General features: G+C 45.3%; 40 protein-coding genes and 1 riboswitch (2 of these 41 running past the window's edge). Of the genes, 24 read left to right on the forward strand and 16 right to left on the reverse strand.

What is annotated here, in order from left to right; all coding sequences use genetic code 11:
• The 3 genes from BT112_RS00775 to BT112_RS00785 form a co-directional block, all read left to right on the forward strand.
• On the forward strand, positions 1-220 hold the final stretch of the coding sequence (locus BT112_RS00775; RefSeq protein ID WP_072315390.1) for a beta-ketoacyl-ACP synthase III. The gene continues 1,652 nt to the left of window position 1, outside the view; 220 of the gene's 1,872 nt are visible here — the last part of the coding sequence; its start codon lies off the left edge, out of view; it ends in the stop codon at positions 218-220.
• Positions 221-507: 287 nt separating this feature from the next.
• Positions 508-1,395: a DUF6999 family protein gene (locus BT112_RS00780; RefSeq protein WP_072315391.1), complete on the forward strand. Its 888-nt coding sequence runs from the start codon at positions 508-510 to the stop codon at positions 1,393-1,395.
• A gap of 15 nt (positions 1,396-1,410) precedes the next feature.
• A complete protein-coding gene (locus BT112_RS00785; protein WP_072315392.1) occupies positions 1,411-2,124 on the forward strand; it encodes a sterol desaturase family protein in 714 nt (237 codons plus the stop codon).
• Positions 2,125-2,136: 12 nt separating this feature from the next.
• Here BT112_RS00785 and BT112_RS00790 read toward each other — a convergent pair whose 3' ends face one another.
• The gene (locus BT112_RS00790; protein WP_175545717.1) at positions 2,137-4,176 is read right to left on the reverse strand and encodes a sensor histidine kinase; all 2,040 of its coding nucleotides are present in this window, start codon (positions 4,174-4,176) and stop codon (positions 2,137-2,139) included.
• A 262-nt stretch (positions 4,177-4,438) separates the two neighbouring features.
• The gene (locus tag BT112_RS00795; protein WP_072315394.1) at positions 4,439-5,140 is read right to left on the reverse strand and encodes a hypothetical protein; all 702 of its coding nucleotides are present in this window, start codon (positions 5,138-5,140) and stop codon (positions 4,439-4,441) included.
• Between the two features lie 430 nt (positions 5,141-5,570).
• On the opposite strand from BT112_RS00795, the gene BT112_RS00800 reads away from it, so the two are divergent.
• The 4 genes from BT112_RS00800 to BT112_RS00815 all read left to right on the forward strand — a co-directional run bounded on the left by BT112_RS00800 (position 5,571) and on the right by BT112_RS00815 (position 8,656).
• Positions 5,571-6,311: a ferritin-like domain-containing protein gene (locus tag BT112_RS00800; protein ID WP_072315395.1), complete on the forward strand. Its 741-nt coding sequence runs from the start codon at positions 5,571-5,573 to the stop codon at positions 6,309-6,311.
• A 32-nt stretch (positions 6,312-6,343) separates the two neighbouring features.
• Positions 6,344-7,186 carry a ferritin-like domain-containing protein gene (locus tag BT112_RS00805; RefSeq protein WP_072315396.1) on the forward strand — a complete coding sequence of 281 codons (843 nt, stop codon included), beginning with the start codon at positions 6,344-6,346 and terminating at the stop codon, positions 7,184-7,186.
• Positions 7,187-7,334: 148 nt separating this feature from the next.
• Positions 7,335-7,868: an RNA polymerase sigma factor gene (locus BT112_RS00810; RefSeq protein WP_072315397.1), complete on the forward strand. Its 534-nt coding sequence runs from the start codon at positions 7,335-7,337 to the stop codon at positions 7,866-7,868.
• Positions 7,865-8,656: an anti-sigma factor gene (locus tag BT112_RS00815; RefSeq protein WP_072315398.1), complete on the forward strand. Its 792-nt coding sequence runs from the start codon at positions 7,865-7,867 to the stop codon at positions 8,654-8,656. Before BT112_RS00810 ends, BT112_RS00815 begins: the two co-directional genes overlap by 4 nt.
• A gap of 197 nt (positions 8,657-8,853) precedes the next feature.
• On the opposite strand, the gene BT112_RS00820 is transcribed toward BT112_RS00815, so the two are convergent.
• The 13 genes from BT112_RS00820 to BT112_RS00880 form a co-directional block, all read right to left on the reverse strand.
• Complete coding sequence (locus BT112_RS00820) at positions 8,854-10,191, reverse strand: DUF5074 domain-containing protein (RefSeq protein ID WP_072315399.1); 1,338 nt, start codon at positions 10,189-10,191, stop codon at positions 8,854-8,856.
• Positions 10,192-10,214: 23 nt separating this feature from the next.
• Complete coding sequence (locus BT112_RS00825) at positions 10,215-11,360, reverse strand: hypothetical protein (protein ID WP_217652311.1); 1,146 nt, start codon at positions 11,358-11,360, stop codon at positions 10,215-10,217.
• A gap of 29 nt (positions 11,361-11,389) precedes the next feature.
• Positions 11,390-12,577, reverse strand: coding sequence for a DUF5074 domain-containing protein (locus tag BT112_RS00830; RefSeq protein ID WP_072315401.1), 1,188 nt, complete (start codon positions 12,575-12,577; stop codon positions 11,390-11,392).
• Complete coding sequence (locus tag BT112_RS00835) at positions 12,574-14,577, reverse strand: TonB-dependent receptor plug domain-containing protein (RefSeq protein WP_072315402.1); 2,004 nt, start codon at positions 14,575-14,577, stop codon at positions 12,574-12,576. The genes BT112_RS00830 and BT112_RS00835 overlap by 4 nt, the downstream gene beginning before the upstream one ends.
• Positions 14,578-14,697: 120 nt before the next feature.
• Positions 14,698-14,888, reverse strand: a riboswitch (cobalamin riboswitch).
• Between the two features lie 168 nt (positions 14,889-15,056).
• A complete protein-coding gene (locus tag BT112_RS00840; protein ID WP_072315403.1) occupies positions 15,057-15,371 on the reverse strand; it encodes a DUF2752 domain-containing protein in 315 nt (104 codons plus the stop codon).
• 79 nt (positions 15,372-15,450) lie between these two features.
• Positions 15,451-15,843, reverse strand: a complete 393-nt coding sequence (locus BT112_RS00845) for a DUF5684 domain-containing protein (RefSeq protein WP_072315404.1) — start codon at positions 15,841-15,843, stop codon at positions 15,451-15,453.
• A 213-nt stretch (positions 15,844-16,056) separates the two neighbouring features.
• A complete protein-coding gene (locus BT112_RS00850) occupies positions 16,057-17,646 on the reverse strand; it encodes an MDR family MFS transporter (protein WP_072315405.1) in 1,590 nt (529 codons plus the stop codon).
• A 3-nt stretch (positions 17,647-17,649) separates the two neighbouring features.
• The gene (locus BT112_RS00855) at positions 17,650-18,732 is read right to left on the reverse strand and encodes an HlyD family secretion protein (protein WP_072315406.1); all 1,083 of its coding nucleotides are present in this window, start codon (positions 18,730-18,732) and stop codon (positions 17,650-17,652) included.
• A 20-nt stretch (positions 18,733-18,752) separates the two neighbouring features.
• Entirely contained in the window at positions 18,753-20,075 is a 1,323-nt protein-coding gene (locus BT112_RS00860) for a TolC family protein (protein ID WP_072315407.1), read from the reverse strand.
• Positions 20,076-20,191: 116 nt separating this feature from the next.
• A complete protein-coding gene (locus tag BT112_RS00865; RefSeq protein WP_072315408.1) occupies positions 20,192-20,827 on the reverse strand; it encodes a TetR family transcriptional regulator in 636 nt (211 codons plus the stop codon).
• Between the two features lie 169 nt (positions 20,828-20,996).
• Complete coding sequence (locus BT112_RS00870; protein ID WP_245776955.1) at positions 20,997-22,319, reverse strand: sensor histidine kinase; 1,323 nt, start codon at positions 22,317-22,319, stop codon at positions 20,997-20,999.
• A 10-nt stretch (positions 22,320-22,329) separates the two neighbouring features.
• On the reverse strand, positions 22,330-23,676 hold the full coding sequence (locus tag BT112_RS00875; protein ID WP_072315410.1) for a sigma-54-dependent transcriptional regulator: 1,347 nt from the start codon (positions 23,674-23,676) through the stop codon (positions 22,330-22,332).
• A gap of 83 nt (positions 23,677-23,759) precedes the next feature.
• Positions 23,760-24,134 (reverse strand): GxxExxY protein, encoded by a 375-nt coding sequence (locus BT112_RS00880; RefSeq protein ID WP_072315411.1) that lies wholly within the window; start codon positions 24,132-24,134, stop codon positions 23,760-23,762.
• Between the two features lie 266 nt (positions 24,135-24,400).
• Here BT112_RS00880 and BT112_RS00885 point away from each other — a divergent pair, with 266 nt between their 5' ends.
• The 12 genes from BT112_RS00885 (at position 24,401) to BT112_RS00940 (ending at position 48,666) form a co-directional block, all read left to right on the forward strand.
• Complete coding sequence (locus tag BT112_RS00885; protein WP_072315543.1) at positions 24,401-25,651, forward strand: efflux RND transporter periplasmic adaptor subunit; 1,251 nt, start codon at positions 24,401-24,403, stop codon at positions 25,649-25,651.
• A gap of 125 nt (positions 25,652-25,776) precedes the next feature.
• Complete coding sequence (locus tag BT112_RS00890) at positions 25,777-26,454, forward strand: ABC transporter ATP-binding protein (protein WP_072315412.1); 678 nt, start codon at positions 25,777-25,779, stop codon at positions 26,452-26,454.
• A gap of 40 nt (positions 26,455-26,494) precedes the next feature.
• On the forward strand, positions 26,495-28,927 hold the full coding sequence (locus tag BT112_RS00895; RefSeq protein WP_072315413.1) for an ABC transporter permease: 2,433 nt from the start codon (positions 26,495-26,497) through the stop codon (positions 28,925-28,927).
• Between the two features lie 11 nt (positions 28,928-28,938).
• Complete coding sequence (locus tag BT112_RS00900) at positions 28,939-31,338, forward strand: ABC transporter permease (RefSeq protein WP_072315414.1); 2,400 nt, start codon at positions 28,939-28,941, stop codon at positions 31,336-31,338.
• Positions 31,339-31,340: 2 nt separating this feature from the next.
• Positions 31,341-33,686, forward strand: a complete 2,346-nt coding sequence (locus tag BT112_RS00905; protein ID WP_072315415.1) for an ABC transporter permease — start codon at positions 31,341-31,343, stop codon at positions 33,684-33,686.
• A 228-nt stretch (positions 33,687-33,914) separates the two neighbouring features.
• Entirely contained in the window at positions 33,915-36,314 is a 2,400-nt protein-coding gene (locus tag BT112_RS00910; protein WP_072315416.1) for an ABC transporter permease, read from the forward strand.
• A 94-nt stretch (positions 36,315-36,408) separates the two neighbouring features.
• Positions 36,409-38,763, forward strand: coding sequence for an ABC transporter permease (locus BT112_RS00915; protein WP_072315417.1), 2,355 nt, complete (start codon positions 36,409-36,411; stop codon positions 38,761-38,763).
• A 67-nt stretch (positions 38,764-38,830) separates the two neighbouring features.
• Positions 38,831-41,245, forward strand: a complete 2,415-nt coding sequence (locus BT112_RS00920; protein WP_072315418.1) for an ABC transporter permease — start codon at positions 38,831-38,833, stop codon at positions 41,243-41,245.
• Positions 41,246-41,353: 108 nt separating this feature from the next.
• The gene (locus tag BT112_RS00925; RefSeq protein ID WP_072315419.1) at positions 41,354-43,753 is read left to right on the forward strand and encodes an ABC transporter permease; all 2,400 of its coding nucleotides are present in this window, start codon (positions 41,354-41,356) and stop codon (positions 43,751-43,753) included.
• A gap of 328 nt (positions 43,754-44,081) precedes the next feature.
• A complete protein-coding gene (locus BT112_RS00930) occupies positions 44,082-46,493 on the forward strand; it encodes an ABC transporter permease (protein WP_072315420.1) in 2,412 nt (803 codons plus the stop codon).
• Between the two features lie 52 nt (positions 46,494-46,545).
• Complete coding sequence (locus BT112_RS00935) at positions 46,546-47,214, forward strand: ABC transporter ATP-binding protein (protein ID WP_072315421.1); 669 nt, start codon at positions 46,546-46,548, stop codon at positions 47,212-47,214.
• 3 nt (positions 47,215-47,217) lie between these two features.
• Positions 47,218-48,666, forward strand: coding sequence for a TolC family protein (locus BT112_RS00940; RefSeq protein WP_245776956.1), 1,449 nt, complete (start codon positions 47,218-47,220; stop codon positions 48,664-48,666).
• A gap of 16 nt (positions 48,667-48,682) precedes the next feature.
• Here BT112_RS00940 and BT112_RS00945 read toward each other — a convergent pair whose 3' ends face one another.
• Positions 48,683-51,256, reverse strand: coding sequence for a zinc-dependent metalloprotease (locus BT112_RS00945; protein ID WP_083564718.1), 2,574 nt, complete (start codon positions 51,254-51,256; stop codon positions 48,683-48,685).
• A gap of 652 nt (positions 51,257-51,908) precedes the next feature.
• Between BT112_RS00945 and BT112_RS00950 the strand changes: the two genes are divergently transcribed.
• The 5 genes from BT112_RS00950 to secA form a co-directional block, all read left to right on the forward strand.
• Entirely contained in the window at positions 51,909-53,183 is a 1,275-nt protein-coding gene (locus tag BT112_RS00950) for a Gfo/Idh/MocA family protein (RefSeq protein WP_083564719.1), read from the forward strand.
• 179 nt (positions 53,184-53,362) lie between these two features.
• Entirely contained in the window at positions 53,363-54,754 is a 1,392-nt protein-coding gene (locus tag BT112_RS00955) for a 3-keto-disaccharide hydrolase (protein WP_072315423.1), read from the forward strand.
• A 155-nt stretch (positions 54,755-54,909) separates the two neighbouring features.
• Positions 54,910-55,488 carry a cob(I)yrinic acid a,c-diamide adenosyltransferase gene (locus BT112_RS00960; protein WP_072315424.1) on the forward strand — a complete coding sequence of 193 codons (579 nt, stop codon included), beginning with the start codon at positions 54,910-54,912 and terminating at the stop codon, positions 55,486-55,488.
• Positions 55,489-55,739: 251 nt separating this feature from the next.
• Positions 55,740-55,961 (forward strand): DUF2795 domain-containing protein, encoded by a 222-nt coding sequence (locus BT112_RS00965; protein WP_072315425.1) that lies wholly within the window; start codon positions 55,740-55,742, stop codon positions 55,959-55,961.
• 265 nt (positions 55,962-56,226) lie between these two features.
• Positions 56,227-57,671: the beginning of a preprotein translocase subunit SecA gene (gene secA / locus BT112_RS00970; protein WP_072315426.1), read on the forward strand. Its footprint extends 1,921 nt past the window's final position; the window shows 1,445 of its 3,366 coding nt (coding positions 1-1,445); the start codon lies at positions 56,227-56,229; the stop codon falls past the right edge of the window.

The raw sequence follows: 57,671 nt of genomic DNA on the forward strand, positions 1-57,671 counted from the left end.
GGGACGGGCCATACAGCAACAACTGCAACTGAACGATGACCAGGTGTCCTTTTTCATCTATCACGAAAGCAGCGACAGTAACGAAAATCATTTCGAACGCTTCGAAAAGGCTATCCAGAGTGATCTGCTCACCAAACAGATCGCAGAAAAAATTGTCAAAACCGCCAAAGTGGTCGCCAGGCTCTATACCATGCAACTCGAAGAGATCGATCATTTTTAGTTGCGGAACCACCGGCCAGTGCTTTCGGAATACTATATTTATCGTATTTTCCGGAAGCAATACCTGCGAAAGATCACGCTTTTGGAAAAATGCATAACCCCTTTCGTATTTTTAATGATTTAAGGTGAATTTATCCACATGAAACCCTCATAGAGGGATTTGATATGGTCAAGGTAAATGCCTCTGCAAAAGGAGATGAATAAAGTAAACGTTTTTTAAGGAATGGTGACTCCTTTTACAATTGCGTAATCACCTAAAATACAGATGTTTAATTTGATTTTATTCGCATGAAAAATTACTCCGAATATTTCGAAACTCTCGAAAACAATCCACGCGACCCCAGTCACTGGCACGCGCTGTACCTCGACCACAGCATCCCGTTCAACCGGGATGCCAAAGCGGCTTTTCTCTACGATGCCAACAGTAAGACCCGGCAGTTCCTCAACCCGGTAGTACGTATTCTTGCCCGGCTGGCCATCCATGTCATGCAGGTGATAAAAATAGTTATCCCCAACCTCATCAATGCCCCCAAAGCATTGCACTGGAGTTTGTATATGGGAATGAAATATTTCATCACGCCACAGGCCAACTTTCTCATCCTTCGTCATTTTTATCTCGGTTCGGAAGTGCTCCGGTTTATCAAAGACAATGTCGAAGGAGCAGAAGACATTCCGATGAACCCGCTAAAACCCGTTTCCGTCCGGGCCGTAAAGGACAATCTTTTCCTGGAACACGACCTCAATCTTTACAATTTTATCATCAATCTCAACAAGGCTCTCGAATCGCGCGGTTTAAAGGTAGAAAAGAAAGACCGGCCGGATTTCAGTGCTATTTCCACCACCCCCATTCCTTTTGAAAATTTCCGTAACGGATGGACCAATTTCCTCGACCTGGGCACGGCTATTGAGATCTTCACCCCCGTCTACCAGTTTTTCCTTACGGATAACGATTTCTGGAGGGCAACGAACTCGTTGCAACTGGACGAAGTTATCGGGCTGTATGCAGCAACTATAATGGATTGCCCGGAAAAACTGGTAGCCTTAAACAACAAACACCCCATGATCCCGCTACCTACGGCCGGAGCAGCTTTCCGCCTGTTGTTACACGGTTTTTCCACCGAAGTACTTCACGCCCTGCTCGTAGAAGCCAAACTGCAACAGGAAACTTCCGTTTAAAATATAGAATACGGCATGCTGTATATTCCCGAACCATTATCCTTACCGGAAGTCTTGTGGTATTCGCTGCTTTTGAATATTGCGATTTACGTACTGACGCTTGCAGCGGGGCGAATGATCCGCTATCTGTATGACAAAAAAATGGTGGTTGTTCCCCGGAAAAAGATGGTGATATCCTGGCTGACCATAATGATTAATACGGGGATTACGGTGATCGGGTATGTGATATGGCAGTGCGGGTGGATACATATTGTCCCGGGAACGTGGCAAAATACCTTTACGGACTTTATAGTGCTCTTTCTGGGTATGGATTTTCTGATGTACGTTTTTCATCTTCTGATCCACCGTACTTTTCTGTACCGCGCCATTCACGGATTGCATCACGAATCCCGGGACCCGGTACCTGTGGATCTCTTTATCCTGCACCCGTTGGAAACCTTTGGATTCGGTTTCCTGTGGATCGCGTTACTCATGCTTTACCCGGCCGGGCTGTACGCTATCATAGCCTATCTTGCGATGAATATTATTTTCGGACTTGCGGGACATCTCGGGCTGGAGCCTCTTTCGGAAAAAGTGCGACAAAACATCCTTTTTCGTTATCTCGGCACTTCATCCTTTCACCATGGCCATCACCTTGACATTCATTGCAATTTCGGGTTTTACACTACGCTATGGGACCGTTTGTTCGGGACCTGGAAAGAGACTAATAATATCACAAATACGGATTAAACCTGCATCCGGTTACTTTTTCTTTTCGGGTTCCGGGTGTACCAGGCACTCTACGGTAATGGTAGTTCCGTTCCCTTTTTCGGTAAGGATGTCCATAGAACCATTTAAAAACTCCACCCGCGCACGAATGTTGGTCCAGCCTGCGCTTTGCCTGCCCGTATCTGCGATCTTTTCCTTGTCAAAACCTACACCGTCATCCTCCACGGTAAGAAATATTTTGTGTTGTACCTGCTGAAGCTGTACGTAGATCATTGAGGCTTCGGCATGCTTCATAGCATTATTTACCAGTTCCTGCATAATACGATACAAGACCATTTGCCGGGGATGATCCATTTCGTTGGTATAGTTGAATACCCTGCATTCGATATGGATCCCGGAGGTACGGAACCGCTGGCAATATTCTTTCAATGCTTCTCCGAGCCCGTAACGGATAAGGATTTCCGGCATCATACTATGCGCTATACGGCGCAGTTCATTGACCGCATCGTCGAGGTGCTCCATGGTCTTGTCCATCAGTTCCTGTCCCCCGGAACTGCTCAGCACAGATTTCACCGCAGACATCTCTATCTTTATTCCGGAGAGCAATCCACCCAGTCCGTCGTGCAGATCCCGCGCAAGGCGACTGCGTTCCTGTTCCTGTCCCTCCAGCATAGCGGAGAGGAGGGCAATGCGGTTTTTCTGCTCGAGCTTATTCACTTCCATGACATGAAGCTGTTTCTGTTGCTTCATAGCCCGGGTTCGTTGCTGATTGGCATAAACCAGGATAATAATGGCTATCAAACCGGTCAGCGCAAGACCTATATACAAACGGTTTAATTTTTTGCCATACATGATCTTTTCCTGTAAAACGGCGAGCTCCCTTTCCTTTTTATTGGTGTCATACTGAGCCTCCAGCTTCTGAGCGAGCGCCATTTTTTCCATATCAAAGCGATTGGTATACTCCCGCACATACTGCTTGTAGTAACGCAGGGCTTCTCCGATATCTCCCTGCTTCTCCCTGATTACGGAAAAATACCAGGATATATCGGGGATAATTCTGTTATCCGTAACCGGCCCCTCATGAGCTGCAACCGCGGCATTTCCGATAAGGAATTCAGCCCTTTTATAGTCTTCGTTCATCACGGCATATTCCGTCAGCATAATATAACTCCTGGCCAGCACGGTATGGACATCGGTTTTCCTGGCCTCTTCCACAGCCATATCAAGGTAATGATAAACTTCCTCTTCGTACGCAGAAGGCATATAGCGTGAATACAGCTCAGCTACATAATAGGCCGCTTCCGGAAGCCGGGTAAGATGTACTACCCGATCTCTGTGTTCCCGAAGAAAAGCTATAGAATTCTTATAGTGATATAATGCCGAATCGCGTAATACCGCCCTGGTCGTATCCTTTTTAAAACGGTCCGCAAAACTGTTTGCCAGAGTCAGCTCCCCGTACACGTGCAGGTCCGGATCTTGTGTTTTCCGGGCTTCCGTGTAACACAAATGCGCATATTTCTGTTGGTTTTGTGTATCGCTCCATTCCCCGTAAGCCTGAGACATTTCTCCGTATATCGCGCTTTTTACGGCATGCGCCTTTTCGCTTTCCAAGGCATGAAGGCCTTTAAGAAATAATGCAATGCCCTCCCGGGGCTTGTTTTGCCGCAAACGAAACCAACCCCGGGTATAGTCGGTAAAGGCAAGAACTTCATTATTCCCCGCCTCATTACTGTAATATACCGCACTATCAATAAGCTGCTGCGCCTGCAGGTACTGGTTGTCTTCCACATACCACCTGGCCAGTATGGCGTATAAACGAGCGCCGTATCTTTTATCTTCCAATTGTTCCGAAAGCTTCAGGGCCTGGTTCAACGTTGCAAACCCTTTATCATGCCCCCTCCTGTAAAACCGTATTTCCGCGAGTTTGGTCAATGCCTCAACGCGCTGCGATATGGAGAGATTCTTTTCCGCGAGAACCAGTTGAAGCGAATCCTCAACGATGTGAGCACGGACCGGTGCTTCGGGAATGAGAAATAAGCCCGTAAAAAACAGGGGGATCAAAAAGGTTTTCACGGATTTACGAAAACAATCGTATAATGAAGTAAAAAACATGCTATATCATCTGTTTATTTTTACGCAGCATATCACATCCCGTATGGGACTACCGTATTGCCGCCTGAAAAATCCCAACGTTTCCCCTATCGGCAAACGATGATACCCCCTCCACTATAAGCATACCTTATTGTACCGGGAATATGTACAAAAGTAGCCATAACCGTACATAGTTCACAATCCCGAAAAACCGGGGTTTTAAGAAAAAGTATACCGGATAAGATCAGGGAAGTTCGGCGGCAGTTTCCGGAATCGCAAAAGTATCAAAATCCACTGGAGCTCCGACCGTAAAGGAATGCGTGGTCATTCTGAGGTGGAAATTTCCCTTTTTCTGTGTTTTCTGCAGCACTAAACTCCCGGGAGCAGCAAACGTATGTTCGGAAGGTCCTATGTGAAAGCCCCAGGGTTGTCCTTCGGCCCAGATGACCGCTGTAGCCCCGTCCGGATATTCCCATTTCACGACCTGTTGCCCCATAAATTCTTCATGAGTACCCTGGACTTCCGGGGGAGCAACTTCCCCAAACTCTTCCGACACCGGTCGGAAAGGTAGCCCGAAAGCTTCAGGAAGTCCTTTTTCTTCCTGCTCAAGAGTGTCTTCTTTCAGGTCATACACCACAACGTGCCCCGGAATTTTCACGGTGAGATCGCCCTGATGCGATAATTCGAAACGGCATTCTCCCGGATTCAATACTTCTCCCGACATCCGGAACCCCCAGGATTCCTGCCTGATGACAATTTTACCGGGAACAATCGCGAGCTGATAGCGTCTGGTCCCCAGTTTACCGAGTTCAACTGCAGAAAGTCCGGAGATCTTTTTCCCCATAGATTCGCACAGGGTTACCGCATCGTTATATTGTTTCTTTATGACGTTATTCCCATCGCCATCCAGCGTTTCCATCACCTGATCTACGTATATCTCCGGCATTTTTTCTTCATCCTGACAGGATGATAAACAACAGGACATAAAACAGTAAACCGATAACAAAAGCAGGAAACGGCAGCTTTTCGCAAAACACATTACGATATGATGATAACTATTGATAAACACGGGTTAAAATTATCTGTTTTCGGGAGAATATACAACTGTTATATGTATTAAGGAAAAAACCAGCTCTGACCTCCTTTTCTCAAGGATTCTATATGTTATGCATTACCACATTATAAAACTTTTGATCAAAAAAGATAGTATCAAAAACGCAAAACACCCTACCAAACCTTTGAACACATGACAATTAACTTCCGTTTTTCCTCCAATATTCTCTATTTTTCCACCATGTTAACAAAATTTTAACATTAAAAATAAAACCACCTTAGGAGAAGCTGCGTAAGTGTCCACGTAACTAAAATACGGAATTATGAAAAAAATACCTGTTAAAGTAAATCTTCAGGAATCCGTGAACGGGAAATCAAATTCCCGCAGACAATTCCTGAAAGTAGGAAGTTTAGCCGTTGTCGGCACCAGTTTGTTACTATCCTGTAACAACGATGACGACAATGGGATGCCTGATCCTGACGGCGTTTTTGATCTCGGTAGCGGAGATCTCGGAATCTTGAATTACGCTTATGCACTGGAACAGCTCGAAGCTGCATTTTACACCAGTGTTCTGGATGGTTCGTACTGGATGAGTGCCAGTGCAGAAGAAAAGCTTATTCTGGAAGACCTTTATAAGCACGAGGTCATTCACCGTGAATTTTTCAAAGCTGCCATCACTGCTGCCGTCAATGGCGATAGTAGTAAAGTATTACCCGAATTGGAATTTGATTTCTCTTCTGTGAATTTTAGTGACCGTGGGTCTGTTCTTGGTACTGCAAAGGTACTCGAAGACACCGGGGTTGCGGCTTACAATGGTGCCGGAACTTATATTACCACACCGGACTACCTGGTTATCGCAGGAAAAATTGTTTCTGTAGAAGCCAGGCATGCTGCTGCCATACGGTCGATTTACATGGACGATCCGAAAGCATTTGCCGGAGACGATGTCGTTGATGCCAATGGTCTTGACCTGGCTAAACCGCCTTCCGAGATTTTAAGTGCAGTGGGCGCAACAGGTTTTATCAAAACCGAATTTACGGCCAATCAATTGCCTGAGGATTAATTCGTCTTATCATTAACTCAAACAGAAAAATTATGGAAATCATAAAATTTTTAGAATCGTTTACTTCCGATAATCTTATGGCGAAGACTTCTTCCCGAAGAGATGTTTTCGGAACTTTCGGCGAGCTTGGTAAAAAAGCAGCTTTGGCTGCCATTCCTTTCGGACTGGCCGTAGCTCCTAAAAAGACTTTTGCTTTTCAGGACCAGAATGCAGCTATAGGTGCCTTACAACTGGCCCTGACCCTGGAATACCTGGAAGCTGAGTTTTACATCAAGGCACTCGAATCGGGGGTACTGCCCGCAGGAAGTGATGCCGAGGCTATATACGAACAGATTTCAAAGCACGAGTCCGCACACGTAAGTTTCCTGATCGACGGATTGGGTGATAATGCGGTGGATTCTCCGACGTTCGACTTTACCGTAGGCGGAACCTTTGACCCTTTCAACGAGAACGGAACCGGGCAGGAAGTGGCTTATGCACAGCTTCTTGCTCTCGCCCAGGCTTTCGAAGATACCGGAGTAAGAGCTTATAAAGGACAGGCCGGTAACCTCATGGGAACTCCTTTCCTGACCCCTGCTCTCCAGATCCATTCCGTGGAAGCACGCCATGCTTCCGAGATCCGCAGATTGAGAGCGCATGTGATGGATATGGACCTCAATCAAAATGCACTCGGCTGGATCACCATGAACAACAGAGGTCCGGGAATGCCCGAGGCCACACAGGCCGTATATGACGGAGAAGAAAATGTAACCCAGGGAGGCGTCAACCTGGTGAACGCAACAGAATTTACCAATGTAGCCGTGTCCCAATCTTACGACGAACCTATGGACGGAGATACAGCAGCGACCATTGCAGGTTTATTCATAGTTTCGTGAAGTTTTCACGATAGTTTCTAAGTTAGTTGTACGCGATTGGAAATAGTCCGGGCGTATGTCCCGGGCTATTTCATTTTTACATTTTTTTTAACATTACTTTTGGCCTTCCGGATTTTTCCTACTACTTTTAATGCATAATGTTCTTTTTATGCAACAAGATCTATTGATTACCCAACTCTGTCAGGGCAACGAAAAAGCCTTTGAGCGCATTTATGAACTATACTCAAGAAGTATCTACGGTATTATTTTCAGTATAATTCGCGATGAGGAAGTTTCTGAAGAAATCCTACAGGATGTCTTTCTTAAAATATGGCATGAAGCTTCGTCATACGATCCGGAAAAAGGACGTTTCTTTACCTGGATACTGAATATCACCCGAAATGCTTCGATAGACAAACTTCGATCCAAAGAATTCAAAAACAGTCAGATGAACGTCAAAGGCGAATACTTTTCGGATATTCTGGAATCCGGAAATGCGGTCACCGGAAAGATCGATGCCATAGGTCTCCAGAAGTATATCGACATCCTCGGACCAATGTGTAAAAAACTGATTGACATGCTGTTTTTCAAAGGGTTTACGCAAAAAGAAAGTGCCAAAGAATTACAGATCCCTCTCGGGACTGTAAAAACAAGGAACAGGATGTGTATTAATAAATTACGCGCTAACGTCATCAATCAATGAATACAGAAGAATACATAGCCTCCGGAATTCTGGAACTCTATGTTTACGGCGCACTTACCGACGCCGAAAACAGGGAGATCACCCGGAACCTCAAACAATATCCGGAAATCCGGACCGAGGTAGAAGAAATAGAAAAGGTGTTGATAGACCTTTCCGGAACGATGGCCCCGGAAGACCTGGAACACTTGTTGCAAGCTATCAAAACCAAACTGGCACGAAGATCTGCGGCAATCCCGGTACATGCCAAACGCAGTCCATGGCTGGCTTACACCGGTTGGGCCGCCAGTGTGGTATTGCTGATCGGTTTATTCCTGCTCTTTAACCAAAACAGTGACCTTAAGAATACACTGAACGACACCAAGAACAAAAACATACAGCTGGAGATCGAAATCGCCGATACGCGAAATGAAGTCGAAAGAACCAAAACCCTTCTTGATGTAATGAGAGATCCTCATATGCTGAAAATACCGCTGGAAGGACAACAGGCCGCTCCGGAAGCGTATGCCGCCATCTACTGGGATAAAGAAAATCATGTTGCTTATGTCGATGCAAAGGGACTCCCCGAACCTCCGGAAGGTATGGTCTACCAGATATGGTCTCTCAAAATGGATCCGCTTACCCCAACCAGTATCGGATTGCTCGACAAGTTTGCCTCTGACGATAACAAAATGTTCGAACTCCGCAATGCCAATGCTTCGGAAGGTTTCGGAATTACACTCGAACCTGAGGGCGGAAGCAAAACACCGACAATGGAAAGACTTTATACACTGGGTGTAGTATCGTCCTAACGGTAATCATAACTAAATTGTAGCGATTTCATTCGAAGGAATATGGGGCATTGAATAGTTGCCCGAAAAACCAGCTTACAGCCCGTCCTTCCATGGAAGCAATAAAAAAAAGCTGCCCGGCCAAACGAAAATTTGTTTGGCCGGGCAGCTTTTTTTCGGAATAAGCCCGAGTATAATCCAGACCGTATTCTTACAGACTATTCGTGAAAAACGGAGACAGACGGGAAATAATATCCCTCATAGGCTTTATTTTCCAGAATATCTCCGTTTTGTCCGTCATATATAAAAAGTACGTTCTTACTAAAATTGTCTCCATAACCTTTATTTACGGTATTCACGACAAGCGTTCCTCGATGCTGGTCGTATGCAATACCGGCACCGTAAGTAACACGTTCTCCCGGTAAGGTAATAAAAGGTAAAGTCAGCGAAGCTTCATTTCCGGTGTAACGATAGATCTCGTTACCCCCGCTGAACATGTTGTTCCTGGTCATATACACCTCCGAATCTCCTGCTGCAATTGACCCCGGGTGCCAGGCTCCCCATGCTCCGTAGACCTCAAAACCGAGGTCCACTTCTTCCGTTTCGAGGGTTTCCGGGTCTATACCAATAAGGCTGGTTCCTCCGGCCATCCACACCTTACCATCTGCAGTACGGGCAAATCCTACCTGTACCCCGGGAACGGTCTTTTCGATTTCCAGGGAAGAAGTATTGAGTATCACGGCCCCTTCACGTTGTGAAAGTACAAAAACACGGCTACCGGCTTTCAGCAGGTCACCTGTTTGTCCGCTGATACCTTCAATCCTGCTTTCCGTTTCCAGTGCATCCAGGTTCAGCCTGTACAATCCGTCTCCGGCACTGAGAAGTCCGGTGCTGCTGTCTATACCTGCCACAGCACGCCAGTCATTACCTCCCTGTGCCGGTATCCTTCCTTTTTCCTTCAGGGAGTAGGCATCTGCCACGACCAGCGGTCCCCCGACCTTGGAAACCAGAAACAGTTTTTCGTCATACACGGTACCGTATTGGAGTGTAGAAGATACGGGAAGCAGGTTTTTATCCGGATTGGTTTTTATAAATATGCTGTCCTCTATGGCCCGGGTATCGTAACGATAGAAATTAACCGTTCCCGTTCCGTGCCCGAACCATCCTTCGTTAATAATAAAGAAGCCGTTCTCAAACCCTCCGAGCGTATGTACGTTATATACGACAGCAGCTTCATCTTCCTCGTTCGTAAGGGTAAACGATATTTCATAATCACCGCGATCGGCAGGCTCAAAAGTAAAAACCGAATCCTTCCCTACTTCCTCCCCGGCAATGGTCCAGCGATAAGAAACAGGACTTACGGACTGCCACTGCGGCTGTAACGTAATAGTCTGTCCCAATGTAAGTGTATCCTGCAGCTTTTGTTCGATGATTACCAGAGATTTTCCCGGAACCCCGGTGGCGTCTTCTATAAGGTTATCATCATCGATACATCCCGTTAGACAGACGAAAACCAACAGATACAAAAAATAAGGTAGATATGTTATCCTTTTCATTGTTGAAATCAGGTATAAAATGATTAGTGTGTAATACTCAGGTCGGCAACTCCGGTAACTTCCGTAGACAATTCGCCCAGCCATCCCATATTGGCCTGTATACCGGTTTGTATTTTCACAAAATCAATCCCTTCCAGAACTACAGCATTCCCGTCTTCATCGATGGCATCGGCAATGTCTATCGTATCTCCACCGGCCGTATTGTCGGCGTACCCGTATGCAAAAGGGGCACTGGTTATATATGAAGGGTTGCTCATATCGATATTCGCGGAAGACAGGAGGGTTCCTTCCAGGGTATAAGAATCTGCCGCTATCCATTGGGGATAATAAGCCTGGGTATGAAAGCTATTGGTAGCTATGACCCCGGTATTACCCTGGTTATCTTCCCAAGGGATATCCGCCGACGGATCTCCGGGACGGTGGTAGGTGACTTCATAATGCTGTATGGTTCCTTCCAGTTCATGGGCACTCCCTTTGACCTGGTACCAGGTGTCGTCCGGCAATCCGTTTCCGTTTTCATCCTGCATCACCCATACTACTCCGGGCTCTGCAAAATTGGGCATGGCATTACCATATATGATAATATCGCCTTCATCCTCCCTGTTAAGTACGGTATGATCGAAACCGAGGACAATACTGCCTCCCCATCCTCCGAGACTTACCAGTCCTTTCTTACCTATGATGCCTTCCGCACTTTCCAGGTTTCCGGGATTTTTATTGATAAACTGTCCCGGGGCAGGCAGGAATTCAAAGAGTTCGGAGACATACGCATTACTGTTTTCCGTGATAGCCCTTAACCGTATCGCGGTACGGATACGGAACTCCTTTTCAAAACTTCCGGCACTGTTAAAGGCTCTGTAAGACAGCGTGTATTCGCCCGTTCTTTCGGGAGTAAATTCTACCTGCCCGGTTTGGGAAAGTACAACGTCATTGAGACTCCACGCTTCCTCGTATTCAAAATCATTGTCATTGCTTGCTGTCAGGGACAGTGTATCCCCCAGGCGAAGGAAAAAATCGGTGTCGTCGGTATCAAAACCTATTTCAGGGGCTTCGATTTCCGGCAATACGGTTCCGTCATCATCCCCGGAACATGATAATAAGAACAGAAGTAATACCGATCCGGTAAAAACAGCCAGGGCATTCCGGTTCATTTTTGTTAAAGTGTACATAGATATTGATTATTTAGTTTAGTTATTTACTATTGATTGGTTTTAAAAGCAAAGTGTGCCGGAATATCCCCTGTTTTCACCGACCATTTCAGCGTGCCATCCGGATAAAAGCAATAGAGGACACCGGGTGTTACGTAATCTCCGGCATCGGTAAGCAGTATCTCCCCGTTATCGGGCCGGATGGCAAGGCCATAAGGTGTTTTGATCTTTTCGACGGTATTATCCGTAATAAATGACCCTTCGAGTATGTTTTTCGTACGGGTATCGATCTTATTATACGATATGGTGTTGGCTCCTGTTACATAACTGAATTCCATACTGTATGTATACGCTATACCTTCGTGTATGGCCAGGTCGCTCACTGCGATGTCCAGGGTGTCTTTTACTTCGTCCTTACCGGTATCTACTACAAATAACCGCGACGGGATATCGTAGTAATCACCCCGGGATGATACGTAGATATCTCCTTCTTCGTCTATTTTAAGGCGGTGGAGATTCTTGGCTACCTCAATACGTTTGGTTTCGGTAAAGGAGGCGATATCGATAACCGATATCGTCGTTTCATAATCGGGCGGGCTGTATCCTCCGGAATTAGCCACATAAATTTTTCCTTCATAGGCTGCCAGTTCTTCCGGTTGTCTTCCTACTTCGACAGTCCTGGTAATGTTGAGGCTGGTGGTATCGATCTCGGCCACAATACCATTGGGGGCATTGGGATCTCCTATGGACCCCAGGTAAGTACTGAGATAGGCCTTTCCTTCGTAGAACGTAATATACCGGCAGTTATCCACATCTATCTGTTTCAGTCTTTTCCCGGTTTCCACATCCAGTACTTCTACTTTATTGGAAGCATTGACTACGACATAAAGCTTGGAACCGTAAATCCCGATATCATTCCCTACATCTCCCAGGCCGCCTACGGCATCGGGATTGGCACGGGAAAATATATTTCGGCTGTAGGTTCCGGTGGCATCATCAAAATAATCGAGTGAGGCTTTATTCTGGAACATATTTCCTTCATTGAGCAGGAAAAAGCCTTCCACTTTCAACTCGGCAACAGGATCTTCGGGATCTTCGGGATCCACAGGAACTTCGGGGACCTCATCATCTTCCGTAAAGTCGGTCATATCATCATTACGGCAGCCTGCCAGGAAGAGCCATCCTGTACCGAACAGGAAGATTACATAAAAACGGAGAAATCTCAGGTATTTTTTCATAAGGTATAATGTAAAGTGATGCGAAAGGAACGTCCCGGCATGGGGAAGTTTTTGATTACATCGTAATATTGATTAAACAGATTGTTAAGTTCGGCTCCGAGTAGCAGTTCATTGCCGGAAAAAGAAAGTTTATATCGCAAAGCAAGGTCATGCGTGTACCATGGCTGCAGGTAATTGGAGGGTATATTGGCCTTCTGGCTATAGCGCTCCCCGGTGTAAATAAAGCTGTAATTGAGTTCGGCCTGCCTGTAATCGAGCGTGAGCCCGGCACTTCCGCTGTGCCTGGAAATGTAAGGGATCTGATCGCCATAGCTCGTTCCGCCGGGTGTGACATCCACGGCCTGCTGCCAGGTGTAGTGAAGCTGACCGGAATATCCGATCCCGAACAGGGTTTTTCCTGAAATCTCCGTATTGATCTCCACCCCCGTCGTCTCTACTTTGCCCAGGTTAAGCATTGTCCACCGAAAGAGATTGGCTCCGGGGACCGCTACGATCTTATCGGTGATCCACACCTTGTAGACATCTGAAGTTAGCCGGAGATCGAAGTTGTCAAAATGATGCTGAAAAGACAATCCTCCGTTGATCTGTTCGGCGTATTCCGGTTTCAGGAACGTATTACCTATAAAGGTATAATAAAGGTCATTGAAAGTAGGCATCCGGAAAATACGTTTGTAAAATGCGCGGATGCGAAAGTCGCCGGTTTCCAGCGGTTGCCAGTTCAACGCTACCGTCGGGGTAAATTCCTGTTTGTCTTCCGCCCCTTCATAATACTTTACCGATTCCCTGATCGTTGTACTCAGTATTCCGGCTTCCAGGCGCAAACACTCCCATTGCCAACGGGTTGTGAACGCCGCAAGAAAGCTATTCCGTTCGGGGTAGGCAAAACGATACAGGTTGGCATCGAGCGTATTATTTTCGTAGTCCGTGGCCAGTGACAAGCTCCACACCTCACTGATCTTTAAATTATGGGCCAGGGAGAAATACAGGGTCTGCTGATCGTAACGATTGTCCAGAAAACCCGAAGTGGTTACGATCTCCGGATCTCGGTAACGGGTATGATCTTTGGCATACTTTCCGCGGAATACCAGCATATAACGATCGCCTACCTGTTGCCGGAACTCTCCCTGCAGAAAGTTATTCCTGTCCCACAACCGCTGTGGCCGACGGAATCTGTTGGCTACAACTGCTCCGGGCAGTCCCCTTTCGGAGTCGTAATGGTAGTATTTCAAATACCATTTCCGCCCGAAATCGGGAGAAGTTCCGTGCAGCGAAGTTTCCAGCCGTAAAGCACGGATATCCGCATTGTGCCTTGTGGCCGTGGTATCGTAACTACCGTTCGTAAACCTGAATTTGTAACGCCCGTGGGCATAGGTGTAACCGGAACTGATCCGGAATGCCAGATGATCGCTCAGTTTATAATCGGCATTCAATACCGGGTTGATCAATCCGAACGACCCTGTTTTAACACCCATGCGTATCCGGGTACGTTGGCCAGGGGCAAATTCGGGTGATTTGGTTTGCAAATATATGGTACTTGCCGAAGCATAGGCCTTGGCCGATTGCCCTGCATCGGATCGCTGGGCATTGTACAGGGCTACCTCTTCCATATTATCCAGGGAAAACCTCCCGAGATCGACCTGGCCGTTCTGCGCGTTGCCCAGCCTGATCCCGTCATAGAAAACCCCGGTATGTTCCGTACCCATACTGCGTACGTTAATAGTTTTGAGTCCGCCTACCCCACCGTAATCCTTGAGTTGTACCCCACTGAAATACCGGATGGCATCGGCTACGGAAAGACTGTTGAGACGCTGTAAAGCTTCTCCGGAACTTATCTGAACGGGAACGGTTGCCGAGTGCTCCCGTTTTACGGCATCTTTCACAAGGACTACCTCCTCCAGATGACGGTAACGAATACTATCCTGCCCCTGTGCAAACGCAAAGCATACTGCCCAGAACAGCATGAAAACAACCGGTAAAACCTGCTTTTTGTGTGTCGACATCTCCCGTATCTTTTATCCGGACATGGCATAGGGAGAAGTTTTGCATCGTACATGCAAAAACGCAGAAGTAAAGAATACGATATACCCTTTATTCCGGCTTCAATCCCCGAAAGCCATGAATACATAAATCCATCGGCAGGTATTCTGACTTGCTCCCTTCACCCGGCCTTCCCATTCCCTGAGGAACAGTGACCTTAAAAAACGGGCTTCGGTTGATGAGCTTACAGCTGCGGGACAGTTCCGGATTTTCACCGGATTCCCTTTTAATATCAGCACACAGAGCGCTGATAACCGATTTCGGACAAAGATAGCCTTATTTACACAATAAAAAAGAAGAATTACCTGCCTAATCCCGAGGAGGTGGAAACTGCTTACCGGTTTGTAGAAATTTTCGAAAAACAGGATGCCCTTAAAGTCCGGAAACTTCAATATATACTGGCGGGAAGATGTTGTACAAAGGGAATTACCATACGACAGGGCTAAACCATGACATACAGACGATACATTTTGACGGCATAGGAAACCATCATAATACCACCGGTTAAAAAGAATGTTGTTCTGAGTACTACACTTTTTTTACCGGGAGTCGATACGACATACCGGAGCGCTATGACACAAAGAAGTAAAAAGGGAATAGTCGCAGGGTACAACTCCAGACTTCTTACCAGATCTCCCTGCAGGAGTGCCAGAAATGATCGTTGAAACCCGCAACCCGGACAATCTATCCCGGTGAACCATTTAAACGGACAGGGAAGAAGATGATCCTGTAGCCAATGCCAGAAACCGCCATGCATATCCAATGTAATTAAAAATAAACCCGGAGCTTCTCAAAGAAGCATCCGGGCTACAATATATTATTTTTTTAGAGTATCACTACACTACGGTCGTTTTCGCTTCCGCTGCCGAAGGTCCCTGATAGGTGGCATCTCCGAAACCGAGCATAGGATAGAAAACAAAAGGCAAGAGGACAAGTCCTACGGTAAAACCTTCGCTTTTTCCGAAACTTTTACTCAGTAAATTGCTCAGCCATACGAGAGCGACATAGTTTACACAGGGAACAATCAACAAAACTACCCACCAGGTAGGCTTTCCGACGATCTCTACAAGTACCACCAGGTTATAGATGGGTATAATAGCAGCCCATCCCGGCTTGCCGGCTTTTTCGAAAGTTTTCCACATCCCGGCAATCATAGCCACGATGAGCAAAAGATACAGTAATGTACCGATAATACCTATTCCTGCTCCGATCTGTTCGTTTGTGTCCATTGAAATTTTAGTTTAATGTTTGTTACGGGTTATTATTAATGAATTACATTGTTGTAATCTCCGGTACAAATGTATGGCAAATTGCAGGCTCAAAGATATCCCCGAAAACCGGGATTTTCCAGGAAAACCTGATTTTTTCTCTACTTCGTGGTGTAAAATAAAAACCCCGGTTTGCTAACTTCCGGGGTTTCAATTTCATATTTCAAAAAAAGATCAATGCACTGATGAAGCATCTATCTTACCGGACCCTTTTTTAATAAATAATACAAAAGGAACACAGATCAGGAAGAGAATTCCGAGATAGATAAAAATATCCATATAGGCCAGTACCGTACTCTGTCTGGTCACGGCACCTTCCAGGAGCTGATATGCCTTATCCAGTGATTCGTTGATACTGAACCCTTTATTGATAAACATCTGCTGATACGCTTGGAGACGTTCCTGTACCTGAAAGTCGGTAGCGTCCAGGTTGGGAATAAGATTTACGCGGTGTTGCTGGCCCAGCCGGGCTACAAAAGTAGTGATAATGGCTATCCCGAAAGACCCTCCGAGTTGTCGCATCATTCCGGTAAAGGCCGCTCCTTCCCCGATATCCTTACCCTGCAATGTAGACAGGGACAGTGTCGTAATCGGCACAAAGAGCAATCCGAGACCTATACCCCGGGTAACCAGTGGCCAGAAAAAATGTTCCGAACCGGTATCGGGAGTCATCACGGCATACATCCAGTAGCTGTAGATAAAGAAGATCGCAAACCCTCCGGCTGCAAGGTACTTTTGCGATACTCCCCGTTCGAGCAACTTACCGATAACAGGCATCATCAATCCGGTGGTAATGGAACTCGGAATCAGTAGTAATCCCGCATCGGTCGCTGTCCATCCGAGAATGGATTGTGTGTATATGGGGATAACAAATGTAGACCCGTAAAGTCCGAAACCGAGAATAAAAGTAAGGATGGTACCGATCCGGAGGTTGTAATTTCGCAATACTCTCAGGTTGACTATAGGATGTTCATAGACCAGTTCGCGCCATATAAAGAGTACGAGACCAAAGACCGACACTATACTGAGGATTACAATCGTTATATCCGAAAACCAGTCGTCCTGCTGGCCGTGTTCCAGTACAAACTGCAACGAGCCTATAAAAGAAGCCAGGAATACGATACCCCACCAGTCGACCTGGCTGGCTTTGAGCTTTTCTCCGTACTTCGGACTCCTCACATACAACAAGGTAAGGAAGGTCGCTATAATCCCGATAGGTATATTGATATAGAAGATATAGGGCCAGGAAAAATTATCGACCAGGTATCCTCCGAGCGGAGGCCCCAGCGTAGGTCCTACAATAACTCCCATACCGTAGATAGCCTGGGCCATCCCCCGTTTTTCCTGCGGGTAACTTTCGGTAATGATCGTCTGGGCCGTTACCAGTAAGGCACCCCCGCCCATTCCCTGAATAAAACGGAAAGCCACCAGCTCCCAGATATTGGAAGCATTCCCGCAAAGGAAGGAGGTTACGGTAAAAATGATGATGGAAGCGGCAAAATAATTACGCCTTCCAAACTGTTTGGACAGCCAGCTCGTCATCGGGATAATGATGACGTTGGCAATGGCATAGGCCGTAATAACCCATGCTATATCGTTTAGGGAAGCTCCGAGGCTTCCCCTCATATCGTTGAGTGCGACGTTGACAATCGTGGTGTCAATGATTTCCAGAAGGGCACACAAGATGGCGGTAATCGTGATGATCACCCTCCGGAAACCATATTCGACCAGGCTGTTTTCGTCCTGAACCTGTACTTCAGCCATAACTTATTTTAAATGTACATCGACAAGTACGTTCATTCCGGAACGCAACCTGTCCAGTTTTTCCGCGTCGTTGTTCCCTGTAAAATCTATTTTTACGGGCAAGCGTTGTACGGTCTTCACAAAGTTTCCTGTGGCGTTGTCCGGGGGCAATAATGAAAACCTCGCTCCGGTAGCCGGGGAAAAGGCTGTTACCTCTCCTTCAAATTCTTCTCCGGGATAGGCATCTACCTCGATAATTACTTTTTGCCCGACGCGCATTTTGTCAAGCTGGGTTTCCTTGAAATTGGCCACAACCCATTTGTCACGGGTATTGACCAGGTAAAAAAGTGATTGACCGGGACGCACATACTGCCCGACCTGGATATCCACTGCCGAGAGCTGTCCGTCTATAGGCGCTGTTACGACGGTATAGCCTACATTGAGCAGGGCTGCATCGAGATTGGCCTGGGCACTTTTCACATTGGCACTGGCCACGGTTACCTGCTTCTCGGAGATCTCTGTCTGCGATACAGCGGCATTGTGCTGGCTGTTACTTGCTTTCTGCTGGTTTTGTATAATTTTCAGTTGCTGCTCCGCCTCTTCTTTTGCCGCCAGTGCCTGTTCGTACTGCTGGGCAGTTATGGAATGGTTCTCATACAGGTTTTTGTAACGCTCAAAATCATTGGAGGCTCTCCACAACCTGGTTTTTGCGGTTTCTATATTTTCACGGGCCGACCGGGCCTGTGATCCGGAGGCGGCGGCATTGGCTTTATACGAACCTATACTTGCCTGCGCCACGACAAGCTGACTCTCGGCAGCAGCAAGACCGGCACGGGCCTGCTCCAGCTTTACCTGATAGTCCTGGTCGTCTATGACAAAAAGGGTATCACCCTGCTTTACCATATCATTATCGCTTACATAAACCTTTTTGATATACCCTTCCACACGAGGGATTACAGGGTTCATATTGGCTTCTACCTGCGCATCATCCGTGGTTTCATGCGAGAAGGAATGTATAATCTTATATCCTCCGTATAGTACACCTATCCCTACCAGGACAGCAATGATGATGATAAATTTTTTGTTGGTCTTTTTCTTTTGTTCCATTTTTTGTAAAAAATGATTAATTACTTAGTGATGTAGTTTGTGAGCGTTCCCTGTGCAGTAAGGAACTCATAATATTTCTGTGTAATGTCTGCCCGGGAATACGCCAGGTTTATTCTGGCCTGCAATTGTTCCACATCGGCTTCGAGAAGATCATTCGTATCGACCAGTCCGTTGTCGTATTTATCCTTGACGATACGATAATTTTCTATGGCCTGCTCCCGGGATTCGGTGTATACATCATATTTCTTCAACGCCAGACGATAATCTTCCAGGGCATTTCTCACCTGAATATTCACCTGGTCCGTGTACTTATCGAGTGTATACTGCAGCTCGGTAGCCTTACTCCGGGCGAGTTTGACATCGCTTTTGGATTTAAAGATATCGGACAGGTTATACGAAAGTCCTACCCCGAAGTTCATAGCATTGGTTACCGTAATAGCTTTGGGAACATCCAGAGCAACATATCCTCCGATTAAATTAACAGAAGGAAAAAATTTGCTCTGTGCCACTTTTATCTCATCTTCCGCAGCTTTTTCCTGATAGCGAAGGGCCTCCAGGTCGCTTCTCGACACCGCAACCCCATCCGCGTCTCCTACCGGAACGATATCCAGCTCCTCAGCTGTTGTTTCTATGGCTGTTCCCTCCGGCAGCTTGAGCAGCGTCGCCAGCCGGTAGTTGAGTATCCGCTCATTCTTAATGGATTCCTCGAGAGTAACCCTTACGTTAGATTCCTGCAGTTTGGCCTTTAAGAGGTCATTCCGGGCCAGCAGACCGTTTTCTTCCATCGCCGAGAAATCCTTGACCCGCTGTTGTGCGCTCTTCAGGTTTTCCTTAACGAGCGATACGGTTTGCCTGGCTTTATAGAGATTGATATAATCCATCACGGTCTGCAGCGCCAGCTGCTCTTTATCGCTTACGGCATTCAACCGTGCTGCTTCCAGACGGTTTTCCCCGGCATTGACAAGGTTTCTGAGCCGGAATCCCGAGAACACGGGAACAGAAGCGTTGACCTGCCCCAAAAGAAGCTGGTGAATATCGGGGAAACCGCTTCCGCCTTCTTCTCCGTTATCCGACCCTCCGCCCAAAAGGGCGGACTGTACATTGGGTTTGGTAAGGTACTGGTATTGTCCCGAAAGTCCGAGTTCCGGGTACTGTTCGTTTTTGGTAACCTGCAACTGGCTCTCCGCGGTGTTGACCTTTTCTTCGGCTATTTTAGCATCATCGCCATGGGTCAGCGCCAGCCGGATAGCCTCCCTGAGTCCGAGAGGTGTCTTTTCCTGTGCCTTCAGATGACCCGACAGGGCCAAAGACAACATAAAAAGTAATAAAGTTCTGATCTTCATCTGATTTTCTTTACTTGTTTTTAACGGGAATGATCGTTATGGATAAGTTTCCGTAACGACCAGGTGATTTATGTATAGTGATTAAAAGTTATACTTCGTGAATGATCGGGGCGTATTCAGGTTTTTCCCGGGGGTATGGTATTGGTTAGCAATGCTTTTACCGTTTGCTGAATATGAGTGGTCAGAACGGTATATACATAGTCGTCCGTAGTGATAGTTTCGTCAAAACCGTGTAGTGCCCGGAAAAATCTTTCGTTATTTATAAAATGAAAATACGTTCCGAGAATCGTCGGAACGATAAGCGTGATATTCACATTATCCGAAAATACTCCTTCCCGCTGTCCGCTGCGAATGAGCTTCTCGATCATGTTGTAATTTTCCCTTTTCTGCTTTACGTAATTTTCGAAACTCACCTGGCGCAAGGCATTGGAAAACTCGAAATTCACCACCCTATACGCATGCCGGTTGGTATGAACACGCCGTATCAACAGCGCCACAATAGCCTCTATCTTGGTCGGAAAATCATCGCTGGCAGCTATCACCTTCTCCATTTCTTTTCGAAAACCCGAAAACCTGTTAAACAAAAGTGCTTCGAGTAATTTCTCCTTAGAGCCGAAGTAATAGGATATCATAGCCACATTGACCCCTGCCTCTCGTGCTATATGACGAACGGAAGTGCCATCATAACCGTTTTCGGCAAACAGCTTTTCCGCTACTTTGAGAATCCCTATCTGTTTTTCATTGAGTTCCATCTGCTCTTATTCGTTTCAGGGAGCAAAATTAAACAAACGTTTAATTTAAACAATTGTTTAATTCTGTTTTTTGCATTTTTTAACACTTCAACGTTATCGTTTTAACGGGATAGCGGAGTGCTATAAGTGCACAGCGGAAGAAGTTATTACAACGAGTGGTACATTATATTCAGAAAATAAGACTCATTACCGTACCTTCACCGGGATGGCTCCGCACCTGTATTTTGCCTTTATGAAGTAGCATGATCTGTTTGCAAAGGCTGAGCCCTACCCCGCTCCCCTTCTTTTTGGTGCTGAAAAACGGAACAAATATATGATCGAGGACTTCTTCGGGTATTCCCCTGCCATTATCCGATACCAGGATCAGGGTATTCCCGTCGAGATCGCGATCGGCACTAACGGTAATTCTCGCCTCCATTCTACCTTCGCATGCATCCATAGCGTTGATGATAAGGTTGATCAATACCTGTTCGATCAGGTGCGCATCCATATCTGCTTCGATATCCTGAGGTTCTGTCTTATAATCCACAGCGATATTGCGGGCCAGAAGGGAGGGGTACATCAGTTTATCGATGTTTCGGAACAGCCCGGCTATGCCTACCCGGCTCGTGTTCAGGCTGGTTACTTTGTTGAGACTGCGGTAGGTTTTTGCAAACTTCATCAGCCCTTCACTTCGTTTCTTGATACTCTCTATCCCCATATACAGATCTTCCATCTCCAGCGGGTGGGACTCCGGCAACTCTATAGCCATTTGTACATTGGACTTCAGTGTTTCGGCCAGTGATGATATAGGCGCTATGGAATTCATGATCTCGTGGGTCATGACACTGAGCAGTTTTTTCCAGGCATCGGACTCGTTACGGTTGAGGGTGTCTTCTATATTCTGTAAGACAACCAGCTTAAAGGTATCTTCTCCGACCTGAAATACGGCATTGGAAACCAGCATTTTGTTCTTCTGGCTTCCGGCATCTACGGTCACGGAGCTTTCTCTGGGATGGTCGGTTTCGAAAATACCCTGGTAAAGTTGCGGTTTCCTCGTAGCTATAAAACTTATATTTTTAATCGTCGGAATATCGAGATGTTTCCGGATCGATTCATTATCCCATAATATATTTCCGGTGTTCCGGTTATAGGCCATTATCCCTACATCGACCATTTCCAGTATTTTGTGCAGATAGAGGTATTGACGTTCCTTATCGCTGTTCATCTCTTTTATCGTGCGGTTTACTTCATTAAATCCGCGGTGAAGCTGGTCGAGGTCTCCCGCCCCTCCTTTTTCGGGATACCACCGGGAAAAATCGCGGTATTTAACGGCCTCGAAAAAATCGTTGATGGCATTAAACCGCTTTACACAAAATGTGTAGAGAAGATAGACGCTGTATATACTGATGGCACCGAGTGGAATACTGTAATAGACGGATACTCTTTCTATCGCGAAAGCAAGTGCTACCCATGATGCTATGAGCATGCTTATTCGCAGTAAGAGGGACATTTTGTAAGGTCTAAAGGTCATATTTATGAAGTCTTCGGTAAAGAGCTGCCCGGGTTATTCCGAGTTCTTTGGCAGACCTGGAAATATTGCCGTTATTTTTTTCGACCACCTTGAGAATGGTATTTCTCTCGATGTTTTCCAGGTTCAGGTCCCGTGGTGCTTCGGGTTGCCGGTGCTTCTCTATGGGCGAAAAAACCAGGTCGGCTGCATAGAGTACATCGCTTTCGGCCATAATCACTGCCCGTTCCAGGGCATATTGCAATTCCCGTACGTTACCCGGAAAGGGATAATCCTGCAATTTTTCCGTAAATGTCTTATCCAGTGTAAAGGGTTCCTTCATATATTTCTCGGCATAACGCCTTACAAAATGGGATGCGAGCAACCGGATATCTTTCCCTCGCTCCCGAAGTGGCGGCACGGTAATCTCTACGGTATTGATACGGTAGATAAGATCCTTACGAAACCTGCTCTCATCGGCCAGTTCGGAAATTTCGGTATTCGTGGCACAGATCAGGCGTATGTCTACCGGAACAGTTTCGTTAGATCCCAAAGGGGTGATATACCTGTTCTGCAATACGGTGAGCAGCCTTGCCTGTTGCTGCAGGCTGATATTACCAATCTCATCGAGAAATAGCGTACCCCCGGATGCGGCTTCAAACCTGCCTTTACGATCTTCCCGCGCATCGGTAAATGCTCCTTTTTTGTACCCGAACAACTCACTTTCGAAAAGAGAAGGTGTCAGTGCGCCGAGGTCTACTTTGACAAACGGTCCGTTTTTACGCAGGGAGTTTTCGTGCAGTGCCCTCGCGATCAGATCTTTTCCAGTTCCGTTTTCCCCGAGGATCAGCACGTTGGCATCGGTGGGAGCTACTTTTTGCAGTTTCAGAAAGACATCACGTATCACATCACTTTCCCCCAGCATTTTATCGCCCTGCAACTGCAATGGCTTTACTGCCGGTTTCCGCACCTTTTTCCTGTCGAGCAGGTCCTGTACCGATTGCAGTATTTTTTCGTTCTTCCAGGGTTTCACCAGGAAATCGGAAGCTCCTTCTTTGAGCGACCTGATGGCCAGGTCTATATCCCCGTACGCGGTAATGAGAATCACATCGGTTTTATCATCCGCCTCCCTGATCTTGCGCAACCAGAACAAGCCTTCGTTCCCGGTATTCACCAGGCCGTTAAAATTCATATCAAGAATAATGACATCAAACTTCGATGTACCCAGGATCGACAGAATATGGTCGGGTTTCTTTTCGGTCACGACCTCTTTTACTTTCGATTTGAACAACAACCGCATGGCTGTCAGCACATCGGTATCATCGTCAATGACTAATATACGGGCGTCTTTTAGCTGCATCCTTATATCATTTAAACTCTTTCTTCTTTAGTTGTTGCACAAAGAAACACAGAGCAAACACAGAGATTCACAAAACATGTTCTTTATGTATTTATAAGCCTTTTTATATTATTCTTTAATATCTTACTATGAAAATTCATTAACAAGCCTAAAGGATAATTCCCCAATCTCAGATAAGTCAGGACCTGAGCAATATGGACATCCGTAAAACACTCCACTGTTTTTAATTCTATCACCAGCTTATTTTCTATTAAAAGATCTATTCGGTAACCATGGTCCAGCTTAATATCCTTATAAACTATGGGCAATATTTTTTCTCTTTCTACAAAAAATCCTCCTTTTTTTATCTCGTAGAATAAACATTCCTGATAAGCAGATTCCAGAAGTCCCGGTCCTAATTGACGATGTACTTCCATGGCGAGACCTATCACTTTATAAGAAAGGTTATTTATATCCATAAGACTATCAGCAAAATCCGTGTATCTCTGTGTCTACTTTGTGAAACTCTGTGTTATAGCTCATCTCTACAATATTACAATATAATCCCCTTTAATGAAAAAAGTACCATCCCTAATTTCCCGGAGCACAAAAGTGTATTGCCAGCGAACATAAAGTGTATCGAAACCGAACACCTTTTCTATTTAAAAAAGAATCAACAAACTATAAAACAGCATTTTATGTTTTTGGCACGATAATGATGGATGGATATACCAAATTGCACTTTATGGATATTCCGATTACAAAGAAACGCTTTACGACTTCCCGTATCCTGATGCTCGGGGGAGGTGTGCTGCTTCTCACCCTTATTATATTTATAATCATTTCCTCTTCCGGAGGGTCCAAACTCAATGTGGAAACGGAGCGCATCACGATAAGTGATGTCAAGCAAGGCGTTTTTCAGGAGAACATTCCGGTAAACGGTATCGTCCTCCCTATTACGACTATCTATCTCGATGCTGTGGAGGGCGGACGTGTAGAAGAAAAATTCGTTGAGGATGGTGCTGTCATGAAGGCCGGAGATCCTATACTCCGTCTCTCGAATACCGACCTGGAACTCAGCCTGGTCAACCAGGAAACGGCCGTTTACAACCTGCTCACCCAAATGCAGATACAGCAGAATGCTGCCAGGCAAAATACCATAAACCGTCTCAACCAGCTTACGGATGTGGATAACAGCCTGGTGGAAGCCAAAAGGGTTTACGAACTAAACAACAGGCTTTACGAGGAAAAAGCGGTCGGAAAACAGGAACTACTGGAATCGGAGAACAACTATAAGTATCAGAAAGAACGGATGAAACTGGCCCGGGAAGTCGTAAAACAGGATTCCATGGCATCCCGGCAGGAGTTGAACCAGGCGGAAAGTTCGTATAACCGTACCCGTAATGCCCTTGATCTGATGCGTAAAAAAGTAGGCGACCTTGTGGTACGTGCCCCGGTAGACGGACAACTGACCTCTCTGGATGCCGAAATCGGGCAATCCAAAACCAAGGGAGAACGACTCGGACAGATCGATGTACTCAGCGGATACAAAGTACGGGCCGATATTGATGAGCATTATATTTCGAGAATTTACACCGGGCAATTCGGTTCTTTTAACTTCCGGAATACCGCTTATACGTTATCTATTAAAAAAGTATATACCCAGGTGACCAACGGGCGGTTCCAGGTAGATATGCATTTCGAAGGGGAAGTCCCCGAAGGTATCCGAAGGGGGCAGACCCTGCAGATCCGGCTGGCTTTGAGCCAGGAGAAAGAGGCTCTGCTCCTTGCCAAAGGCGGTTTTTTCCAGAAAACAGGTGGAAACTGGGTATTTAAAGTCAGCGAAGATGGCAAGACCGCTTACCGGCAACCTATACGACTGGGAAGCCAGAATACGGAATATTACGAAGTCCTGGAAGGATTACAGCCGGGAGACCGGGTAATCACTTCCGGATATGATAACTTTGGGGATATACAGGAACTGGTTTTGAATTAGGCCCCCCTGCCCCCCTCAAGGGGGAAAAAAGTTCCTCTAAAAGAGAGATAGATATCCCCCCTTGAGGGGGCAGGGGGTGTCTCAGTAGTAAAACACAATCTTAAAAAAGACAAAAACAAACATCCATGATAAAAATAACCGACTTAGAAAAATATTACCGTACGGAAGAAGTACAGACTGTAGCACTAAACAAGCTTTCGTTTGACGTTCGGGAAGGAGAATTTGTAGCTATTATGGGGCCGTCGGGATGTGGGAAATCTACACTGCTGAATATCCTGGGCCTGCTGGATGATCCGGACGGAGGAAGCTTTATTTTTAACGGTATCGAAGTTTCCGGTTTTAACGAACGAAAACGGGCCAATCTGCGCAAGCACAATATCGGTTTTGTTTTTCAGAGCTTTAACCTCATCGACGAACTCACCGTTTATGAGAATGTCGAACTGCCGCTTATCTATACCGGGGTTAAAGCGACAGACCGGAAAAACAGGGTGCATGAAGTTCTGGAGAAAATGCAGATCATGCACCGCAGAAACCATTTTCCTCAACAACTCTCCGGGGGGCAGCAGCAACGGGTAGCCGTAGCACGTGCCGTGGTAAACAACCCGAAACTAATCCTGGCGGATGAGCCTACCGGAAACCTGGACAGCAGTAACGGTAATGAGGTCATGGACCTCCTTACGGAACTCAACCAGCAGGGAACTACCATTATTATGGTAACGCACAGCGAACACGATGCCAAATTCAGTCATCGCATCATAAGAATGCTGGACGGGCAGAAAGTAACCGAAAATGTATTAGTCTGAACATTGATCACCTCCATCATCCACCAAAAAACAACAGTTTATGCTTCGGAATTACTTTAAGATAGCCTGGCGGAATCTTTGGAAAAAAAAGATATATACCTCAATTAATATCCTGGGATTGGGCATAGGGATGGCGTGTTGCTTATTAATAGCCATCTATGTTCAGGATGAGTTGTCTTATGATAAATATCACACCAATACAAACCGGATATACCGGGTTGTCCATGCCGAAACCTATGGTGAAGACCTCAAAAATACAGCACCTCCTGCTCCGGGTGAATTTGCTGTCTGGGGTAATGCACCTGTGGGACCGGCTTTGAGAGCTGATTTTCCCGAAGTAGAAGAAGTCGTCCAGTTTTCGGGCAGAGCCGATATTTTATTAAGGTATGGAGATAAGAACTTTCAGGAAGAGGGTATATTCTTTGCCGATGCCGCTGTCTTTGATCTTTTTAGCTGGAAATTCATTGCCGGCAACCCAAAAACCGCACTTGAAGATCCGTATAGTATAGTATTGCCGGAAAGTACGGCAAAAAAGTATTTTGGAGAAGAAAATCCCATTGGAAAAACGCTCGAAGGCTCGTCTGCCCCGGGCAGGGCCAATGCCGGAAATTATAGAGTAACCGGTGTTATAGAAGATATACCGGAAAATTCGCATTTTAATTTTCCCGCACTTTTATCCATGAATACCTTCCGGAAATCCAGGGAAGATATATTTGACATGTGGGGATATGTAGATTTTTATACCTATCTACTGGTTTCCGAAAATTTTAGCATCGAAGCGTTTGAAAAAAAGATCCCGGATTTTATAACACGCAGACGTGGTATTTCCCCCGATTCCAAATACACTATTGCATTAGAACCCTTGTCTGACGTATACCTTAAATCTGAAGCGGGAAGACAACCCGGCGATACGGGAAGCCTGCCCAATATTTATATTTTCTCCTTAATCGGATTATTTATACTGGCCATTGCCTGTATCAATTTTATGAACCTTTCGACGGCACGGTCCCTGGAAAGGGCCAGGGAGGTAGGCATTCGGAAAACTGTTGGCGCTGCCCGAAAAAACCTGATCTTTCAATTTTTGAGTGAATCTGTCTTGATTGTGACTTTTGCCGCTTTTTTAGCCTTGTTTTTTGTCTTTATAGCATTGCCTTTTGTTGCCGACCTGACCGAAAAGAATTTCAGAAGTGTCGATCTGTTCAACTGGCAATCGGCCCTCGTTTACCTTTGTATCATATTCGGACTGGGTCTCCTCTCCGGAATTTATCCTGCTATGGTCCTTTCCGGTTTTAAACCCGCCCTGATCCTTAAAGGGATATCCAACACCCACACCAAAGGAGCAGCATTGAGAAAAGGCCTGGTCATTTTTCAGTTTAGTCTTTCCATAATCCTTATTATCGGTACCTGTATTGTTTTTACACAAATGGGGTATTTATTAGATAAAGACCTCGGTTTTGACCGGGAACAAATGCTTGTTATAGATTATAATTACGATGGCAGGGTTAATAATAAAATCGAAACATTAAAAAATACATTTAATCATTTGCCGGAAATATCCTCGGTGGCAGCAGCGAGAACTGTGCCCGGGAGTTATTTCCCGAATGCCGGGACCACTATCGAATCACAAGAAGGAACTATGGCTCTTAATGTACCCGCAATTTATGAAGTAGATGTGGACTTTATTCATCATTTTGACCTGGAACTGGCTGCCGGACGGGCTTATTCCCGCGATTTTCCCGTAGATACCATACAATCCCTGGTAATTAATGAGGCGACTGCAAGACTTTACGGGTATAGTAATCCTGGTGATATTATAGGCAAGAGATTTCAACAATGGGGAAGAGAGGGAAAAGTTATAGGCGTAGTAAAGGATTTTAATTACCTTTCCTTACACCAAAACATAGAACCCCTGACGCTCAGGCTTGCGCCATCGGAATGCCGTTATCTGACCCTGAAGGTTACCACAAGCGATCTGCCTGCTGCGATAGCCAGGATAAAAGATGTATGGACCCATGCCGTACCACATCGCCCGTTCTTGTACAAATTCCTCGATGAAGATTTTAACAGACAATACCAGGCAGACTTCAGGTTCAGAAAGCTGTTTACTATTTTTTCATGTCTGGCTATATTCATAGCATGTCTCGGACTTTTCGGACTGGCCAGCTATACTGCAGAACAGCGCACTAAGGAAATAGGTATCCGTAAGGTGCTGGGAGCATCTGTGACTAATGTAGTAATGCTCCTTTCCAAAGACTTTATAAAACTGGTAGTTATCGCCATTGTCATAGCATCTCCTCTCGCCTGGTATGCCATGACACGCTGGCTGGAAGATTTTGCCTACCGTATAGAACTGCAATGGTGGATGTTTACCCTGGCGGGTATAGCTGCAATAACCATCGCTTTGCTTACGGTAAGCGGCCAATCCATAAAAGCCGCAACTACAAACCCCGTAAAAAGCCTGCGAACCGAATAAATCGACCTGTTATGATAAGGAACTACTTTAAAATAGCTTGGCGAAATATTAAGGCCAATAGGGTGTACTCGATAATTAATATCGTAGGCTTAACCATAGGGTTGGCTTCCTGCCTGTTGGTTTCGGCTGTTATACTTAATGATCTGAGCTATGACAGGCAATGGTCTAAAACAAATGATATTTACCGGATCATTTCCAAAACCGAATCGACCGGGGAACAGATGGCAACCTCCCCTAGTCTCTTGGGACCCCAGTTAATATTGAACTTTCCCGAAGTAAAATCCTTTTGCCCCATAGATGTAGAGCAATTCAATTTTACTTTTACTAATACGGAAAGTGACATTGGCATAAAGTGCCTGGATACCGAAGAGACAATCTGGGATATTCTGGACTTTAAGGTCATAAAGGGTTCGCCTCAAAAAATTGTTAAAGGTTATCCCAATCTGGTCATTTCACAAAAAATCAAGGAACTATACTTTCCGGACACGAACCCGGTAGGAAAAGTTGTTAAGCAGGTTTCAAGTTATGGCGAACCCGAAAACTGTATCATTACCGGGGTTATAGAAAACCTGCCTCCCAACACCCATTTATATGCAGATGCATTGTTTATTAAAAAACATAAATTAAACACAGATGGCTTTCGCAGACATGGCAAACAATACCTTTTATTAAAGTCCGGAGGAGCAACCGGATTATTGACAGATAAGATAAATACATGGTATAAAGAGAATGCGGACGATGCCAATATGACCTTTTCACTACAACCTATTAAGGATGTCTACCTAAAATCCGGGGATATAAATTATCAAAAAGTTAAAGGAAATATTGTCAATGTACGGATACTTACGGGAGTAGCTATTTTACTTTTACTCATTGCCTGTATAAACTTTATCAACATGAGTACCGCAAGGATCTCAAAACGGACGAGGGAAACAGGGATTCAAAAGGTTCTGGGCGCCGGAAGGAAAACCTTAATCCTGCACTACCTCATCGAATCGGTATTGTTCTTTGCCATTAGCTTTGTATTGAGCCTTTTGCTCTATATGACAGCGCTTCCGAGTATAGAAAGCTTTCTAGGGCATCCATTAGGCCTGAATATTACAGACAGTGCCACTTTCTTATTCGTCATACTTGTAGTGGTTACGACGGTCAGTATACTGACTGGGTTATATCCGGCCTGGTTACTTTCAAAACCAAAACCATCCGCCGTGCTGACCAACAGGTTTGATATGACCAGGAGAACAGGTATTTTTAGAAAAGGCCTGGTAGTCCTTCAATTTGCAATTACCATAGTGGTCATTGTCTCCACCCTGACGATGCACAGGCAAATCGATTATTTGGGCAGGAAAGACCTCGGTTTTAACAAGGAAAACCTATTGAGCCTGGATTATACTTCCTGGGGTGATAAAGGCCCGGCCTTTAAAGAAGCTGTCAAAAACATTCCGGGAGTGGAATCGGTAAGTATTTCGTCGTGGACACCATCCTATTATGGCGGATCATTTTCATTTGAAATAGAAAATCCGAAATCTCATCACAACACCGTAAAGGTATGGTATATTCTAGGTGATGCAGACCTTCCCAATACTTTAAAATTAAAATTGAAAAGTGGTGAATCCTTTGACAGGTTTTCATTAAAAGATTATTCTGATTTTTTAGGAATGGATGAAAAGCCTGATAAAGATAAAGAAAACTCAGGAATCTATAAACCTATTTTACTTACCAACTATACCGCAGAGCTATTAGGAATAACAGCATTGTACGAGCCCCATAATGACCTTAAAGGAGTCCCTGTCGGTATTGTAGAGAACTTCCACAATGAATCCCTCAGAAATCCTTTGGCACCCACTTTTGTTGCGGCAACGAAAAATATTCGGCACGGAGTATTGTTAGTTCGTTTAATACCGGGAGCTCCAAATGATATACTGCGTGCCATTCATACAAAATACAAAGAATTCTATCCCAATTACACCTTCGGGTTTTCCTGGATAGCCGATGAACTGGCAAAAGAATTCCTAGCAGAAAAAAAGTTACAGGATATCTTAAAACTATTCAGCTTTCTCATCATATTCCTGTCCTGCATGGGATTGTTCGGGCTTATCACTTTTATGGTTCAGAGCCGGGTCAAGGAGATCAGTATTCGCAAAATATTAGGAGCTTCAGTAACGCAGATTACCGTAATGCTTTCCAAAGGTTCATTCGGACTTGTATTACTGGCTGTACTTATTGCTGTTCCCATAGCCTGGTATGGTTTACAGCAATGGCTAATGGAATTTCCATATCGTATACAATTAAATTGGCTGGTCTTTGCCCAGGGGGGCTTAATAGCACTTGTTATTGCACTATGTACCCTTGGAGTAAGAACATTAAGGGCTTCCATACAGAATCCTGCTGATAATCTTAGAAATGACTGATCATGATAAGGAACTACTTTAAAATAGCGTGGAGGAATCTTAAAAAGAATAAGTTCTATTCTATAATTAATATATCGGGGCTTGCCCTGGGGATGTTTTGTAGCTTTCTGATATGGTTTTGGGTAAAGGATGAGATGAGCTATGACCGTTTTTATCCAGGTTATGAAGATATTTATTTTGTCAGATGTAATTCTGACTTTAACGGAAAGGTTGTGACCAGTGGCCTTACCCCTTCTCCTCTTGCAGAAGCATTGAAAAAAGATGTTCCGGAAGTCGCTTTTGTCACCAAACTTGCGTATAACAGGAATCTCCTGATTAATTTCGGGGAAAAGGCCGGCAAGGAAAACGGACTTTATGCTTCAGATGACTTCTTTGACGTATTCCGGCTTCCGGCAATAGCGGGTAACCCGAAAGATGCCCTCGTCTCTCCGGACCACATTGTAATAACCCGTAATGTGGCTGAAAAATATTTCCGGGACATTTCCCCCCTGGGAAAAACAATACGACTCAACAATGACAAGGACTATACCGTGGGGGCGGTTATCGAAAATATTCCCTCCAACTCTACGGTACAACTGGACTGGGTTGTAAACTTTAAGGAAACGGAACAGGAATGGATGCAACTATGGGGGAATACGATGCTTCGCACCTATGTACGCCTGCATCCGGAAGCGGCCCCGGAGAACGCCGAAATCAATATGAAAGGGATCTATCCGAAATATGCCGATATGGATGTTATCCCGATCCTGCAACCGCTTAAAGACGTGCGATTGTATTCCGATTACAAAAACGGGAAACCCAGTGGCGGAGGGATCGAATACATACATATATTTATGATCGTAGCCCTCTTTATCCTGGCCATTGCATGCATCAATTTTATGAATATGGCCACCGCCCGTTCTTCCCTGCGGGCCAAAGAGGTGGGAATACGAAAGGTCGTCGGCGCGGGCAGAAACTCCCTCTTCAAACAATTCATAAGCGAATCGATATTGACCAGTCTGCTGGGGTTGCTCTTAGCCCTTGGTCTTGTAAAGCTTATGCTTCCAGCATTTAGCAGATTCCTACGCAGGCCGATAGAAATGGACATTACCGACCCGACCACTCTGATAAGTATTATTGTATTATTACTCATTACAGGATTCCTCTCCGGTAGTTATCCGGCCCTGTACCTCTCCGCCATATCCCCCATTCACAATTTAAAGAACAAACTGAAACCCGGATTTCTCAATGCTGCTTTTCTCAGAAAGTCATTGGTGGTGTTCCAGTTTACCCTGTCGATTTTCCTGATCATCAGCATGATCGTCATTAACGGACAAATGCAATACATGCGTTCTGAGAACCTCGGGCTCGACAGGGAACGGGTCCTTTCCATACCACTGGAAGGAGAATTATACAACAAGATGGAACCCTTTAAACAGGAAGTATTACGATCTGCGGCAATAGAAAACGCTACGACCTCGGCTATGCTTCCCATTGATATCGGGTCCTCTTCCGGTGATCTTTCCTGGCCCGAAAAGGATCCGGATCTGCAAACCAATGTATCGGTGATGCATGTGGGATATGATTTCATACAAACCATGAATATAGAACTCGCTTCGGGAAGAGACTTCTCCAAAGATTTCCGGACCGATAGCCTGGCCTACCTCATCAATGAATCAACGGCAGAATTGATGGGAATGGAAGACCCGGTAGGCAAACAGATTAGTTTCTGGAACGGAGAAGCTCCGGTGATAGGTATGATGAAAGATTTTCACATACAGTCGTTACATATGCCCATAACTCCCCTGGTCCTTTGTCTGGATCCTCTAAACTCTTCCCAAATGCTGGTAAAGACCCGTGCCGGAAAAACTGCAGAGGCCATACAGGACCTTGAGAAACTGACCCGAAAATTCAATCCCAATTACCCTTTTGAATATCACTTTTTGGATACAGAATACGAAAAACTATACAGAACAGACACCATGATCAGTACATTAATCAGGTATTTCGGTATCCTGGCCATGGTGATCTCCGTTATGGGACTATTGGCCCTCGCGGCCTTTACTGCCGAACAGCGCACCAAAGAGATCGGTATCCGGAAAGTTCTCGGTGCTTCCGTAACCAATATCGTCACCTTATTGTCCGGAAATTTTACCAGGCTGGTACTTATTTCTATTGTAATCGCCTCACCGATTGCCTGGTATACCATGCATCTATGGCTGAACAGCTTTGCCTATAGTATTGAATTGCAATGGTGGATGTTTATCCTGGCCGGATCTGTCGTAATACTCATAGCATGGATAACGGTGAGCGGACAGTCCATAAAAGCTGCAACCGCCAACCCGGTAAAAGGTTTACGGAGCGAATGAAAGATTTAGTTTAGTTAATTAGGTTTAAAAACCTGTCGGGTTATCCGGTTGCTCAGCACAACAACCGGTTAGCCTGACAACTAAGAAGAAATAAGTTTTGGATTTGAGGAGTTATTGAAAGAAGATATTAAACCACTTATATAGTGTAACCAATAGATTGTCAAGTTGGGAAATCCTGGGAGAACAAACTCCACAACTCCCAAACTAAAAAACTAAGAACTGAAAAAAATGATCAAAAACTATTTTAAAATAGCGTGGAGGAACATCCGGAAAAGGAAAAGCGTAGCCCTGATCAATATTCTGGGACTGGCCCTGGGTTTTAGTTGTGCCATTCTTATCTTTTTGTTTATCCAGTTTCACCTTACGTTTGATAATTTCCATAAGGATTCGGACAGGATATACAGGTTTGTGAGTGAAGTACACAGAGATCATATTGCATATAAATCTACTGTCCCTCCTGCACTCCCCAATGTTTTTAAGAATGACTACAATTATGCAGAAAAAGTTGCCAAAATAATAGATCGGGGTGAACAATTAATCACTGTAAATTCAGGAGCAACCCCACAGCGATATAAACCGAGAACTGCTTTTGTAGAACCGGATTTCTTCCGGATATTCAACTTTCCCCTTATTGATAAGGACTTTTCAGATGAATTGACAGCTCCAAATACAGCTATTATCACCCGGGAAATGGCAAAAAAGCTGTTTGGCGACACTAGTCCTATCAATCAAACCTTTATATGGGATAATAAGGATACAATCCGGGTTACAGGAGTATTAAAAGACCTCCCAAAAAACACCTTGATCAATTCCCGGGTTTTTATTTCTTTCAAAACTCTTCAAACCTCTGATCGAACCTCCTGGATTGCAACTGAAAGTTGGACCGGAACTGCTACCAGTTTACAATGTTTTACCCTGTTAAGGCTTAACCAGGACCCATTAAAGATAGAACAGGAAATGAAGAAATGGCCCGCCAAGTATCATCCTGAGCCCGTAAGTACAGAGGACCATTATAAACTACAGCCGTTCCCGGACATTCATTTCGATTCACGCTATAGCAATAGTATCAATATAAAACTGCTATGGATCTTAGGGGCTATCGGCTTTTTTCTGATCCTTATCGCCTGTATCAATTTTATCAACATCTCTGCGGCTCAATCTGTTTATCGTTCTAAGGAAGTTGGTGTAAGAAAGGTTTTGGGTAGTTTTAAAGATCAGCTTTTCCGGCAGTTCCTGACCGAGACATTTCTCATTACTCTTATTGCCTTGATTATCGGTTTCGGGTTAAGTGTTCTTTTCCTCCCATTCTTTAATAATACCTTTAACCTTTCTCTTTCTAAAAATGGGTTAATAAATTTCCGGTTTGCCGGTTTTATTGCCATACTCCTTATAGGTGTTGCCATTCTGGCCGGAAGCTATCCCGGGATTATCCTGGCCAGGATTGCCCCTGTACTCGCCCTGAAAAGAAAGCTGACCCAAAGTGACACCGGAAGCTCGCTGACCCGAAAAATTCTGGTCACCAGCCAGTTTGTGATCTCCATAGTTTTGATCATTGCCGTGTTGGTCATCGGGAAACAAATTAAATACGCTACAAGTTCGGATTTAGGTTATGATACTTCTACTATAGTAATGGTAGGACTTCCGGAAACATTGGAGCAGGCACAACTAAATACCCTGAAAAACAAGATTGTCCAATCCTCGAATATCAAACGGGTTTCTATTTGCTTTACCAGTCCTGGAGCACAGACTGACGGCTGGGGAACGGATGTAAATTTTAACGGCAATCCTAAATATGAAAAATTTCTGATCCAGTCAAAAATGGGAGATGAAGATTACATAGAAACTTTTGGCATCCAACTCGTTGCCGGAAGAAATTTTATTAAAAAAGATTCTGTAGACGAAGTATTGGTCAATGAAACCTTTGGCACAAAAATAGGAATAAATTCCCCAGAAGAGTTGCTGGGCAAACCCATAAAGATCAGTGACGATTATATACAGGGGCGCATTGTTGGCGTTGTTAAGGATTTCTACAACCAGGACTTCCATGGAACAATAAGCCCCGTATTCATTGCTCCTGCTCCGGATCTATGGTACAATGAAATAGGTGTTAAAATCAACCGGAAAAATACCAAGGAAGCTCTTCAGCATATCGAACAGCAATGGACATCCTATTTCCCGAATTTTATCTTCGAATACGCCTTCCTCAACGACCGCGTTACCGAAATGTACAAGTCCGAACAACAATTCCTCTCGCTGACCAGGCTGTTCTCCTTCCTGGCCATATTTATCGATGGTTTAGGTATTTACGGACTCGTTTCCTTCTTTGTCGCCCAAAAAACCAAAGAAGTAGGCATCCGGAAGGTGTTGGGTGGGCGCGTTATCGATATTCTCGGACTGTTCTTCAAAGACTTCTTTACACTGATAGGCATAGCAGGTCTTATCGCTTCCCCTATCGCCTGGTATTTTATGAACGACTGGTTACAGCATTATGCCTACAGAACACAGATCAACTGGTGGGTCTTTGCCCTCCCTATAGGCTGTGTTCTGGTCCTAACGCTGCTTATTGCGAGTTATAAGGGGTATAGGGCCGCAACCGCAAACCCTGTAAAAAGTTTGCGCAGCGAATAATAATTTAAGTTGATAAGTTAATGGGTTGCTGAGTTATTAGGTTAGCAGATATCACCTCAATAATGCAATAACCAAACAACCAAATAATCAAAAAATGATCAGAAACTATATAAAAATAGCCTGGCGGAACATTGTTAAAAACAAGGGGTTCAGCCTGATGAACATCTTTGGCCTGGCCGTAGGGATTACCTGTGCCAGCCTCATTTTTCTTTGGGTGGAAGACGAACTTGACTATGACAGTTATTTCGATAACCGGGATAATATCTATCTTGTTCTTACCAACCAGTCGTATGAAGGGAAATGGCGTACATTTGGTTCTACCCCTGGCCCTATGGGACCTGCTATGAAACAGGAGATCCCCGGCATAGATCATATTAGCCGTACCCGCGATGCCGATCTGGTCTTCAGTATAGGAGACAAAGCCATAACACAAAACGGCCTGTATGCGGATGCTTCTTTTTTCGATATTTTCCGCACGGAGATGATCGCCGGTGATAAGAAGAATATCTTCGATGCCCCCAATACAGTAATAATATCCGATAAAACAGCCAGACAGTTTTTCGGGAGTGCAGAAAACAGCCTGTACAAAAATATTCTACTCGATCACAAAGAAGAGTATACCATAACCGGGGTATATCCCGACCTGCCCGACAATGTTTCCCTAAAATACGACTTCGTTATTTCCTACCCCGAAATGGCAAAAGATAAAGACTATCTCCACTCCTGGGGCAATAACAGCGTATCGACCTATGTCTCGCTATCATCCACAGCAGACAGACATAAAATAGATGCCACACTCCGGAAAATGATCGAAGCAAAGACCGGAGATCACGGTACGGAAGCCTTTCTTTTCGCTATGACGGACTGGCGCCTGAGAAGCAACTTTGAAGATGGTGTACAAACCGGAGGCAATATTACCTATGTAAGGCTTTTTTCCATCATTGCATGGATGATCCTGATTATAGCCTGTATCAATTTTATGAATCTGGCTACAGCCAAAAGTGAAAAACGCGCCAATGAGGTAGGCGTTCGAAAAGTCATGGGGGCGGCCCGCCGAAGCCTTTTTATACAGTTCCTTACGGAAGCCATGGGAATTACGGCCATAGCCCTGCTTCTGAGCCTGGCCTGTATGGCACTGCTATTACCGCAGTTCAATCTCCTGGTACAAAAGAATATGGAACTCGGACTTTCCGATCCGCTACACCTCACCTACCTGTTGACCATTTTGGTCTTCTGCGGATTCCTTTCCGGAAGTTATCCGTCTGTACATCTGGCCCTTTTGCGTCCTATCGAAACCCTAAAAGGAAAAAAAACAAGCAGGAAACGAAGTGATATCATACGAAAAGCACTGGTGATCACACAGTTTTCTGTTTCTGTAATTCTTATTATCGGAACGATAACCGTATATCAGCAGATTAAACATGTGCAGAGTCGGCCTATGGGATACGACACCAAAAATCTTGTAAAAATGCGGGTCCAGGGAAATATGGTTCAAAACTTCCGGTCTATCAGAAACGAGCTGATCAAAACGGGAACGGTACAGCACGCAGGGCTTAACAGTTACAATACATTAAGTATCGGCAATAATACCTCATCTGTAAACTGGAAAGGTAAAGATCCTTCTTCCGAAATTTTGTTTTCTGTACGACTGATAAGTCCAGAGTTTTTGAAAACGATGGGAATGGAGATCATGGACGGAAGCGATTTCAAACCCGGGGCGGCACCCGACACTACGCGGGTAATTATCACCGAATCTCTTGCCAAAATGATGGGCCCGGGACCTGCTACCGGGAAAACCCTGGAAGTGTATGGAGATCCGGTAGAAGTCATCGGAACTGTCAAGGACTACCTCTATGGCAATATGTACGGTAAAAGTGATCCGGTTATATTTATGAACTATCCCGACGAGGCAAAATATATGTATATACGTACCTCACCGACAGTTTCTGCAACCCTGGCGTTAGAAAAAATACAACAGGTTATGGAGAAAAACAACCCCGGATATCCTTTCGAGTACGAATTTGTAGACGACAACTACCAGGCCATGTTCCGCAATGAAAAACTGGTGGGCAGGCTGTCCCGGATATTTTCGGCACTGGCCATCGGTATTTCGTGTATCGGCCTGTTCGGACTTGCTGCCTACATGGCTGAACAACGAAAAAAAGAAATAAGCATTCGTAAAATACTGGGTGCAAGTATACGAGAACTGACAGTTATGCTCTCAGGAAGTTTTATAAAACTGGTTGCTCTGTCTTGCATTATCGCTTTTCCGGTAGCATGGTATATTTTACGGCAATGGTTACAACGATACAGTTACCGTATCGATATACCCTGGTGGCCCTTTGTGGTCGCCGGTGCCGGTGCCATAAGTATTGCCCTGATCACCGTAAGTTTCCAGGCCATAAAAGCGGCACTGACCAATCCGGTTAAAAACATACAGAACGAATGATACCGCTTTACACATAACACAACAACCGGACACAACGCCGAAAAAGAAAACCAACTATTAAGAAATCATGATCAGGAACTATATCAAAATTGCATTCAGAAATCTTTGGAAAAACCGTATTTTTTCCGGACTTAACAGCATTGGGTTGACGATAGCTTTTACTATTGCCCTGCTTTTGTGTATGACTGCGGTTTACAACCTTTCCTTCGACCGCTTTCACCAGAATGCAGATCATACGTATTTGATCTATTATCGCAAGCAGGTACCTAAAGGTGCTAAAGATCTGGTCACCCTTCCTTCGCCTTTCAGCCAGACACTAAAAGACGAAGTACCCGGGGTCGATCGCATCGCCCGCTATACCGAAAACAGCCTGGTAGCCGTTCATAAAGACAAAGAGATTTATGTGGATATTGCCTATTCCGATCCCGATTTCTTTTCCATATTTACCTTTCCGGAACTGGAAGGAAATGCAACCCGTACGTTACAGGATAAATCAGGTATCGTCATTACACAAAAAACAGCAAAGAAGCTTTTCGGCACAGATCAGGTTTTGGGACAAACGCTTTCGGTCATTGTAAACGGACAGGAAGAACCGTATACTATAGGGGCTGTCCTCAGCGATATCCCGAAACAGAGCAGCATGGATTTCGATCTTGTATTGAATTATACCAACATTTCCGGTTATGATAATCGGAAGGATAGTTGGGACAGTAAAAATCATCAGGAATATCTCACGCTCGAAAAAGGAGTATCGGTTAAGGATTTTGAAAAAAATACCCGGGCTTTTACAGCATTACATTTCGAACAGGAGATTAAAGTAAGTAAGCGGGACGGGGCACAACCCGATGAAAACGGAGAATACATGCAAATGCGCCTTTTGCCTTTCCGGGATCATCACTTTATCCGGTATTCCAACCAGATACTGTCGGTAAGCAGGACATTTCCTTACATGATCCTGGGGATTGCCGGACTGATTGTCTTTATTGCCTGCGTGAATTTTATAAACATGAATATCGGCACTAATCTGAAGAGACTAAGAGAGATCGGAGTACGAAAAACACTCGGTGCGGAAAAAAAGCAATTGTTTTTTCAGTTCTGGATGGAAAGTGTGCTCATTTTTGCTTTTGCGCTTACGCTCGGCATTTTTATGAGTTGGCTATTGCTGCCGGAATACAAAAACCTTTTCCGTACAGGGGCCGATTTTTCGTCGATATTATCACCTGCGTCAATTCTTATTTCTTTTTGGGTATTCGCTGCCATCACATGTATCGCCGGGGGATATCCTGCCTATGTTCTCAGCAAACTCGGAACAGTTCAGACGCTGAAAGGTAAAGTGGAAACCGGGGGAAAACACCGGTTAAGGAGCGCATTGATCGTGGTACAGTTTTGTATAGCCATTCTTCTTATCAGCTGTACCCTTGTCATTTCCGACCAGATACGTTACCTTACCGGTAAGGACCTCGGATTCGATAAAGAACAGGTCATTTCTTTTCCGCTTAACGGTAAAAACAGGTCGCGTCTTGACGTAGACCTTCTTCGTAACGAATTATCCGGTAAACCGGGCATACTCAGCATGACCGCCTCGGATAATAATCTGGGACTGGGAAGAGACGGAAGCCGTATGACAAGCAGGCTGGGTTTTGAATATCACGGCAGGGAAATAACGACAGATATGCTCATTGTCGATTATGATTACCCGGAAACATTAGGTATTCCACTGGCTTCCGGAAGATCCTTCAGCAGGGATTTCGCAACCGACAGCCTGTCTATTCTTATCAACGAATCCATGGCTACGGAAATAGGTGAAAAAGATGCGTTGCATACTACCATGAACCTGGATAATAAACAATATACGGTAATAGGGATCGTCAAAAATTATCACTTCGAAGATATGCATAAAACCATAACTCCTATTACTTTTTTCCTCCGCCCTACCGATAATCCGGCTTATGCTTACGTCAAAGTAGGTCCCGGTAATCTATCCGCATCTCTGGCCATCGTAGAAAAGGCCTGGAAAAAGATAGAACCCAATGCAGAGTTCCTGGGCTCTTACCTGGATGAAAACATAGACCGGACCCTCCGGGATGAAAAAAACATGGCCTCATTGGTAACCAGCGGAGCCGTTATAGCCATAATACTGAGCTGTATCGGTATTTTTGCCATTTCCCTGCTCACTATAGCGCAGCGTACCAAAGAAATAGGAATACGGAAGGTGGTCGGTGCAAGTACGACAACTATTACCGTATTACTCAGTAAAGATTTTCTGAAACTCGTACTTATAGCCTTCATCATTGTTACTCCTGTCTCCTGGTGGTTCTTGCAACAATGGCTGCAAAGCTATGCCTACCGTATTGACCTCAGCATCTGGCTATTTCTGATTGCGGGCAGCCTCACCATGGTTATTGCTTTTGCAACCCTGAGCATCCGTACGATAAAAGCCGCCATGGCCAACCCCGTAAAAAGTCTAAAAACAGATGGATAGAAAAGTACGAAGCACAGAGCCGAGCGTTAAAAAAAGATTCAGTGTACACCTCTTTAGCAAAGGAAGCAGCCGGTTCGTAAACAAGGAACAAGTAAACCAGAAACCACTATGATAAGGAACTACTTTAAAATAGCACTTCGAAGTCTTTGGAAAAACAAAGGAATTTCTACCATACATATTATCGGGCTTATAACCGGAATCAGTTGTTGTTTACTGATGATCGTGTACATTCAGCACGAACTCAGTTATGATACCTTTCAGGAGAAAGGCGATCGTATTGTGCGTACTATTATGGAATACGGTGATACGAAAGACAATGTCGTTAAGGGAAACTTTACCGGGACTAAAGTCCTTCCTGCCTTTCGCGCCAATTTCCCGGAAGTAGAAGACGGTGTACGTATGTATAAAGAACCTACTGTAGTACGTTTAGATACCGATGTGTATAATGAAAAACGTTTTCTCTATGCCGACTCCTCCTTTTTCCGAATGTTTTCCTTTCCCTTACTAAAAGGAAATCCTGCCAATGTACTTAATGCCCCTTACAAAGTAGTACTATCTGCTTCCGCATCCCAAAAGTATTTTGGCAACCTCAACCCGGTGGGTCAAACCATCCGTGTAGGTCCCAATGAAAAAGAATACCTGATCACTGGTGTAGCCGCCGACTGCCCGGATAACTCCCAGATACGGTTTGACTTTATGGCATCTTTCACCAGCCTTAAAAATGCCCGGACAGAACCCATATACTGGAGTGCCAACTACACCACCTACCTTTTGCTAAACGCTCCCGATGCCATAAACAGCCTGCGACCCAAAATAATCCCCTTTATGAAACGGGAAATGGCAGCGGAAGACGATGATAATTTTTACCTCAACTACGACTTGGAGCCCTTTAACCAAATACACCTTCACTCTCCTTACGACAGTTTTGAACCCAACACCAATATAAAATACCTGTATATATCGGGGAGTGTTGCCCTGCTTATCCTAATCATTGCCTGCTTTACCTATATCAATATCAGCACAGCACGTTCTCTGGAAAGAGCCCGTGAGGTAGGAATTCGAAAAGTTACCGGAGCGTATAGGCACCAAATATTCTGGCAATTCATAGGAGAATCGGCAATCATCACTGCTCTTGCTATAGTATGCAGTATAGGTATGTGCCTGTTATTGCTGCCTGCTTTCGGAAATCTCATAGGACAAAATCTCGCTGCATCCGAGCTTTGGCATCCTAAAATCTGCTTGGCTATAATTGGTATTCAAATAGGTATTTCTCTGCTTGCCGGTAGCTATCCCGCTTTGGTACTTTCGCGTTTTTCCTCAATTAAAGTCCTCAAAGGTTCTTTCCACCGCTCAAATTCCGGTAGATGGCTCAAAGGTTCCCTTATCGTATTTCAGTTTGTCATCTCCGGTTTTCTCGTTATTGCCACCCTGATCATACAAAACCAGTTACACTACATCCGCAATAAAGACATGGGATATAATAGAGAACATGTACTGGTTCTTCCCATGGACAATAAAATTAAAAACAAACTCGATATCCTAAAAAAAGAGTGGAAACAACACCCGGATATCGTGGCCGTTTCTATGGCAGCCTCTCTACCGACAAATATCCTCGGCGGATATTCTGCCTGGGGAAATACTATTGCGGAGAAACAATCCATAATGGTTAGGGGGAATGTTATTGATGAAGAATACATACCGGCTACAGGACTGCATCTCCTGGCCGGAAAAAACCTAACCGAACAAGATGTTAAAGACGCCTCTTATAACGACGAGGACAAAGACTATTTTCATTTTATACTGAACGAAACGGCTACCGCAGCATTTGGCTGGACGCCGGAGGAAGCCGTAGGAAAAAGAATCGTTATTAGTGGCAGGCCCGGTGAAATACGTGGCGTAGTACGCGATTTCAACTACACCTCCTTGCACACGGCCATACAACCTTTGGTTCTCTTCCCTGAAAACTGGGGAGAAAACCTCCTTGTAAAAACTTCCGGTACTAACCTGCCCGCTACTTTAAATTTCATCCATAAACAATGGCAGCGCAGCGTTACACACCGGCCATTCGAATACCGCTTTATGAATGAAGATTTTGATTCTCTCTATAAAAGTGAAACGAGAATTGGAAAAATCCTCAGCCTGTTTACAGGCATCACTATTGTACTTGCCTGTCTGGGACTTTTCGGGTTATCTGCTTATACCATACGACAACGCACCAGAGAAATAGGCATCCGAAAAGTACTCGGAGCCCCTATTACGGGAATTGTAGGATTGCTTTCCTCCTACTTTTTAAAACTCGTTTTGTTAGCCTTTATCATCGCTTCGCCACTGGCCTGGTTTACTATGAACTCGTGGCTGCAAGATTTTGTATATCGCACCGAAATACATTGGTGGATATTTGCAATAACCGCAGGATTGGCAGTGGCCATTACACTGGTTACCGTTAGCTTTCAATCGGTAAAAGCCGCACTGTCCAACCCGGTAAAAGCAATAAAAACAGAGGGATAGAAAAGTATAGGACTCGAAGCTCTGGGCCAAGTATTAAAAAAAGGTCTGGTAGATGTTTTCGCGTAGCAAAAAGAAATGAACCGTTTGTAAAATTAGTGGCTTAACAGCTTGGTTTTATCTTAGAATGCTCAGCATGCCATACCGAAATGAACCGACAAGTGAAGGGGAACCGGCATCCCAGCTGCACATATCTGAACACTTTATGTTCAATATCGAACACCTGTCCCTTCCCTTAAAAGATAAAAACAACTAAAAACCAACACCTTATGCTTTTGGCCCGATTACTGTTTCTCCATTAAAGCAAAATAAAGTTTTCAATTCACCGAAAATGATAACAAACAATTTCAAGATCGCATGGCGGAATATTCTCAAAAACCGGGGAATGTTCCTATTGAATATTCTCGGGCTGGCCATCGGGATTACTTCCTGCCTGCTTATCGTACTCTTTATCTCGGATGAACTGCATTACGACAGGTATAACAAAAAGGCAGACCGTATAGCCAGGGTAGTTTTTCGGGGGAAAGTTGGCGGAGAAATTATGAAGGAAGCCGTAGTCATGGCCCCTGTAGCCCAAACCCTTAAAGACGAAATTCCCGAAGTTGCAGATGCTACCCGGATACGCCGTGCAGGAACTCCAAAGATCCGTTTTGAAAACACCGTTTACCGCAACAGTCGCTTTGCGTATGTAGATCCGAATTTCTTCACAATATTTACACTTCCTGTTATTCACGGAAACAACGTCGACCCCCTTGGAAAACCCAATACCGCTGTTCTTACCGAAAGCGAAGTAAAAAAGTATTTCGGGAATACGGACCCCATAGGAAAGGAACTGTTCGTGGACGACCACCCGACCCCTTTGGAGATTACGGCAGTGATTGGTGACGTTCCGGAAAATTCACATTTCCATTTCGATATATTTGCTTCCATGCTGAGTTATGCCCCGGCCCGGAGCACATCATGGACAAAATCGAACTTCTTCACCTACCTCCTGCTTCGGGAAGATGTACAATATCAACAGGTGGAAGATAAATTACCACTTGTGGTTGAAGAGCATATGGGCCCTCAGCTCAAAGCGGAAATAGGGATGTCATTTGCCGACTTTACCAAAGACAACCAGATTGGACTGTTTCTGCAACCTCTCACGGATATCCATCTTTACTCTGACTTTGCAGGGGCCAGCGAACTGGAGCAGGGAGGAGACATCCGCTATATCTACATTTTTGTTGCAGTCGGAGTATTCATGCTTTGTATAGCCTGTATCAACTTTATGAATCTCTCTACAGCTACCGCTGCCAAAAGATCCAAAGAAGTCGGAATACGTAAGGTATTGGGATCGGAAAAAAGACAATTGATTTTCCAGTTCCTGACAGAAACCTTTATAGCTACGTGTATCGCTGCCCTGGCAGGTATTCTTATTACAGTCGCAGTCCTGCCCCTGTTTAATGAACTTTCAGGAAAAACCATAAGCCTTTCTTTTATTTTCGGGTATGAAACAGTTATTTTACTACTACTGCTGATCATAGTCATCAGCCTTGCCGCAGGCGCCTACCCTGCTTTCGTGCTTTCTTCATTCGCCCCGGTCAATGCCCTCAAAACCAGATTCTTTACAGGCAGGGATACCCGGGGACTGCGGAACGGGCTGGTCATCTTTCAGTTTATCATTTCTGCCGGACTCATCTTTTCTACGATCATTGTCAGTAAACAGATGTCCTATATCCAGAACAAAAACATAGGATATGACCGGGACCAGATCCTCGTTATCAATGAGGCTACGTTGCTGGGAAATAACGAGAAGGCTTTCCGAAATGAGATCCGGAAAAACCCCCTGGTACAGCATATATCCGTTTCTTCATACCTGCCCGCAGGCCCCTCTTATAACAGCATGGCCGGTATATTTATGAACGGGCAATATCAAAGACGTATGTTCTTTTATGACGTGGATAAAAACTACCTTCAGGTCATGGGTATGCAGCTTGCCCTCGGAAGGAATTTTTCCGATGATTCCGGGAGCGATTCACTAAACGCCATTATCAATGAAACCGCCATGAATATACTGGGGTTGCAAAAAGACCCCATCGGCAGAACTTTTGTCAGAGATACGGATCAGGGCGGGCAGGAACTCACGGTGATCGGGGTGGTGAAAGATTTTCACTTCAAATCCCTTCACCGGCAAATCGATCCGCTGATCATGAGGAACAGGCCTTACGGAGGACTCATTATCCGTACTAAAACAGGAAACATGTCCGGATTAATCGAAAATATCCGGCAAACCTGGAATCGTTTCGGTACAGGCGAACCATTCTCCTATACCCTGTTGGACGATTCCTTCAGACAAACCTATCGCGCAGAGCGGAATATGGGCCATATCCTTCGCATATTTGCCATGCTGACTATCTTTATTGCCTGTCTGGGATTGTTCGGACTGGTGACCTATAATACCGAACAGCGTCTGAAAGAAATAGGAATTCGCAAAGTACTGGGATCGGGCGTACCCCGTATTGTGGCCTTACTTTCAAAAGACTTTTTAAAACTCATCGTATTTTCATTTCTCATTGCTTTTCCCCTCGGTTATTACCTTATGAACCGTTGGCTTCAGGATTTTGCTTACCGTACCGGTATTTCCTGGTGGACTTTTGTGCTTACTGCATTAATTACCGTCAGTATCGCCATGCTCACCATAGGCCTGAAGAGTTTAAGGGCTGCGATGCAAAACCCGGTCAAGGCACTGAAAGCAGAGTAATGACCACATATCAGGATCACAGAATTACAAATCGTATAAAAACAGATTTCCAATGCTGCTACAACTAAGCAATATTTTCAAATGGGTACAAACCGGAGGACAACGTACATTTTTATTGAAAGACATCAATCTCACCGTCGAGGAAGGAGAATTTATCTCTATCATGGGTCCATCGGGATCGGGTAAGACCACCCTGCTCAATGTTATCGGAATGCTGGACGGGTTCAATGAAGGCACATACAACTTTATGGATCAATCCGTACATCAGCTCAAAGAAAAACATCGTTCGGCACTTTATAAAGAATACATCGGCTTTGTGTTTCAGGCGTACCATCTTATTGATGAGCTCACGGTATATGAGAATATAGAGACCCCGCTATTGTATAAGAAATTCAAACCGGCAGAACGTAAGGCTTTGGTAGCCGATATGCTCGACCGGTTTAATATCGTAGGGAAAAAAGATCTTTTCCCCGAACAACTGAGCGGCGGCCAGCAACAACTCGTAGGTATAGCGAGAGCCCTGATTTCCAAGCCAAAACTTATCCTGGCCGACGAACCCACAGGGAATCTCAATTCCCGCCAGGGAGAAGAGATCATGGAACGCTTTAAAAAACTCAATGAAGAAGGAGTAACGATCATACAGGTGACTCATTCCGAAAAAAATGCCGCTTATGGTTCCAGGATTATCGAATTGCTCGATGGCAGAAAAGTAAGTTCCTGAACCATGAAAGATTTCCGTATAAGAAAACAACCTATGAGGGCAGCCAGCTATATCATGATATGCAGCCTTATGTTCTGCCTGTCCGTTACCGGGCAGGAGAACAAGGCGCCGATAACCCTGGAATACTGTATTGAAACAGCACTACAGAAGAATCTCGATCTGAAAAGTGCCCACCTCAAGACCAGCACCTCCAGGGTCAATTACCGCCAATCGAGACTGAACCTGCTGCCCGGTGCCAACGCAAATTACAATCTCGGGGTCACCAACGGACGAAGCATAGACCCGTACACTAACAGTTACCTGGACCAACGACTTACCTTTTCCAATGCCGGCCTGCAGATAAACGCCGTCGTATTTAACGGGTTCCGTTTGCTCAATACCATCAGGCAAAACCGTTACCAGCTTAAAGCCTCGGAAATGGAAGTGCGTGAAGCACAGCAAAACCTCGTTCTCGATGTCACGCTGGGGTATCTCCAGATCCTCAACAACCGGGAACTCCTCAAACAGGCCCGGACACGTATGCAAACCACACGAAAGCAACTCGACAGGCTGGGATCGCTCTACAGGGAAGGTTCCGGGAACCCGGCCGATTATACCGATATGCAGGGGCAACTTGCCCTGGACCAGGCTACGGCTATTCAGGCCGATAACGCCTATAAGGGTGCAGTACTGAACCTTTACCAGCTTATGAATACGGAACACATCCCGCATACCGATTTTGCCGGGGTTGAACCCGCAGATACCATGAGCCGGTACACATTATCCGCAGATGACGTACTGGCCGATGCCCTTGCAAACCTGGCTGCTTTTAAAGCCAAAGAGCTTCGCCTGGATGCAGCCAGAAACGGAGTTAAAGTAGCCCGGGCTGACTATATTCCGCAGATTTCGGTTTTCGGAGAACTGAATACCAATTATTCGAGTGCCGCCCGGTTTTTTAACGAAACCGGAACTGCAATCGAAGAAACAGGCGATTTCGTTACTGTCGACGGACAGCATTATCCCGTTCTCCGGGAAGAAACCCTGCGAGCCGAAGAAGCTATCCGCTACGAAGACCAGTTTAATAACAACCTGAGCTCGGCTATAGGTATATCAGTTTCCGTACCGGTTTTCAACGGGTTCAGAGCCAGAAACAATGTCGCCCTCGAAAAAATAAAAGCGGAAGAATCCAGGGTAGACCTGGAAAACACCAGGCTTCAGCTTACCCGTTCCATAGAACAAGCCTATATCGATATGCAATCGGCTTTCGACCGGTATCACATTCTCACGGCACAGGTCACCGCTTACGAAGAGTCCTTCCGGGTCAATGAGGTCCGGTTCACCAACGGCGTATCGAATATCGTCGAATACATCACCAGTAAAAACAACATGGACAACGCCAGAATAGCACAAGCCAATGCCAAATATGAATATTTACTCAGAGTTCGTGTACTGGAATACTACCGGGGCCTGTAACCCCGGTAGTTTTTCTCTAAAAGTTGCCCTTTCCTCCTTGCTGAATAGACATTTTGTTGTCTAAAGGAGCATAGATCCGCGTAGGGAATTTGTCCTCCCCGATGGCCTCTTCTATCTGCTTGTAGAGAAACTGTAAGTGCATCCTGGTCATGGGGTCTCTCGTAAAGGGTATGGTCGTGCGGAGTTTTCCTTCGAGAGTGATCAGGTTATCCAGGGCAATGGCCCTGACATCGGTATGTAATGTTCTTCCTTCCGAAAGTTTGGCCAGCAACGCATCGATAAAACCTCCTTTAGGCTCTTTCGGGTTATACAGCGTGAGCATATTGGCAACATAGGCTTTCTGTAGACTTCGGCGGTAGGCATTTACAGGTTCGTTAAAATCCAGTTCTTTCCAAACCAGTTTACTCACTTCCTGTACAAACTCTTCCGGGCGGTACGGGTCTTCGTATTTATAGCGATCAGCTATAAACTCCATTCGGCTCAGGCGGCTCCCGCCAAGCAATGTGGTCATCACCCCTTCCATAGTTCCCGAAAGGTCTTTTTTGGCCAGCGGGGCTTCGATCTTGTTCAGGATATCACTGTACAACAACCACGAAGGCTCGTGAAAGACATAAGTATCCACAAAAGCAAGCGCTTCTTTCTGCATTTCTTTAGAAACGGGCTGGTACACATCTCCCCCTTCTCCTACTGTTTTCGGGGTAATATACAATCCGCCGATATCCATCAGGACGTGAGAGATATACTTATTGTATTGCCGTAGCACCGCATCATACACCTCCTCCAGGTTATCGTAATTATCACTTTCCTTTTCACCCGTCCACCGTACCAACTGAGGAACGATACGTTGCAGATTTTTTATCCCGTAAAAACCGGCGATGACGGCATTGTTCCCCAGGTCTTCCGACTGTGACCGCGGGTCGAAATCACGTCCTTCCCCACCAAACCACAATCTCGGGTTAGCCGCAATACTGTCCGTCGCCCATTTGCTGAGGATCTCTTTTTCCTCCTTTTCACTTTGCTGTCCGGAAAAAAGGGAATATCCCCATTGTATGGCCCATTTGTCATAGTCTCCTATTCTCGGCATAATGCCCCTTACAGAGATACTGTCCTCGAGCTGGGCTACGTAATTAAACCGGGCATAATCCATGATAGAACTGGTATGTCCGTGTTTTTCCAGCCATAAGCTGTCCCTCAGTTTTTCTACCGGTGTCGCAAAACTCGCTCCCATGTTATGACGCAGTCCCAGGGTATGCCCCACTTCATGCGATGCTACAAACCGGATAAGTTGCCCCATCAACTCATCATCAAATTCCATCTTTCGTGCACGGGGATCAATAGCCCCGGCCTGAACCATATACCAGTTGTGCAACAGGTTCATCACATTGTGATACCAGCCGATATGACTCTCTATGATCTCGCCACTTCTGGGATCGACAATATTAGGTCCGTAAGCATTCCGTGAAGGAGAGGCAAAATACCGCAGTACGGAAAACCGCGCATCTTCCAGGCTCATACTATCATTGGCAACGGGCCATTCCTTACCCACGATCGCATTCTTGAACCCTGCCTGTTCAAAAGCTTTTTGCCAGTCGTTGATCCCCCGGATAAGATAAGGGCGCCACTTGGCAGGGGTTGCGGGATCGATATAAAAAACGATAGGCTTTTCCGGTTCTACCAACTCACCACGCTCCCACTTATCCATGTCCTCCCTACGGGGTTCTAACCGCCAGCGATGAATATAGATATTCCGGTCGGCCCGCTGCTGATCGTCTCCGTATTCCCAATACGAACTGGCAAAATACCCGACCCGGGGATCATAATACCTTTTCTTCATCGGAACTTTAGGGAGCAGGATCATCGAATTATTGATCTCTACCGTAACCACTCCCGATAAGATCGCTGCCGGAAGATTCTTGCTCTTATCCTCGGATATCTTAGCCTTGTAGGTCTTTACCGTTTTGATCTCGGTATTGATCGGGTATGTGTCTATAGCACGAATGTACGACTTGTCTTTTTCCAGAGAGGTAAGGTTAAATTCTTTCTTCTGCTTCTCCGTAAGGCTCAGTAAGGGATTTTCACTGTTGATAAAATCGGTGACATCGATGACATAAGCATTCTGTTTTTCATTGACCGCCTTGATATCGAAGGCTTCGAGTATGGGAGTGGCATTGGAACTCATTACTGCTTTGGAGATGGCATCCTCTTCATTGGCTTCACTGACCAGGGTTTGAATGCGCAGAAATATCTTGTTTGAAGGTCCTTTTTCAAACCAGATGGTTTTTTCTCCGATCTCTTCCCCTCCGTAGCTAGAAGCACCGGCAGGGGTTTTGATAAAGCGGGTAACCACCAGCAATTCGCGCTGCAAAAGACTATCGGGAATTTCAAAGTAATACCTGTCCTCCACCTCATGAACATTGAACAACCCCCTATGGCTTACCGCATCTTTTGAAATAATTTTATCGTAAGGTTTGGTCTCTGCATGTATATAGGCATTGCTTCCCGCAGCCGATATTCTTCCTTTTTTACCAAACACGCCACAGGAACCGGTAAGACATAACAATCCCAAAAATCCGATCAAATGCTTTTTCATAGTCTTAATTTTAGTTTTGATTAGGATAAATACTCCGGATAATATCTTCAACCAGGACAGGTAGACACCATATTTCCCCGGATTGTTCGATACTTCCCGGTAATTCCCGGTACACTTTCCTGTTTACGGTTGTAGAAACCATTATGGACACAGCTGAAAAAATACGGAGATCGGTTGGGCCTTAACCGGAAAATAACACAAATCAATGTATAGCCATAGCATACAAGACAAAAGCTATTATTTCCGGAGAAAGACAATACTCCCTAAATTACAGGAAAAAACCGGTTAACATTCCCTAAAATATATACACAGAAAGAGCTGTTTGGCAACTACTCTTCAATAAAGCTAAGAAAAAAATGGTTTTCAACCAACAGTATGTTGCGGGTTAATACAGTGTTTACAATAAAATTAACGCTTTTTAAACCACTTTTAAGAACCCCGGCTACAGGCCTGCCGAAAACAACCTTTCTATCGGTAAGTCTCGAGGAATTTCATCTTAATTACAGCAGATTTTAAACAGTATTTTTGGACATTTAACAATAAAGACGGCATACTTTTGGTCACTTTCTGAAAAAATATTTACTTTTAGGGGAATTTTGAAAAATCAAACCCCTTACTAAACGCAACCGATTCCGTTAAATTTTTAAAAGTTTTGGACAGAAGAGATTTTATTAAAAACAGTAGTTTGGGCACAGGAGCCCTTTTATTCACAGGAGCTGCACTCTCCGGATTCGCCCATACCGTTAACGACAAGGTTTACCGTGTCGGCGTTATAGGCTTCGGAGACCGTGGTAGTGGCCTGTACAGTTTACTATCGCGTGAATTCAAAGATAAATTCGAAGTGGTTGCCGTGTGTGACCCGCTGGACATGCGCATAGACCGTGCCCGTAAAATGACCGACACGCATAAAGTAAAGATATACAGAGACCATCGTGAGCTTCTCGATAATAAAAAAATTGATGTGGTGATCATTGCTACACCGCTCAACACGCATTACGAAATAGCCAGGCATGCCCTGGAAGCCGGGAAACATGTTATGCTGGAAAAAGCTATGGCTTTTACACCCGATCAGGCACTGAGCCTGGCCGGAATAGCTGCAAATCATCCCAGACAAACCCTTCAGATCGGGCATCAGTACCGGTACTCCCCTTTATATTACAAGGTAAAGAACATGATACAGCAGGGCTATCTCGGTAAAGTAACCCAGATCGATGCCCGGTGGGACCGTAATTCCAACTGGAGACGTCCCGTGCCCGATCCTAAACTGGAGCGAAAGATCAACTGGAGAATGTACCGGGAATATTCCGGCGGATTACCGGCCGAACTGCTTTCTCACCAGATCGATTTCGTAAACTGGGCTTTTGGTTCTCTCCCTTCTACCATTTATGGTACGGGAGGAATAGACCGTTTTAAGGACGGGCGGGAAACTTTTGATAATGTACAGGTAAACTTCCGTTATGACGATCCGGGAATGATCGGCAATTTCGGGGCCACCTGTTCCAATCAGCACGATGGTTATTCCTTCCGCATTAAAGGATCCAAAGGAATGGTGTCGCTGCTGGTACACGACGGGATTTTCTTCCCGGAACCGGAGACCAGGAAAGAACTGGAAGAAGTAGACGGTGTCAGCGGTGCTACCAAACTTACCTGGAACCATGATAAAAAAGGAATAAAGCTCGTAGATTCCAAACTCAAAGACGGGAGTTTCTACGCTTTCCAGGATTTCTACAAAGCGATCTCCGAAAACGTGCTCCCCGATTCCAATGCCTTTACAGGTGGTACCACTGCAATATGTGTGGCACTGGCCAACGATTCTCTTTATAACGGTGGTATAAAACCGTGGAAACCGGAATACAACCTTATCCCCGGTGATCATGTGGGAAAAACCGCAGGGCATCATCAAGGCAAAACATCAAAAGAAGGATAAAACCATTATACCCATTGTGTATTATCGTTTAAAAGACGTCATTCTGAGCCCTGTCGAAGGATCTTTACCGAAAGAAAAAGATGTTTCGACGACGCTCAACATGACGTAAACAACGATCTTTATTCGTCATGCACAACGGATTATTACAGATATCACTAACCTATCAACTTTATCAAAAAATGCGAAAACTCAGTATCCTGATCCTGGCGGTGGCCACCACATCGTGTTTTACAGGGTGTGCTCCCGAAAAAAAGAAAAAGAAAGTCGACGACGGATGGACATACCTCTTTGACGGAAAAACCCTGAACGGATGGAAGCAGGTTGCCGGACAAGCCGAGTACCAGGTAACAGACAGCGCCATAATAGGCATAGCCAAAGCCGGAAGCCCGAATACCTTTCTGATCAGCGACAAAGAATACGGCGACTTTATTCTGGAAGCGGATATTAAAGTCGAAAATAAATCCAGTAACTCCGGAATACAGTTTCGAAGTAACTACGATCCGGCCGGCAAAGACGGCAAAGGCCTGGTCTACGGATACCAGGCCGAGCTCGATCCTTCGGACAGGGCCTGGTCCGGCGGAATCTACGACGAGGCCAGGCGAGGATGGCTCTATCCGCTGTCGCTAAACCCGGAAGCTCAAAAAGCCTTCCGCTTCGGCGAATACAACACCTACCGTATCGAAGCAATAGGCAATGAAATAAAAACGTGGATAAACGGCGAAGAAGTCGCATATCTTATCGACAGTACCGATACCAGTGGAATGATCGGATTGCAGGTACACAGTATCAACAATCCCGAAGATGCCGGAAACAAAACATATTTCAAAAATATACGGATACAGACCGAAAACCTGAAACCGACTCCCTTTAAAAAAGACATCTATGTCGTCAACGATCTCAAAAACCACCTTTCCGATTACGAAAAAGAACATGGCTGGCAACTGTTGTTCAACGGGAAAGACAGCAGCGGATGGATCGGGGCCTACAAAGACAGTTTTCCCGATTTCGGATGGACGATACACGACGGTATCCTGACCATACAGGCTGCGGACGGAGGGGAATCGACCAATGCGGGAGATATCGTCACCAAAAAAGAATACAGTGCTTTCGACCTTTCTTTCGATTTTAAACTCACGGAAGGAGCAAACAGCGGAGTCAAATACTTTGTAACCCTTTCCGAGGGCAACAAGGGCTCTGCCATAGGCCTGGAATACCAGATCCTGGACGATGAAAAACATCCCGATGCCAAGAAAGGGAGAGACGGAAACCGTACGCTTGCTTCGCTCTACGACCTTATCAAAGCCGATAAACAACCTCGTTTTGTAAAACCTGTAGGAACATGGAACAAAGGCCGGGTGGTCGTATATCCGGACAATAAGGTGGAGCACTACCTCAACGGCGTTAAAGTACTGGAATACCAGCGGGGCTCCGAAGCATTCCGCGAACTGGTGGCCCAAAGCAAATACAAAGGATGGAAAGATTTTGGTGAAGCCGAAAAAGGCCACATTCTTTTGCAGGATCACGGCAATAAGGTAAGCTTTAAAAACATCCGCCTCAAAGAACTGAAGTAACTCACTGAAAACAAATCGTATAACAACATCTAACGGTGCCGTACATTATGGTTTTGAAACCATTTGTACGGCACCACTTATGTAAGGGTTTTCCGCCTGCTTCAATAATTTTAATTCTCTGTGTATCTTTGTTACATCACAAAGAAAAGCTATACATGAAGATCTATACCAAAACCGGTGATCGAGGCACTACAGCTCTCTTCGGAGGCACCAGGGTGCCGAAACACCATATCCGCATAGAAACTTACGGCACCGTAGACGAACTCAATTCATGGATCGGGCTGCTTCGCGACCAGGAAACCGGCAACCAGCGGGAGACCCTGCTTTACATACAGGACAGGCTCTTTACACTCGGTGCCGTGCTCGCTACCGATCCGGAAAAAGCCGTATTGAAAAACGGAAAACAACGCCTCGACATCCCCCGGATTTCCGAAAAAGACTGCACAGCTCTCGAAGAAGAAATAGACCGGATGAACGAAGATCTCCCACCAATGACACACTTTGTCCTGCCCGGCGGACACACCACGGTGTCATATTGTCATATCGCCCGTTGCGTATGCCGCAGGGCAGAACGACTGGCCACCCATTTGCATGACATGGAACCGTTTGACAACGTCATACTCTCTTATCTGAACCGCCTTTCTGATTATCTCTTTGTGTTGGCACGAAAGTTGTCCCACAGCCTGAAAGCCGATGAAATAAAGTGGGTCCCAGCCAGAGGAGATCAACACTAAAAGTATCCGGCACAAATTTGTAAAAAGCAGGAAAACGAAGTATTTCGCACATCCCTGTAATGCGAACCGTAAAACAGCGGGAGGATATAGAAACATATCAATCCCTAAACAGAAACTGTGTTTTACTGACGAATACACAACAAAATACACGTTTCATTACGTTCTTAAAATTAATGTGTAAATAAAATAGTTTTAACTTGACTTTTTAGTTTAAAAATTTATTTTTGCAAAAAATAAAAACCGAATAGCTCATGTATTGGACATTAGAACTTGCATCCTATCTGAGTGATGCACCTTGGCCGGCTACAAAAGACGAATTGATCGACTATGCTATCAGGACCGGAGCTCCGCTGGAGGTTGTAGAGAACCTGCAGTCTATGGAGGACGAGGGTGAGATCTATGAGTCTATTGAAGAAATATGGCCGGACTATCCTACAGAGGAAGATTACCTCTGGAACGAAGATGAATATTAATACGACAACAACAAACTAAAAGTCTCTCCCGAGGCTTTTTTTTTGCTCTTTATTATAACCAGACAACAACAGGTAGTGCGGGACAAGATAAATCAGTAATGGTCTGTACTCCCGAATCCCTGTCAATCAATTGACCGGTGCACTGTTTTTTTTCATTAGCTTTGTACATGGTTTCCCCGGAAACCCGTACAAGTGATGATGACATGCACCTCAACGGGAGGAATATACAGCAACTCCCTGTTATCAAATTAAAAACAAAACCATTATGAGTTTACTGAATTCTGTTCTCAAAGTTTTTGTAGGAGATAAAGCGAAGAAGGATATCAAAGAGATACAGCCCCTGGTGGATAAGATCAAATCCCTCGAAAAACAACTCTCTTCTCTATCTCACGATGAACTGCGGAACAAGACCGCCGAATTTAAAGCCGGTATCCTCGAAGCGCGGGCTTCTTTCGATCAGAAAATAGCCGAATTACAGGCCGAAGCCGATGCGTCCGATGATATAGACCGTAAAGAAGACATTTACGCTGAGATCGACAAGCTGAACGATGATGCCTACCAGGCCTCCGAAGCCCATCTCAACGAAATACTCCCCGAAGCCTTTGCAGTAGTTAAGGAAACAGCCAAACGATTTGCCGCAAACCCGACCCTGAAAGTAACCGCCAGTCCTTTTGACAGGGAGTTATCAGGCAGTAAGGATTATGTGACTATCGAAGGTGATCACGCCATCTGGAAAAACTCCTGGGATGCTGCCGGAAAAGAAGTGACCTGGGACATGGTTCATTACGATGTGCAGCTCATCGGGGGGATAGCCCTGCACCAGGGAAAAATTGCAGAAATGCAGACCGGGGAAGGAAAAACTCTCGTGGCAACCCTGCCTGTGTACCTCAATGCACTCACCGGGAACGGGGTGCACCTGGTTACCGTAAACGACTACCTCGCCAAGCGGGATAGCGCCTGGATGGGACCGCTGTTCGAATTCCACGGGCTTTCCATAGCCTGTATAGACAATCATCAACCCAACTCGGAAGGACGGAGAAAAGCCTATAACTCCGATATTACGTACGGAACCAACAACGAATTCGGTTTCGATTACCTGCGGGACAATATGGCCCATACGCCAAACGATCTCGTACAACGTCCGCACAACTTTGCCATTGTCGATGAGGTCGATTCCGTACTTGTCGATGACGCCCGGACGCCACTTATCATTTCCGGTCCCGTACCCCAGGGAGACCGTCACGAATTTAACGAACTTAAACCTGTCGTTTCCGACCTCGTACAACGCCAGAGACATTACCTGACCGGCGTATTGGCCGAGGCCAAAAAACTTATCGCGGAAGGCAACACCAAAGAAGGAGGGTTCCTCCTGCTCCGTGTGCACCGCGGACTTCCCAAAAACAAAGCCCTCATCAAATTCCTCAGTGAAGAAGGTGTAAAACAGCTCCTTCAGAAAACCGAGAATTTCTACATGCAGGACAACAACAGGGAAATGCACAAAATCGATGAAGAACTCCTGTTCGTTATCGACGAGAAAAACAACCAGATAGAACTTACCGACAAAGGTGTCGAATACCTCTCGGGAGATACCGACCCGGATTTCTTCGTCATGCCCGACATCGGTACGGAAATTGCCCGTATCGAAAACCAGAACCTTCCTGTGGAGGAAGAGGCCGAACAGAAAGAAAAACTCTTCCGGGAATTCGGTGT

This window comes from Sinomicrobium oceani (assembly GCF_900119185.1).
GTDB classification, from domain to species: domain Bacteria; phylum Bacteroidota; class Bacteroidia; order Flavobacteriales; family Flavobacteriaceae; genus Sinomicrobium; species Sinomicrobium oceani.

Excerpts from the sequence above, each read along its gene's own strand:
- BT112_RS00780 (WP_072315391.1), top strand. The coding sequence starts at position 508 with ATGAAAAATTACTCCGAATATTTCGAAACTCTCGAAAACAATCCACGC.
- BT112_RS00785 (WP_072315392.1), top strand. The coding sequence starts at position 1,411 with ATGCTGTATATTCCCGAACCATTATCCTTACCGGAAGTCTTGTGGTAT.
- BT112_RS00795 (WP_072315394.1), bottom strand. The coding sequence starts at position 5,140 with ATGCCGGAGATATACGTAGATCAGGTGATGGAAACGCTGGATGGCGAT.
- BT112_RS00800 (WP_072315395.1), top strand. The coding sequence starts at position 5,571 with ATGAAAAAAATACCTGTTAAAGTAAATCTTCAGGAATCCGTGAACGGG.
- BT112_RS00805 (WP_072315396.1), top strand. The coding sequence starts at position 6,344 with ATGGAAATCATAAAATTTTTAGAATCGTTTACTTCCGATAATCTTATG.
- BT112_RS00810 (WP_072315397.1), top strand. The coding sequence starts at position 7,335 with ATGCAACAAGATCTATTGATTACCCAACTCTGTCAGGGCAACGAAAAA.
- BT112_RS00815 (WP_072315398.1), top strand. The coding sequence starts at position 7,865 with ATGAATACAGAAGAATACATAGCCTCCGGAATTCTGGAACTCTATGTT.
- BT112_RS00820 (WP_072315399.1), bottom strand. The coding sequence starts at position 10,191 with ATGAAAAGGATAACATATCTACCTTATTTTTTGTATCTGTTGGTTTTC.
- BT112_RS00825 (WP_217652311.1), bottom strand. The coding sequence starts at position 11,360 with ATGTACACTTTAACAAAAATGAACCGGAATGCCCTGGCTGTTTTTACC.
- BT112_RS00830 (WP_072315401.1), bottom strand. The coding sequence starts at position 12,577 with ATGAAAAAATACCTGAGATTTCTCCGTTTTTATGTAATCTTCCTGTTC.
- BT112_RS00835 (WP_072315402.1), bottom strand. The coding sequence starts at position 14,577 with ATGTCGACACACAAAAAGCAGGTTTTACCGGTTGTTTTCATGCTGTTC.
- BT112_RS00840 (WP_072315403.1), bottom strand. The coding sequence starts at position 15,371 with ATGCATGGCGGTTTCTGGCATTGGCTACAGGATCATCTTCTTCCCTGT.
- BT112_RS00845 (WP_072315404.1), bottom strand. The coding sequence starts at position 15,843 with ATGGACACAAACGAACAGATCGGAGCAGGAATAGGTATTATCGGTACA.
- BT112_RS00850 (WP_072315405.1), bottom strand. The coding sequence starts at position 17,646 with ATGGCTGAAGTACAGGTTCAGGACGAAAACAGCCTGGTCGAATATGGT.
- BT112_RS00855 (WP_072315406.1), bottom strand. The coding sequence starts at position 18,732 with ATGGAACAAAAGAAAAAGACCAACAAAAAATTTATCATCATCATTGCT.
- BT112_RS00860 (WP_072315407.1), bottom strand. The coding sequence starts at position 20,075 with ATGAAGATCAGAACTTTATTACTTTTTATGTTGTCTTTGGCCCTGTCG.
- BT112_RS00865 (WP_072315408.1), bottom strand. The coding sequence starts at position 20,827 with ATGGAACTCAATGAAAAACAGATAGGGATTCTCAAAGTAGCGGAAAAG.
- BT112_RS00870 (WP_245776955.1), bottom strand. The coding sequence starts at position 22,319 with ATGTCCCTCTTACTGCGAATAAGCATGCTCATAGCATCATGGGTAGCA.
- BT112_RS00875 (WP_072315410.1), bottom strand. The coding sequence starts at position 23,676 with ATGCAGCTAAAAGACGCCCGTATATTAGTCATTGACGATGATACCGAT.
- BT112_RS00880 (WP_072315411.1), bottom strand. The coding sequence starts at position 24,134 with ATGGATATAAATAACCTTTCTTATAAAGTGATAGGTCTCGCCATGGAA.
- BT112_RS00885 (WP_072315543.1), top strand. The coding sequence starts at position 24,401 with ATGGATATTCCGATTACAAAGAAACGCTTTACGACTTCCCGTATCCTG.
- BT112_RS00890 (WP_072315412.1), top strand. The coding sequence starts at position 25,777 with ATGATAAAAATAACCGACTTAGAAAAATATTACCGTACGGAAGAAGTA.
- BT112_RS00895 (WP_072315413.1), top strand. The coding sequence starts at position 26,495 with ATGCTTCGGAATTACTTTAAGATAGCCTGGCGGAATCTTTGGAAAAAA.
- BT112_RS00900 (WP_072315414.1), top strand. The coding sequence starts at position 28,939 with ATGATAAGGAACTACTTTAAAATAGCTTGGCGAAATATTAAGGCCAAT.
- BT112_RS00905 (WP_072315415.1), top strand. The coding sequence starts at position 31,341 with ATGATAAGGAACTACTTTAAAATAGCGTGGAGGAATCTTAAAAAGAAT.
- BT112_RS00910 (WP_072315416.1), top strand. The coding sequence starts at position 33,915 with ATGATCAAAAACTATTTTAAAATAGCGTGGAGGAACATCCGGAAAAGG.
- BT112_RS00915 (WP_072315417.1), top strand. The coding sequence starts at position 36,409 with ATGATCAGAAACTATATAAAAATAGCCTGGCGGAACATTGTTAAAAAC.
- BT112_RS00920 (WP_072315418.1), top strand. The coding sequence starts at position 38,831 with ATGATCAGGAACTATATCAAAATTGCATTCAGAAATCTTTGGAAAAAC.
- BT112_RS00925 (WP_072315419.1), top strand. The coding sequence starts at position 41,354 with ATGATAAGGAACTACTTTAAAATAGCACTTCGAAGTCTTTGGAAAAAC.
- BT112_RS00930 (WP_072315420.1), top strand. The coding sequence starts at position 44,082 with ATGATAACAAACAATTTCAAGATCGCATGGCGGAATATTCTCAAAAAC.
- BT112_RS00935 (WP_072315421.1), top strand. The coding sequence starts at position 46,546 with ATGCTGCTACAACTAAGCAATATTTTCAAATGGGTACAAACCGGAGGA.
- BT112_RS00940 (WP_245776956.1), top strand. The coding sequence starts at position 47,218 with ATGAAAGATTTCCGTATAAGAAAACAACCTATGAGGGCAGCCAGCTAT.
- BT112_RS00945 (WP_083564718.1), bottom strand. The coding sequence starts at position 51,256 with ATGAAAAAGCATTTGATCGGATTTTTGGGATTGTTATGTCTTACCGGT.
- BT112_RS00955 (WP_072315423.1), top strand. The coding sequence starts at position 53,363 with ATGCGAAAACTCAGTATCCTGATCCTGGCGGTGGCCACCACATCGTGT.
- BT112_RS00960 (WP_072315424.1), top strand. The coding sequence starts at position 54,910 with ATGAAGATCTATACCAAAACCGGTGATCGAGGCACTACAGCTCTCTTC.
- BT112_RS00965 (WP_072315425.1), top strand. The coding sequence starts at position 55,740 with ATGTATTGGACATTAGAACTTGCATCCTATCTGAGTGATGCACCTTGG.